The organism is Pseudomonas sp. S150, assembly GCF_004526365.1.
GTDB classification, from domain to species: domain Bacteria; phylum Pseudomonadota; class Gammaproteobacteria; order Pseudomonadales; family Pseudomonadaceae; genus Aquipseudomonas; species Aquipseudomonas putida_A.
Genome location: NZ_CP038207.1, coordinates 57672 through 112912, shown reverse-complemented (window position 1 = coordinate 112912; position 55241 = coordinate 57672). Strand labels below are relative to the sequence as shown.

Sequence of the window (55241 nt, the reverse complement as noted above, 5' to 3'; positions counted from 1 at the left end):
AACTCGGCAAACTGGCCGGTGTGCAGCAACTAGAATTCAACCTGATCAACCGCGTGCTCGGCGTGACCCACAATCTGCCGGACACCGCGCCGATCACCGATGCGATCACGTCTCTGGGCATGCACGCCGAACCACTGGAGGCGGGCATCGAAACCCCGGCCCCGGCGCCGGTGAAAAAACACTGGTGGCCACTGGCGCTGTCTGGCGTTGGTGCGCTGGCGGCTGAAGTGATCCACTTCACCAACGCCGCGCCGACCTGGGTGGTGGCGATCATTGCGCTGGTGTCGATCCTCAGCGGCGGCCTGACCACCTATAAAAAGGGCTGGATCGCCCTGAAGAACCGCAACCTCAACATCAACGCGCTGATGAGCATCGCGGTGACCGGTGCGGTGCTGATCGGGCAGTGGCCGGAAGCGGCGATGGTGATGTTCCTGTTCACCGTGGCCGAGCTGATCGAGGCGCGCTCGCTGGATCGTGCGCGCAATGCCATCAGCGGCCTGATGCAGATGACCCCGGAACAGGCCACGGTGCAGCAAGCCGACGGCAACTGGGTCGAACAAGAGGTCAAAAGCGTCGAACTCGGCGCCCGCGTGCGGGTAAAACCCGGCGAGCGCATTGCGCTGGACGGCGAGGTCGTCAGCGGCAGTTCGACCATCGATCAGGCGCCGATCACCGGTGAAAGCCTGCCGGTGGAGAAAACCATCGGCGACAAAGTCTTCGCCGGCACCATCAACCAGGCCGGTTCGCTGGAATACACGGTGACTGCGGCGGCGAACAACTCGACCCTGGCGCGGATCATCCACGCCGTCGAGCAGGCTCAGGGCGCACGGGCACCGACTCAGCGCTTCGTCGATCAATTCTCGAAAATCTACACCCCGGTGGTGTTCGTGCTGGCGCTGGCGGTGGCGATCATTCCGCCGCTGTTTATGGGCGCGTTGTGGTTCGACTGGATCTACCGTGCGCTGGTGCTGCTGGTGGTGGCGTGTCCCTGTGCACTGGTGATTTCCACCCCGGTGACCATCGTCAGCGGCCTCGCGGCAGCGGCGCGCAAAGGCATTCTGGTCAAGGGTGGCGTGTACCTGGAGGGCGGTTTCAAGCTCGATTATCTGGCGCTGGACAAGACCGGCACGATCACCCACGGCAAACCGGTGCAGACCGATTACCTGTCGCTCGACCCGACCGCCGACGCCAGCGCTCCGGCAATCGCCGCCGCACTGGCCGGGCGCTCCGATCACCCGGTGTCGCTGGCCATCGCCAATGCGGCTGTGGATAAAAACCTCGCCGTGCTGACTGTGGATAACTTCGAAGCGCTGGCCGGTCGTGGCGTGAAGGGACAGGTCAACGGCCAGACCTATCACTTGGGCAACCATCGTCTGGTCGAGGAGCTGGGCCTGTGCTCGCCGCAACTGGAAGAGAAGCTGTTTGCGCTGGAGAAACAGGGCAAATCCGTGGTGTTGCTGCTCGACAGTTCTGGTCCGCTGGCGCTGTTCGCCGTGGCCGACACGGTCAAGGAGTCCAGCCGCGAAGCGATCCGCCAGTTGCACGCGCTGGGCGTGAAAACCATGATGCTCACCGGTGACAACGTGCACACCGCGCAGGCGATTGCCGCGCAGGTCGGCATCGATCAGGCCAAGGGCGACTTGCTGCCAACCGACAAGCTGCAAGCCATCGAAGCGCTTTATGCACAGGGTCATCGGGTGGGCATGGTTGGCGACGGCATCAACGACGCCCCGGCACTGGCCCGCGCCGAGATCGGTTTCGCCATGGCGGCCGCCGGCACCGACACCGCGATTGAAACCGCCGATGTCGCCCTGATGGACGACGATCTGCGCAAGATCCCGGCGTTCATCAGCCTGTCGCGCGACACCGCAAGCATCTTGAAACAGAACATCGCCTTGGCACTGGTGATCAAGGCTATCTTTCTTGGGGTAACCTTCGCCGGGCTCGCCACCATGTGGATGGCGGTGTTCGCCGACATGGGTGTGAGCCTGCTGGTGGTGTTCAACGGTTTGCGCCTGCTGCGTAAATAAACGATGAGGGATGGTTGTGCTGAGTGCCGAGCTGAAAGCGTTTTATATGGTCGCCCGCCTGGGCAGCATTACGCTGGCGGCGAAGAAGCTCGGCCTCAGCCAACCCACCGTGACCACGCAGATCCGTAATCTGGAAAGTCAGTACTCGGTGGAGCTGTTCTACCGTGGCGGTCGGCGCCTGAGTGTCAGTGACGAAGGCGCGCGGCTGCTGCCGATGGTCAAGGCGCTGTTGCAGCAGGAGGCCGATATCGAGTTCTTCCTGCGCAACAGCGGTCAGGTGCAGGGCACGCTGCGCATCGCTGCCACCGCGCCGTATTACATCCTCGATCTGGTGAAAACCTTCCGCGAGCGCTTGCCGCAGGTGGAAGTGTCGGTGGAAATCGGCAACTCGCAGCAGGTGCTCGAAGCGCTGGAGGATTACCGGGTCGATGTCGCCGCGTCGTCGCAGTTGCTTGAGGACGCGCGGTTGATTCGCCGGGTATTGGGCAGCGATCCACTGGTGCTGGCGGTGCATCGCAATCATCCGCTGGCGGCGCAGGAGCATGTGGCGTTGAGTGCGCTGGCCGGGCATACCTTGCTGATGCGCGAGTCCGGTTCGACCACCCGGCGCCTGACCGAGGAGTTGCTGGAAAGCGCCGGGGTCAGTTTTGGCCCGCTGCTGGAAATTGGCAGCCGCGAGTCGATCCGCGAGGCGGTGCTGCGCAATATCGGCATCAGCATCATTGCCCGCCAGGAAGTCCCGCACGATCCGCAATTGCGGGTGCTGACCATCGAGAATGCGCCGCAGATTCCTGAGTATCTGTATTGCCTCAAGGAGCGCAAGGGTGCGCGGTTGCCGGCGGCGTTTCTTGGCCTGGCCCAAGAGATGTCCCCGGCCTGATTTCTTCAGTGCACATATGGGCCTCTTCGCGAGCAAGCCCGCTCCCACATTGGATGTGTGTTGTGAACACTGTCCCCGTGTGGGAGCGGGCTTGCTCGCGAAGGCGTCAGACCAGGCAACCCATGACTTGAAACCTGAACCAAAATCCCCGAATACCACTATCAGCCGTTTTTGCCTCACTGCCACATGACGGACGCATTACAACTCTAGGATTGGCCCCATCAGCTTGATGAGGTCTGTCCATGAATCCTGCAATCGCAACTGCCCTGACCAACCCCGGTGCGCCGATGAAAGTGCGCGGCGTGCAGAAGCGCTTCGGCGCGTTCACCGCACTGGATAACGTCTCCCTCGATGTCGCGGCCGGTGAGCTGGTGTGCCTGCTCGGCCCGTCGGGTTGCGGCAAGACCACGCTGCTGCGCTGCATCGCCGGGCTGGAGAAGCAGGACAGCGGCGAGTTGTACCTCGGCGACCGCGATGTTTCGCACCTCGCGCCGCAGGCCCGGGATTACGGGATTCTGTTCCAGTCCTACGCGCTGTTCCCCAATCTGACCGTCGAAGCGAACATTGCCTACGGCCTCGCCGGCAGCGGTCGCGACGAAGTACGCCGTCGCGTCGGGCAGATGCTGGAACTGGTCGGCCTCACCGGCAGTGAGAAAAAGTACCCGGGCCAGTTGTCCGGCGGCCAGCAACAGCGTGTCGCCCTGGCTCGTGCCCTGGCCCCGGCGCCGTCGCTGCTATTGCTTGATGAGCCGATGTCGGCGCTGGACGCCCGGGTACGTGAGCATCTGTGCACCGAACTGCGCCAACTGCAGCGCAACCTCGGTATCACCACCCTGATGGTCACGCACAATCAGGACGAAGCCATGCTGATGGCCGACCGCATCGCCGTGATGAACAACGGCCGGGTCGAGCAGTACGCCACCCCGCAGGAAATCTACAACCGCCCGGCCACGCCGTTCGTGGCCGAGTTCGTCGGGCAGGGCAACTGGCTGCCGTTCCAGCGCAGCAGCGCCAGTCACGCGCGGGTGGGCGGGATGGATGTGCGCCTGGCTGATGGCAGCGTGAGCGGCGCTTCGGGCCGGTTGTTCTGCCGCCCGGAAGCAATCAACGTCAATCCGCTGGTGCACGAAGAAAACCTGTTTCCGGCCAAGGTGCGCGAGATCACCTTCCTCGGCAACCGCTGCCGCATGAGTTTCGAACTCGACCAATTGCCGGGCCACGCGCTGCTCGCTGAACTGGCGCCGGAAGCCATGCCGCGCCTTGGCGCCCAGCAGATCATGGTCGCCTTGCCGCCGCGCAGCCTGCAGGTGTTCGCCTGATGAGCGCGAACATCGCACTGCCGCTACCGCACAAGCAGGCGCGGCGAGTGTCCGGGGCCGAGGTCGGTGACCGGATCTTCGTCCTCGGCGGCAAACTCTTGCTGCTGTTGCTGCTCGGTGTCGCCGTGCTGCTGCCATTGCTGGCGATCTTCTGGCGCGGCTTCAGCAGCGAGGCCGGGCAGGGCGGTGGCTGGCTCGCCGCCAAGGAGCTGGTGACCAGCGAGAATTTCCACTGGCTGCTCGGCAACAGCCTGAAAGTTTCCCTCAGCGTCGCGGCCATCGTCGTACCGCTGGCCTACCTGTTTGCCTACGCCCTGCAACGTACATTGATTCCAGCCAAGGGCATCTGGCGCGGGATTTCCCTGCTGCCATTGATGGCGCCGTCGATGCTGCCGGGTATCGCATTGGTCTATCTGTTCGGCAACCAGGGCATGTTGCGCTGGCTGCTCTCGGACAATATCTACGGTTTCTGGGGCATTGTGCTGGGTGAGGTGATCTACACCTTTCCCCATGCGCTGATGATTCTGCTGTCGGCGCTGTCGCTGGCCGATGCGCGGCTGTTCGATGCGGCGTCGAGCATGGGCGCCAGTCCGGCGAAAGCCTTTCGCAGCATCACCTGGCCGGCGACCCGGCAGGCAGTGTTCGCCGCGTTCTGCTTGGTGTTCACCCTGACCATCACCGATTTCGGTGTGCCGGTGGTGGTCGGCGGCGACTATCAAGTGCTGGCGCTGGAAGCCTACAAAGCCGTGGTCGGTCAGCAACAATTCGGACGCGGGGCGTTGATCGGCATGGTGCTGTTGCTGCCGGCGCTGTTCAGCTTCGGCGTCGATGCCTGGTTGCGTCGGCGTCACGGTGATTCCATGAGCGGCCGCGCCCAGGTGTTCAAACCGGCGCCGTCGAAATTGCGTGATGGCTGCTATCTGGCGATTGTTTTGTTGATCAGCGCGGCGCTGCTGCTGGTGTTCGGCATGGCAGTGTTTTCGTCGCTGGTGAAGTTCTGGCCGTACAACCTGTCGCTGTCGCTCAATCACTATCAGTTCAACGAGACCGCCGGCGGTGGCTGGCTGGCTTACGGCAACAGCTTGAAGATGGCGCTGGGCACGGCACTGATCGGCAGCGTGCTGATTTTCACCGGCGCTTACCTGATGGAGAAAACCCGCAGCCAACGCGGCCTCAACCTGACGTTGCGCATGCTCAGTTTCGTGCCGATGGCAGTGCCGGGGCTGGTGCTCGGTCTGGGTTACGTCTTCTTCTTCAACCTCAGCGGCAACCCGCTGCACGTGCTGTACGGCACGATGACCCTGCTGATCGTCTGCACCATTGCGCACTATTTGACCACCGCGCAAATGACCGCGACCACCGCGCTGCGCCAGCTCGACGCCGAGTTCGAGGCCGCCGCGCTGTCGCTCAAGGCCCCGCTGTACCGCCACTACCTGCGCGTCACCGTGCCGATCTGCCTGCCGGCGCTACTGGACATCGTGCGCTACCTGTTCGTCTCGGCGATGACCACGGTGTCGGCGGCGATCTTCCTCTACAGCCCCGACACCATCCTCGCGGCGGTCGCGGTGCTGAACATGGACGACGCCGGCAACGTCGGCGGCGCGGCGGCGATGTCGACCCTGATTCTGTTCACCTCGGCAGGCGTGTCCTTGCTGCTGGCGTGGGCTTCGCGCGGCTTGCTGCGCCGTTCCCAGGCCTGGCGGCAAACCGCGCCCGGTCACTGATTGACGACTTATCCCTACAGCCTCAACTCACCGACAGGAAAACGATCATGTTCAAGCCTATGGCCCTGGCCGCTGCTGTGCTCGCTACTTTCAGCCTGAATGCCTTCGCGGCAAAAACCGAGTTGACGGTGTACACCGCCCTCGAAGCCGAGCAACTGACCGCTTACAAAGCCGCGTTCGAACAGGCCAACCCGGACGTCGAGATCAAGTGGGTGCGTGATTCCACCGGGATCATCACCGCCAAACTGCTGGCCGAAAAAGCCCGTCCACAGGCTGACGCGGTCTGGGGCCTGGCCGCTTCGAGCCTGGCGATCCTCGATCAGCAGGGTATGCTGCAAAGCTACGCACCGAAGGATCTGGGCAAGATCGGCGCGAACTACCGCGATGCTGCCAACCCGCCAGCCTGGGTCGGCATGGACGTGTGGGCCGCGACTATTTGCTTCAACACCGTCGAAGCCGAGAAGCAGGGCCTGAGCAAACCGGTGAGCTGGCAGGATCTGACCAAGCCTGAGTACAAGGGCAAGATCGTCATGCCGAACCCGGCGTCCTCCGGCACCGGTTTCCTCGACGTCAGCGCCTGGTTGCAAACCTTCGGCGAGAAGCAGGGCTGGGCCTACATGGACGGTCTGCACCAGAACATCGGCCAGTACGTTCACTCCGGTTCCAAGCCTTGCAAACTGGCCGCTGCGGGCGAATTCCCGATCGGCATTTCCTTCGAATACCCGGCCGTACAGCTGAAACGCCAGGGCGCGCCGCTGGACATCATCCTGCCGAAAGAAGGCCTGGGCTGGGAGATCGAGGCGACTGCGGTGATAAAAGGCACCCCGCATGAAGAGGCGGCGAAAAAACTCGCGGACTTCTCCGCCAGCGCCGAGGCAATGGATCTGTACAAGGAAAACTTCGCCGTCCTCGCCCAGCCGGGCATCGCCAAGCCGCAGACCGAACTGCCGGCCGACTACGAGCAGCGCTTGATCAAAAACGACTTCGCCTGGGCCTCGAAGAACCGCGACGAGATCCTGACCGAATGGCGCAAGCGTTATGACGGCAAGTCCGAGAAAGTCGTTGCCAAGTAAGATCTTTATCGACTGACAGGGCCTCTTCGCGAGCAAGCCCGCTCCCACATTCGACCGAGTTCCACCGGAAGGAATGCGATCAAACTGTGGGAGCGGGCTTGCTCGCGAAGGCGGTCTCCCATTCAGGGAAAATCTCCATGACTCAACACAAAGACCTGCTCATCGTCGGCGCCGGCATCCTCGGCCTGTCCCACGCCTACGCCGCCGCCAAACGCGGCCTCAAGGTCAGCGTTTTCGAACGCACTGCCACGCCCCTCGGCGCTTCGGTGCGCAACTTTGGTCAGGCGCTGGTCACCGGTCAGCCACCGGGGCCGATGCTTGAACTGGCCAAGGCCAGCCGCGAGATCTGGGGTGGCTGGGCGCAACTCGCCGGTCTTCAGATCAAGCGCAACGGCTCGTACCTGTTCGCCCGCAGCGAAGCCGAAGAACACTTGCTCGAAGCTTTCTGCAACGGCCGCGCCGTGGAGCACGGGTACAACGTCGCCTTGCTGCGTGGCGCTGCCCTGCGTGATCTGTACCACGGTCAGTTCAGTCATCACCGCGCGGCGTTGCACGGCCTGGACGATCAACAGCTGTACTCGCGCGAAGTGATTTCGGCGTTGATCGACTATCTGCGCCGCGACCTCGGCGTCGAGTTTCACTTCAATACGCTGGTGCGCGACGTCGAACCGGCGCGCCTGCACAGCACCGCCGGCAGCTTCACGGCGAAGCAGATTATCGTCTGCTCCGGCCACGATTATCAGACCCTGCTAGCCGAGCCGATTGCCGCGCTCGACCCGCAGATCTGCCGCCTGCAAATGCTCCGCGCCAAACCGCAGATCGAGCTGAATCTGCAACACGCCTTGCTCACCGGTTTGAGCTGCGTGCACTACGGCGCCTTCGCCGATTTGCCAGAAGCGGCGGCGGTGCAGGCGCAGATCCTGCGCGAACAACCGCACCTGCACGACAACGGCATTCACCTGCTGATCAGTCCGACGCCGTATGGCGAGCTGATCATCGGCGACTCGCACCATTACGGCAGCGATCCGTCGCCGTTCAACGCCGAGCAAGTGGACAACTGGATGCTCGAACTGGCCGAGCACACGCTGGGCTGCAAGGTGCAAGTGGTCGAGCGCTGGCAGGGCGTCTACGGTGCCCGTGGGCCGGGGCCGTTTTCGTTGCTGCGCCCGGCACCGGGGCTGAGTGTGGCGTTGATGCACACCGGCGTCGGCATGAGCGTCGGCCCGGCACTGGCCGAGCGCAACGTGGCGCAATGGCTGGAGGAAATGTGATGGCGGGGCATGCGCAAGTCGTTGACCGGGTGTTTGCGCTGTATGAACGCTTTGGTGCTAGTGATTACATCGGCGAGCCGGTGTCGCAGATCGAACACATGTCTCAGGCAGCGCAGTTGGCGATGGCTGAAGGCCTTGATGATGAAGTGGTGCTCGCCGCGTTCTTCCACGACATCGGCCACCTGTGCGCCGAAGGTGCCGAGAACATGGGCGGTTATGGCGTGGTCAGCCATGAGCGGTTGGGGGCGGATTATTTGCGTGAGGCGGGATTCAGTGAGCGCCTGGCGCGGTTGGTGGAATATCACGTTGAGGCCAAGCGCTATCTGACCTTGCGTGAGCCTGGGTATTTCGAGCGCCTGAGTGAAGCGAGTCGCCGCACGCTGGAATATCAGGGCGGGGTGATGACGGAGGCTGAGGCGGACATGTTTGAGCGGGATCCGTTGTGTGCGGTGAGTTTGCGGATGCGGCAGTGGGATGAGTTGGCCAAGGAGAGGGAGGTGCCGGTGATGGATTTGGGTGTGCTGAAGCGCAAGGCTGAGGTTTTGTTGTCGGCTGAGTGATTGCAACCCTCACCCCAGCCCTCTCCCGGAGGGAGAGGGAGCCGACCGTGTTGTTCTTGGGCCCTACATCGATCTGAAATATCCAGTCGAACTCAGGTTTTGAAAAGCCAGAAGATCTGCTCCCTTCCCCCTCTACCCCTTGGGGGAGAGGGCTGGGGTGAGGGGGTAGCGATCTAAAGCTCAAGCACCCGATCAACCAACGCCTCAATCTGCTCCTGCCGCTCCGCCTGATTCAACTTCGCATGCGGATTGAGCGAAGACCACTGCGGATGCGCCCGCGCCTTGCTCAGCGCATCCGGCAACTTGCCTTCGCGCCAGGTCTTGTCCTGCGGGGTGGCGACCTGAACCGCCTCCATCGCCGCATGCCCGCGCTGATCGAGCGCCAGCAACAGTTGGCGCTGCCGCAACGCCAGCAGCCGCAACACCCCGTCATCCACGGTCAACTCCCGCTGGCCCCTGATCTTGCCCAGCAAGCGGCTGCCATAACTGCGCGCCGTTTGTAGCGCACCACCGGCAATCGCACCGGCCAAAGCCGCCGCACCGAGGGTAATCCCGCCCACCAGCAAATCCACCCCAGCCCCCGCCGCGGCACCGGCAGCAATCCCGCCGCCCACCCGCACGCCGAGTTGCTTCAGGGTTTCCGGGTTGAACAGATCATCGCCCCAACGCCCATCGAGCAACGGCAGATCACTCGCCGCCGCATCCTGCGGGCGAAACGCATAGAGCTTGAGCAACGCTTCGACGCATTTCTGTTCACGCTGGCGCACGGCTTTGCGCAGTTCGCTGATCGCTTGCTGCTCCTGCTCGGCCTCGCTGACCACGCTGCGTCGGCAGGCGGCGCAGTCGATCAGCAATTCGGCGATCAAACGCGCCGCACTTTGTTGGCGGGCGAGACGCTGGGTCTGTTGATCGGCGATCAAGCGCTCCAGTTGCGGACGGGCGTTTTCCAGCAACAGCGCAAGGCTTTCGTACAGGCGCCGCTCGCCATCTTCCGGCGGCGCAACGCTGTCGAAGCGCACCAACGCATGCAGGCCGAGCCGCGCCAACGCTTCGCGCCAGTCCGGCTCGCGATGGTTGGCGCTGCTGACGAAATTCAGCACCGGCAACAGCGGCTTGCCGCAACTGGCCAGCACTTCGAGTTCGTCACGATACTTAGCCAGCACCGGTTCGCGGGCGTCGATCACATACAGACCGGCGTCGGACGCGAGTAGCTGTCGCAGGACTTTCGCCTCCTGTTCGAAACGCTGACGTGCTTCGCTGCCGTCGAGAAACCGCGCCAGTCGCGCCGGGCCGTCGAGACGTTCGCCGGGGCGCTCCAGACGCTCGAGGAAATCCAGCAGGGCGATGGCGTCTTCCAGCCCCGGCGTGTCGTAGAGATCGAGCAACGGCTCGCCGTCCACCGACAACCGCGCACCCTCGACATGTCGAGTGGTGCTCGGCCGGTGCGAGACTTCGCCGAAGCCGACGTCGCGGGTCAGGGTGCGCAGCAGCGAAGTCTTGCCGACGTTGGTGTGGCCGACCACCGCGAGTTTCAGCGGCGCTTTCCGGGCATCAGTCATGACCGCTCTCCAGCCAGTTCATCGGCGCGCAATCGGCGAACGGCAACTCCAGTTGTTGCAGCGCAACGTGCCAGTCGCCGAGACGGGCACTGTCCAGCGCTTCACCGGGCGGTGCTTGCAGCAGCCAGACCCGGGTGGCGCTGGCGTTGCGCGCCAGTTCGGCGATCAGCGCGATGCTGCCGCGATCCGGCGAGCGCCGAGGATCGCAGGCGATCAGCAGGCGCGCCGGAGGGAAACGGCTGAGCTGTTCGAGCAGTTTGTGCCGTGATTCGCGGCTGTCGAGGATGCCGGCGTTGCTCACGGTTTTCGGCAGGGCCGGTGGCCACGGGCGCTGATCGTCGAGTTCGATGGCCACCAGCAAAGCGCCGTCGCTGGCGTGTTCGCTGACGCTGCTTTCGACCCGATGCAACTGCTCCGGCGCAGCGTCGTTGATGCCGAGGCGTTCGCTGGTCGGCATCAGCCGTTCACGCAACTGGGCGTAACCGGGCAGGTTCAGGTCCAGCGTCAGCGCGGCTTTGCCGCGACTCCAGCGCCAGAAACACAACAGCGCCAGCAGCAGGCGCGGCAGCACGCCGTAGACCACCAGCACGCCGACCAGCCAGGTTGCCCAGGCCTGGCGCGCGCTTTCGATATCCAGCGCTGCGCCGCCGCTGGCGCGGATCATCTCTACGGTCGGCACGTTGAAGCCGAGCAGCGCCGGCAGCGCGCCGAGGGCTTGGGTCAGGTTGATGAAGGTGTCGGCGCTGAGAATGGTGGTTTCCCAGACGAAACCATAGCGCCGGGTCGCCATCAGCGTCAGCAGCAGCAGCAGCGCGCTGAGCATCGCCAGCAACCACAGACCGTTGACCAATGTGCCGAGCGCCCAGCGATTGAGTTTTTTGCGTTGCAGCATCAGCAGCAGGGCCGGCGCGAGTTGCGCGGCTTTGGCATCGCGAGCGAGTTTTTCGCTGAGCCACAGCCACAAGCGCCCGAGGGTGGCGCCGTGTTCACCGGCAAAGATCAGCCCCAGCGCCCAGCTCAGCAGCAGAATCAGGTTCAATCCGAGCAGGCTGCCCAAGGCCCAGAACACATTCACCGGTGTCTGGCTCAGCGCGGCGAAGGCCAGACCGGCGCCGCTCAGCAGCGCAAAAATGACCAGCAGCACCAGCGCCAGACGCGCGCCTTGCAGCCAGTGCTGGAGTGCTGCGCTCAGCCCGTCGCGCTCGGCCAGCCACACGGCGCGGCGCTGAATACGGCCCGGCAGATCGCCGCCGGCCGCGCGGGCCAGTCGATTGGCTTCCAGATCCTCCAGGGGACCTGCGTGTTCTTCGCGCAGGCGGATGGTTTCGGTCAGCCAGAGGTTTTGCAGTGGAGTCAGTTCAGTCACGCGCCATTCCGTTGCTCGATTGAGCAGTGAGCATAACCGCTGTGGCGCTTATCGGGTCAAGCGAGGCTCTGGTATCCTCGCCGGCATGACTAAATCACTCCCCCTCAGCCTGATCGCAGCCCTCGGTGAAAACCGCGTGATCGGCGTCGACAACAGCATGCCCTGGCACCTGCCGGGGGACTTCAAATACTTCAAGGCCACGACCCTCGGCAAGCCGATCATCATGGGCCGCAAGACCTGGGACTCCCTCGGCCGTCCGCTGCCGGGCCGCTTGAACATCGTGGTCAGCCGTCAGCCGGATCTGCTGCTGGAAGGGGCGGAGGTGTATCCGTCGCTGGAAGCTGCAGTGGTGCGCGCCGAGGAATGGGCGAAAGCGCAGGGCGTCGATGAGTTGATGCTGATTGGCGGCGCGCAGTTGTATGCGCAAGGGCTGGCGCAGGCAGATCGTTTGTATCTGACCCGAGTGGCGCTGAGCCCGGAAGGAGATGCGTGGTTTCCGGAGTTTGACCTGAACCAGTGGAAGCTGGTGTCGAACGTGCCGAATCCGGCCGAGGGCGACAAGCCCGCTTACAACTTCGAAGTCTGGGAAAAAGCTTAAAAGCTTCGCGAGCAAGCCCGCTCCCACATTGGATTTGTGTCGATCACAGATCCAATGTGGGAGCGGGCTTGCTCGCGAAGAGGGCAGGTCAGGCAAAGAAGAATTTAAGCCTGAGCAAGCTCCGCATGCTCATCCGCATCCAGCAGTGCTTTATCGGTCTGCTGCATCACTTGGCTGGTAATCGCACCGGCCGTGATCGAACCACTCACGTTCAACGCCGTGCGCCCCATGTCGATCAGCGGCTCCACCGAAATCAGCAGCGCCACCAGTGACACCGGCAAGCCCATCGCCGGCAGCACGATCAGCGCAGCAAACGTCGCGCCGCCACCAACACCGGCCACACCGGCGGAACTCAGGGTCACAATCGCCACCAGCGTCGCGATCCACAGCGGGTCCAGCGGGTTGATGCCGACTGTTGGCGCAACCATCACCGCCAACATCGCCGGGTACAGACCGGCGCAACCGTTCTGGCCGATGGTCGCACCGAACGAGGCGGCGAAACTGGCGATCGACTGCGGAATGCCCAGACGACGGGTCTGCGCTTCGATGCTCAGCGGAATGCTCGCCGCGCTGGAACGGCTGGTGAACGCGAACGTCAGCACCGGCCAGATCTTGCGGAAGAACCGCAGCGGATTGATCCCGGCCGCCGACACCAGCAGGCCGTGCACCACGAACATCAGGCCCAGACCGAGGTACGAGACCACGACGAAACTGCCGAGCTTGATGATGTCCTGCAGGTTGGAACCGGCAACCACTTTGGTCATCAGCGCCAGCACGCCGTACGGGGTCAGCTTCATCACCAGACGCACCAGACGCATCACCCAGGCTTGCAGGGTGTCGATGGCGTTGATCACTTTCTGACCTTTCTCGGCATCATCCTTGAGCAGTTGCAGCGCCGCGACCCCGAGGAACGCGGCGAAGATCACCACGCTGATGATCGAGGTCGGCTTGGCGCGGGCCAGGTCGGCGAACGGGTTCTGCGGAATGAACGACAGCAGCAGCTGCGGCACATTCAGGTCGGCAACCTTGCCGGCGTAGTCGGTCTGGATGGTTTGCAGGCGGGCCATTTCCTGCGTGCCGGCGACCAGGCCTTCGGCGGTGAGGCCGAACAGGTTGGTCAGGCCGATACCGATCAGCGCCGCAATCGCGGTGGTAAACAGCAGGGTGCCGATGGTCAGGAAGCTGATCTTGCCCAGCGACGAGGCGTTGTGCAGACGCGCGACCGCACTGAGGATCGAGGCGAACACCAGTGGGATCACGATCATTTGCAGCAACTGCACGTAGCCGTTGCCGACCAGATCGAACCAGCCGATCGAGGCTTTCAGTACCGGGTTGCCGGCACCGTAAACAGTGTGCAGGGCAACACCGAAGGCTACGCCGAGCACCAGCGCGAGCAGGACTTTTTTTGCCAGGCTCCAAGTGGTGTGGCGGGTTTGCGCCAGACCGAAGAGCAGGGCGAGGAACACCAGCAGATTGAGGATCAGCGGCAGATTCATGAAGACTCCGATAAGACTTGTGCCAGTCGCCTTCTTGGGCAACTGCGAACCGGCAAGCCTAACAGTTTGATTTCCAATGAATTAATACCGAAATCGCAGGTTGTCCGTCGTTTTTGGAATAAGCACTTGTCGCTCTCGGCAATGCAACTGGCGTTGAGGAGACGTAAGCGGTCGCTGACAGACGAGGACTGTCACACTTATTTGTTAGCGTCGATGTCTTTCAGTCAGGGAGAAAACGCCGATGAAGTTCGCACCGAAAATGCTCGCTGTGGTTCTTGGATTGGGCTTGGCCGCTCACGCATTCGCCACCGACCTGAAGCACTGGCCGGCGGATCAGGCCAAGGCACTCGACGCGATGATCGCCGCCAATGCCAACAAGGGTAACTACGCGGTGTTCGACATGGACAACACCAGCTACCGATACGACCTTGAAGAGTCGTTGCTGCCGTTCATGGAAAACAAGGGGCTGATCACCCGCGACAAACTCGACCCCTCGCTGAAACTGATGCCGTTCAAGGACACCGCCGACCATAAGGAAAGCCTGTTCAGTTACTACTATCGCCTGTGCGAAGTCGACGACATGGTCTGCTACCCGTGGGTAGCGCAGGTGTTCTCCGGCTTCACTCTCAAGGAACTCAAGGGCTACGTCGATGAGCTGATGGCGTCGGGCAAACCGGTGCCGGCCACTTATTACGAAGGCGATGTAGTGAAGAACATCGATGTGCAGCCGCCGAAAGTCTTCACCGGCCAGGCCGAGCTGTACAACAAGCTGATGGAGAACGGCATCGAGGTTTACGTGATGACCGCCGCCTCCGAAGAACTGGTGCGCATGGTCGCGGCCGATCCGAAGTATGGCTACAACGTCAAACCGCAGAATGTGATCGGCGTGACCACGTTGCTGAAGAACCGCGAAACCGGCGAGCTGACTACTGCGCGCAAGCAGATCACCGCCGGCAAGTATGACGAGAAGGCCAACCTCGGCCTGGAACTGACCCCGTACCTGTGGACCCCGGCGACCTGGATGGCCGGCAAACACGCGGCGATTCTGACCTATATCGACGAGTGGAAAAAACCGGTGCTGGTGGGCGGCGATACCCCGAGCAGCGACGGCTACATGCTGTTCCACGATGTGGATGTGGCCAAGGGCGGCATTCACTTGTGGGTCAACCGCAAGGACAAATACATGACCCAGCTCAACGGCATGATGGCCAAACACGCAGCGGCGCAGGCCAAGGAAGGATTGCCGGTGACGGCGGACAAAAACTGGGTGATCGTCAAGCCTGAAGAAATCCAGTAAGCCCCCAATCCCTGTTGGAACTCAGATTCCAGAATCACTGACAGTCCCTTGTGGGAGCGGGCTTGCTCGCGAAGAGGGAGTGTCAGGCGGGAGATTTTTTGACCGGTAGACCGCTTTCGCGAGCAAGCGCGCTCCCACAGTTTTGATCTTCATTGTTTTTGGATCAGGCAAAAAAATGCCCCGCACTTTGGCGGGGCATTTTTGTTTTTGCGATTGACGCTTACAGCCCGTCGAGCATCGCCTTGTTACGCACCGCACCCTTGTCGGCGCTGGTCGCCAGCAGGGCGTAGGCCTTGAGCGCAGTGGTCACTTTGCGTGGACGCTGCTCGACCGGTTTCCAGCCTTTCTTGTCCTGTTCGACCCGGCGCGCAGCCAGTTCTTCATCGCTGACCAACAGGTTGATCGAGCGGTTCGGGATGTCGATCAGCACTTTGTCGCCGTCCTGCACCAGACCGATCGCGCCACCGGCCGCAGCCTCTGGCGAAGCGTGGCCGATCGACAGGCCGGAAGTACCGCCAGAGAAACGACCGTCGGTGAGCAACGCACAGGCTTTGCCCAGACCTTTGGACTTCAGGTACGAGGTCGGGTAGAGCATTTCCTGCATGCCCGGGCCGCCTTTCGGGCCTTCGTAGCGAATGATGACGATGTCGCCTTCCTTCACTTCGTCGGCGAGGATGCCGCGCACCGCGCTGTCTTGGCTTTCAAAGATCTTCGCGTTGCCTTCGAAGACGTGGATCGACTCGTCGACGCCTGCGGTTTTCACCACGCAGCCGTCGAGGGCGATGTTGCCGTACAGCACGGCCAGGCCGCCTTCTTTCGAGTAGGCGTGTTCGAAGCTGCGGATGCAGCCGTTTTCACGGTCGTCATCGAGGGTTTCCCAACGAGTCGACTGGCTGAACGCGGTCTGGGTCGGGATGCCCGCCGGGCCGGCCTTGAAGAAGTGGTGCACGGCTTCATCGTCGGTCTGGGTGATGTCCCACTTGGCGATGGCTTCTTCCATGCTGCGGCTGTGCACGGTCGGCAGGTCGGTGTGCAGCAGGCCGCCACGGGCCAGCGAACCGAGAATGCTGAAGATGCCGCCAGCGCGGTGCACGTCTTCCATGTGGTACTTCTGGATGTTCGGCGCCACTTTGCACAGTTGCGGCACGCTGCGCGAGAGACGGTCGATGTCGCGCAGGTCGAAATCGATCTCGGCTTCCTGAGCCGCAGCCAGCAAGTGCAGGATGGTGTTGGTCGAACCGCCCATGGCGATGTCGAGCATCATCGCGTTCTCGAACGCCTTGAAGTTGGCGATGTTGCGCGGCAGCACCGACTCGTCGTTCTCGCCGTAGTAACGCTTGCACAGTTCGACGATGGTGCGACCGGCCTGCAGGAACAACTGCTCGCGGTCGCTGTGGGTCGCGAGGGTCGAACCGTTGCCCGGCAATGCCAGGCCCAGCGCTTCGGTCAGGCAGTTCATCGAGTTGGCGGTGAACATGCCGGAGCATGAACCGCAGGTCGGGCAGGCGCTGCGCTCGTACTCGGCAACCTTCTCGTCAGAAGCGCTGGAGTCGGCGGCGATCACCATGGCGTCGACGAGGTCGAGGCCGTGGGAAGCGAGTTTGGTCTTGCCGGCTTCCATCGGGCCGCCGGAAACGAAGATCACCGGAATGTTCAGGCGCAAAGCGGCCATCAACATGCCCGGGGTGATCTTGTCGCAGTTGGAGATGCAGACGATGGCGTCGGCGCAGTGGGCGTTGACCATGTATTCGACAGAGTCGGCGATGATCTCGCGGCTCGGCAGCGAATAGAGCATGCCGTCGTGACCCATGGCGATGCCGTCATCCACGGCGATGGTGTTGAATTCTTTCGCTACGCCACCGGCGCGTTCGATTTCCCGGGCAACCAGTTGACCGAGGTCTTTGAGGTGCACGTGGCCCGGCACGAACTGGGTGAAGGAGTTGGCAATGGCGATGATCGGCTTCTTGAAGTCGTCATCTTTCATCCCGGTGGCGCGCCACAGTGCGCGGGCGCCGGCCATGTTGCGGCCGTGGGTGGATGTTTTCGAGCGGTAATCTGGCATGGAGCACTCCGGGCGGCTAATCAGGTATCAAAAGGGAGTGAGCTTCTATTGACGTCTGGAACACTCAGAAATGGCCGTGTGTCCTGGATGTTGCCGATGACTTTGCGGGATCGCCGCTTGCCTCAGCCTGAGCTCATAAACCCGCCGGGGGATGAATGGCGATGAATCAGCCGATTCTACACCGCTGGCGTCTGGAGGGAATGGCGCAAAGTGTTGTTCCAGTGCCGACGGTGCGTATGGCATGACGACCGGCAGGCTCAATCGCTGCCAGAGGGCGTGACGGCGCCGTTCTCGATAATGCTGGCGCGATGGCTGATCCTCTTGTTCAGCGCCAGCGCGATGCAACTCAGCAGGACAAAACAGTAGCCGAGAGTGGCCTGCAGGTTGCCTGGACTCAGGCTGATCAGCGCACTGATCAACCCGCCGCAGATGAAGATGATCGTGCTACCGGCCGAGGCCGAAGTACCGGCGTTCTCCGGGAACAGGCCCATGGCGCGTGAGGTGGCGGCCGGGCGTGCAATGGTGGTGCCGGCGGTGCAGATCAGCATAGGGATCAATACCGTGACGGGCGAGAGTGCGAAGTACTGCGACAGGAATAGCATCACCAGCCCTGCCAGCAGAATCAGGCTCAACCCGGCCACGATCTGTTGCGCAGAGCTGATGCGCCGGCTCAACAGCGTGGCGGCAATCCCGCCGGTCACATAGGCCGCACCGTAGATCAGCAGGATCAGCGAGAAGTCGTAGGCTGACAGCTGCAACTGATCCATGAAGATCAATGGCGAAATGACGATGAACGAGAAGTGGCAGGCGAACGCGAAAGCCGAAATCAGCCAGTAGCCGACGAACTCGAAATCCCCCAGCACCCGTCGATAGGCGCTGAGAAAGTTGAGCGGTGTGCCCTTGGCGACTGGCCGACCGCCGTCCAGAAACAGCCAGGCCTTGAGCAACACCACCGCCGCCAGTGCGATGAACAGCCAGAAGCTGCCACGCCAGCCCAGGGTCGCCTGCAGAAAGGTTCCGGCCAGCGGTGATATGGAGATGAAGATCCCGGTGGCGGTCACCATCAGGATCCGCAGGCGATCGCGCTCTGCGCCCTCGAACAGATCCTGCACCAGCGCCTGTGACAGGACGAAACAGCCACAACCGATGGCCTGCACGATGCGAAAAGTCATGAACAATGTGTAGTCGCTGGTCATTACGCAGCCGATGGCGCCGAGGATCGAGACAGCCATGCCGGCGAGCAGTAACCCCTTGCGCCCGATGACGTCGGACAACGGCCCGATCAACAGTTGGGCAAAGGCAATGCCCACCGCGAACAGGCTGATCGACAGGGCGATGTCGGTCGGAGTGCTGGCGAAGTGTTCAGCCAGCGCCGGGAACGACGGCAGCAGGACGTCCAGCGGAAACACCCCCAGCAGCACCATGGCCAAAAGCAGGCTGATCGCCCCGCGTCGTTGTCGGGTCGTTACCACCGTTCTTCCTTCAAGCATCGATCAGTCCTGCCTTGGCGAAAAGTTTGCGGTTGTTGGGTAGCGCGAAGAATCCGGCTTTTTCGAGTGCAGCAAGCGTAGCCGTCGCTCCGGATCGGGCACGCTGGCGGCTGGCCTGTTCGTTGGTCAGGCTGTCGAGGATTTCCTTGATCGCACCTTCGCCAATGCCGGCGCGGCGCAGGCTTTGGTGCAGCCATTGCTCGTCGACTTCGAAGAAGGTCGCCAGGGTCTCCAGCAAGGTTCTGGCCGTAAAGGCGCGCTGGCGGCTGTTCAGGGTCAACCAGAGGTAGTGAAAGACCTCGGAAAAAAAACGGCTGTGGCGCGCTTCATCAGCGAGATGGTCGCGCAGCATGTCGTTCACGCTGCTGACCAGCGTTTCCCGACACACATCCAGCAACTCCCGGGCAATGATGGTTTCGGAGACGAAGCCGAGCAGAAACCATGCCAGCGGGCGTTTGCTCTCCGGTGTTCGGGCAATCTGACCGGTCAGGCGGGTGATGCGCAACGGCACCTGCTGACGACCGGTGAAACCATGCAGTTCGGCGATCTGTTCGGCCAGATGATGGGAGAACAGTGCGTGATAACCCTCGTCGGTATAGAGCTGCAGCGCGGCGGTTTTCATCCTTGACGGAATGTGCGCGGGCAACTCACCGTGGACGATGGTTTCCACGGCGCGGTTGACGATGCGGTGTTCCAGCAGCGTGGTGTAGTCGAGAAAGTGCACCAGGTGGTTGGCAGCCAGCCGATGCATGACCTTGCTGCCTGCGGCTTCGATCGCCGGGTGGGACAGATACGGCAGGAATGCCGGCGGAAACCAGAAGCGGGTTTGCAGTTGCAACTGCAGGTCTGCCGGCAACTGGTAGTCGTGCCGGCTGGTGCGTACCGAAGCGTGGTTGTTCCAGTCGCCGAGGGTGAATCGAAGCGCCCAGGACTCTGGCGCTTCGGGCTGATCCACGGTTGATGCGCTCATTTGCGCGTCTCCTGCAACAGGTCGCGCATTTCCTGACACATCGCCTGACCGTCGCTAGCGCCGCAGCCGACAAAGAACAACGGTTGTTCAGCGCTGCCTTCGAGTTTGAGCAGGGCTTCGACCTGGCGGTCGGTGAATGCCCCGGTCAGCCACGTTCCCAGGCCCAGCGCTGTGGCCACCAGTTGAAAGGTTTGCGACAGATGACCCGCCTCGACAAACGCCATGCGATAGGCGCGTGAGTGTTCATACTTCCACCAGAGCTTGTCGAAACGAGCGGTGATAAACAGACCCAGTGGCAGGTTATTGATGAAGTGCTGACCCGCCAGCAAATGACCCAGCGCGGGGTCGGGCAAAGGATTGACCCGGCTGAGTGCGTGTTCTGCCGAGTGGTAGGCGTAGACACCCGGTTCGAGGCCCTCGATATTGCGTGCCAGAAGAAATCCTTCACACGCATTCAACCCGCCACCTGAAGGACTGCTGCGGCGGGCGCCGAGGCCCTCGGCGATGCTCTCGTCGCGGTCATTGTCGCGATGGCGAAGAAAGCCCAGCGAGAGGTACAGCAGTGTACCGACGTCATTGAGCGTGATTGCTGCGCCAGTGAAGGAGCGGCAGGTTTTTCTCAGGCGCAGGACATTGCCCAAGCTGGCAACGGTCAGGGCCGCGGAGGCGGGCAGGGCGATTCGAGGTTCGTCTTGAGGTGTCGATCGATCTAGTGCGGGGGCCGGTGTAGTCAGCACCGCGTTGCAATGGTTCAGGTATTGCCTGGACCACTCGTGAATATTCTGGGGTATCTGTTCGCAGGGAATGTTCTGGGTGCCAATATGATAAATCTTCGACAATTCATCCCAGCCCCATGGCGGGCTGTCTATTTTTGCAACGGTTAATATGCCCGCGTTCAGAAGTTGTGAGTCTATTATGTTGCGTCTGTCGAACTGTTCCGGGTTATTGATAAGTTGTGCAAGTCGACAAGAGTAAGTCAGGTCAAGTTCATGTTGGGTGTGGTCTTTATAGTTCCAGACTATTTGTCCGGGCGTGCGCGGCAATATGAATAAATAGGGATTGATATGCATGTTGTGTTCATCGCTCTGGAACGGGTCGGAAGAACGCTGGGGTGCCGGCACTCCCCAGCGTTCTGGCTCACTTAGCGGGCTTTAGGCGCAACCAGGAAGGCCAGGTTTGCGATTTGGTTGGTTTCCAGAGTAATTGCTTTCATAAGTATGAACTCCTTGTTCATTGAGAGTGAATGTCACCGTCGTGGTGACAACTTAATAATAGGTTGTAATGAATTATTGGCAAGCGATACTTGGGTAGGAAATTTCTATTAATTTTGTCGGAGTGGGCGTGGTGCAAGGGCAAACTTGTAAGTATTAGATGATGAAATGTAATGCGCAGGGAAATGTCCTGCATGCATGTAGGAAGTTAGTTGTAGGAAAGAGGAAGAAATTCGACGACATTGCATCGCCGTAAAGCCAACGGGAAGCCCGCAGGCTCCCCGTTTCATGGGCCGATCAGCTGTTAGGCAGCAGGCGGCAGGTGATGCTCTTGATGTAGCGAGTCTCGGCGATGGCCGGGTGTACCGGGTGGTCTGGGCCCTGACCACCGCGTTCGAGCATCTGGATGTTGCGGTCCAGGTGACGGGCGCTGGTCAGCAGGATGTTCTGCAGATCGTCTTCCGGCAGGTGCATCGAGCACGAAGCGCTGACCAGAATGCCGTCCTTGGTCAGCAGGCGCATGGCTTGCTCGTTCAGACGACGGTAGGCGCCTTCACCGTTCTTCATGTCTTTCTTGCGCTTGATGAACGCTGGCGGGTCGGCAACGATCACGTCGAAACGTTCTTCGCTGGCCTTGAGTTCCTTCAGAGCTTCGAAGACGTCGCCTTCGATGCAGGTCATCTTGTCGGCGAAGCCGTTCAGCGCGGCGTTACGCTCGACGCCGTCGAGGGCGAAGCCCGACGCGTCGACGCAGAACACTTCGCTGGCACCGAACGCCGCAGCCTGCACGCCCCAGCCACCGATGTAGCTATAGAGGTCGAGCACGCGTTTGCCCTTGGCGTAAGGGGCGAGGCGGGCGCGGTTCATGCGGTGGTCGTAGAACCAGCCGGTTTTCTGGCCGCCAATGACCGGCGCTTCGAACTTCACGCCGTTCTCTTCCAGGGCGACCCACTCCGGCACCAGGCCGAACACGGTTTCGACGTAACGGTTGAGGCCTTCGGCATCACGGGCGGCGGAGTCGTTCTTGAACAGAATGCCGCTTGGCTTGAGCACTTGGGTCAGTGCGGCGATCACGTCATCTTTATGCGCTTCCATGGTCGCCGAGGCGATCTGCACCACGAGGATGTCGCCGAAACGGTCGACCACCAGACCCGGCAGCAGGTCGGAGTCGCCGTAGACCAGGCGGTAGAACGGTTTGTCGAACAGGCGCTCGCGCAACGACAGGGCCACGTTCAGGCGATGCACCAGCAGCGACTTGTCCAGAGACAGCTTGATGTCACGCGACAGCAGGCGCGCGCAGATCAGGTTGTTCGGGCTCATCGCGACGATGCCCAGCGGCTTGCCGCCCGCGGCTTCGAGGATCGCCTGATCGCCGGCCTTGAAGCCGTGCAGTGGCGTGGCGGCCACATCGATTTCGTTGCTGTAGACCCACAAGTGGCCGTTGCGCAGGCGACGGTCGGCGTTGGCTTTGAGGCGCAGGCTAGGCAGGGACATGACGTCGCTCCGGAAAAAAGAGCGGGAGTATACCGTGTTGCTCGGCCTGATTGGCTGGTGAGTGGACATGTGGCAAGTCATTGCCGGTGGAAGACATTACCTGTGGCGAGGGGATTTATCCCCGATCGGCTGCGCAGCAACCGCAAACCCCCAACGCAGTTTTCTGACTGACCGCGTAAGTCGATCTGGGACAGCTGCGCTGTCCATCGGGGATAAATCTCCTCACCACATAAACTCACAAGCCCACAGATCAGGCCGACAGCGCGTCGATCAACTCCTTGTTGAACGCCGGAATATCATCCGGCTGACGGCTGCTGATCAGGTGGCCGTCTTTGACCACTTCTTTATCCACCCAGTTGGCCCCGGCATTGACCAGGTCATCCTTGAGTGTCTTGAAACTGGTCATGGTCTTGCCATTGACCAGCCCGGCGGAAATCAGCAGCCAGCCGCCATGGCAGATCACTGCAATCGGTTTGCCGGCGGAGGCGCCGGTCTTGACCAGATGCTGGGCATCCTGATCGATGCGAATGGTGTCGGAGTTCTGCACGCCACCCGGCAGGACGATCGCGTCGTACTGCTCGCTGCTGGCGCCTTGAAAGGTCTGATCGACCTTGAAGTCATCCGCCGGTTTGTCGTGGTTCCAGCCTTTGACCTTGCCGGCCTCGGCGGAAAGGATGTCGACCTGGGCGCCGGCCTGCTCCAGTGCTTGCTTGGGCCCGGTCAGTTCGACCTGTTCGAAACCGTCTGTTACTAAAATGGCGACGCGTTTGCCAGTGAGGGAAGTAGCCATCGATAAGCTCCTGAGTCTGCGGGAAATTACCGCCGAGCCGGTGCTTGATTGTCCGGTCGGCCTTACAAAGTCCGAAGCCTGAGCGTGAATGAAAGTTCCTGACAATTGCCCACTGGTGTGTCGTCCTGCGGTTTTTAGAGGTTAGAATCGCCGCCTGTCCCAGAGTGTGTACTTATGTCCCAAGAGCTGACCACCGAACAGATTCAACAATCCCTGCAAGGCATCAGCGTGCCCGCGCAGCCGCAGATCATGGTGGATCTGCAGATGGAGCAGTACATGCCCGACCCGGACCTAGAGGTGATCGCCAAGCTGATCGCCCAGGATCCCGGCCTGTCCGGTTCTCTGCTGAAAATCGTCAACTCGCCGTATTACGGCCTGAGCAACAAGATCACTTCGATCCAGCGTGCGGTGAATCTGTTGGGCAGCCGTTCGATCATCAACCTGATCAACGCGCAGTCGATCAAGGGCGAGATGAACGATGACACCATCGTCACCCTCAACCGTTTCTGGGACACCGCCCAGGACGTGGCGATGACCTGCCTGACCCTGGCCAAGCGCATCGGCACCCAAGCCGGTGATGAAGCCTATGCCTTGGGGCTGTTCCACGACTGCGGCGTGCCGTTGATGCTGCAGCGCTTCCCCAACTACATGTCGGTACTGGAAAAGGCTTACGCCAATGCCAGCGCCGAATGCCGGGTGGTGGACACCGAGAACGCCGAGTTCAATACCAACCACGCCGTGGTCGGCTACTACACCGCCAAGTCGTGGCGCCTGCCGGAACACGTCAGCACGGCGATCGCCAATCACCACAATGCGCTGGCGATCTTCAGCGACGAATCCTCGCGCAACAGCCAGATGAAGAATCTGCTGGCGATCTTGAAGATGGCCGAGCACATCTGTGCGTCTTATCGGGTGCTGGGCAACCAGACTGAAGACCACGAGTGGAACAGCATTGGCCCGCTGATTCTCGATTACGTCGGTCTGTCGGACTACGATTTCGAAACCCTCAAACAGACGATCCGCGACCTCGGCGCGCATTGATTCGAGGACACCATGCCTGAACTGCCGGAAGTCGAAACCACCCGCCGGGGCATTGCTCCGCACCTGGAAGGCCAGCGCGTCAGCCGGGTGATCGTGCGGGATCGTCGGCTGCGCTGGCCGATCCCCGAAGATCTCGATGTGCGCCTGTCCGGGCAGCGCATCGTGCTGGTCGAGCGGCGGGCCAAGTATCTGTTGATCAATGCCGAAGTCGGCACGTTGATCAGTCACTTGGGCATGTCGGGCAACTTGCGGCTGGTGGAAGTCGGGTTGCCGGCGCTTAAGCATGAGCACGTCGATATCGAGCTGGAATCCGGTCTGGCGCTGCGCTACACCGATCCGCGCCGCTTCGGTGCGATGCTGTGGAGTACCGATCCGCTCAATCACGAACTGCTGATTCGCCTCGGGCCGGAACCATTGACCGATCTGTTCGACGGCGAGCGCCTGTTCCAGCTGTCGCGTGGGCGTTCGATGGCGGTCAAGCCGTTCATCATGGACAACGCGGTGGTGGTGGGTGTCGGCAACATTTACGCGACCGAAGCGCTGTTCGCTGCCGGGATCGATCCGCGCCGCGAAGCCAAAAGCATCTCCCGGGCGCGGTATCTGAAGCTGGCGATCGAGATCAAACGAATTCTTGCTGCAGCCATCGAGCGCGGCGGCACCACGTTGCGGGATTTCATCGGCGGTGACGGGCAACCGGGGTACTTCCAGCAGGAGCTGTTCGTTTATGGCCGTGGCGGCGAGCACTGCAAGGTCTGCGGCACCGGCCTGCGGGAAGTGAAGCTGGGGCAACGGGCCAGTGTGTTCTGTCCGCGCTGCCAGACCTGAGGCAAAAATCTGAAAAAGTCCTACGGTCTATAGTGAGTGGTCTCACTGTTCAGCCCGAAGGATCGTGCCATGAAGTCCTTGCAAGTCCTGTTTGCCGCACTGCTGCTGTGTTCCAGCCTGGCCGTTCAAGCCGCGGAAAACGGCAGCGGTGATCCTCGCTACGCCATCCAGAACCCTCCCGCCTACGCCATGATCGGCGATTTGCTGATTGCCCGACCTTTATTGGTGGTGGCAACGGTGCTGGGTGCGGGGGTGTTTGTGGTGTCATTGCCGTTTACCGCGCTGGGTGGCGGGGTAGGTGATGCGGGGCAGGCGCTGGTGGTGGATCCGGCGAAAGCGGCGTTTGTGCGCTGTTTGGGGTGTACAGGGGAGGGGGTTGAGCAGCGCGAGTGAGCTGATCAGGGTTTTGCGCTGCTGCTGATGGCCCTTTCGCGAGCAAGCTCGCTCCCACATTGGAGCGCATTTCAAATGTGGGAGCGAGCTTGCTCGCGAAGAGGCCCGGAAGAGCGCTACAAAACGTTCAGATCAGGCCTTGCCGGTAATCTTGCGGTACTTTTCCATCAACTGTTCTTCAGTCTCAGGATGCGCCTCGTCCAGTGGAATGCAATCCACCGGGCAGACCTGCTGGCACTGCGGTTCGTCGTAATGGCCGACGCACTGGGTGCACAGGTTCGGGTCGATCACGTAGATCTCTTCGCCTTGGGAAATCGCGGCGTTCGGGCACTCGGGTTCGCAGACGTCGCAGTTGATGCAATCGTCGGTGATGATCAGGGACATGCTAACTCCAGCCGGGGCGGCAGGCCCGGGCGCTATAAATCAATGCGCGCAATTGTGCCGCATTGGCGCCCGCAGTGCACGCGGGCGCCGTTTGAACGGTCGTTACTTCTTGAAGCGCAGGGTCAGGGCATCGGCCACGGCCGGGTGCACGAACTTGCTGATATCGCCGCCCAGCGCGGCGATTTCCCGCACCAGCGTCGAGGAAATGAACGAATAACGCTCGGACGGGGTGAGAAACAGGCTCTCGACGTCCGGGGCCAGTTGGCGGTTCATGTTGGCCAGCTGGAATTCGTATTCGAAGTCCGACACCGCACGCAGGCCACGCAGGAACACATTGGCGTTCTGCTCCTTGGCGAAATGCGCCAGCAGCGTCGAGAAGCCGACCACTTCGACGTTGGGCAGGTGTTTGGTGACCTCGCGAGCCAGCTCAACCCGTTGTTCCAGCGGGAACAGCGGGTTTTTCTTCGGGCTGGCGGCGACCGCAATGATCACGTGATCGAACAGGCGCGAGGCGCGTTCGACCAGATCGCCATGCCCTTTGGTAATAGGGTCGAAGGTACCTGGGTACAACACTCGGTTCATCGCGTCGTCCTGGCGGGAGTCCGTTGGGGAGTCGGATGGTATCGCAGCCGTCCCGGTCGGCCAAGTCGCCTGTTGGGTAAGAAAGCACTATAGACGACGCGATAAACCGGTTTTTTCACGGATTTCTCAGCCGATCGGCGAGGGCTGTCGCCAGCTGCGCGGTCAGGCCATACACCGACAATTGCGGGTTGGCGCCAATGCTGGTGGGGAACAGCGAGCCATCGTGAATCGACAGATTGCTCAGTTGATGATGCCGGCCAAGGCTGTCGGTGACTGCGTTTTTCGGGTCTTCGCCCATCGCACAACCGCCCATCACGTGGGCACTGCCCAGGCGCGTGCGATACAGCTCAAGGCTCAGACCGTTGATCAGCGTGCGGGCTTCGGCCAGGGTTTTCACGTAGCGCGCATCGGCGTGCATCGGCATCACGGCTTTGGCGCCGCCGGCAAACTGGATCTCGGCCATGCTGTGAAAGGCGCGGCGCAGGCCCTCCCAGGCGTAAGGCGAGACTTGATAGTCGAGCACCGGCGAGCCATCACCGCGCAGTTCGACACTGCCGCCGGGGCTGTCCGGGTGAAACCCGTCGCGCAGCAACGCCAGCATCGCATGGGTGTGCGGCAGGTCCGCCATGTGTTCGGCGTTCTGGGTGCCGAAGCCGCCGAGCAACGTCGCCGCGAGCGCCGGCTGCAGCGGTGGCACTTCGAGTTTGTAGCCCATCGGCCCACTGGTGCCGTCCTTCCACTGGAAATGATCCGAGTAGATCGACTGCGGCGCGCCGTAGAACGGATTGATCACTTCGTCGAAACGCCCGGCGGACATGTTCACCAGATGCAGAAACGTGCGTTTGCCGAGGCGCTGATGCGGATCCGGTGCATCCGAGCGCAGCAGCAGTGCCGGGCTGTTGATGCCACCGCCGGCCAGCACGTAATGCCGGGCCTTGACCGTGATTTTGCGTCCGGTCGGCGCGACGCAACGCTCGTCCATCGCCACGCATTGCAGGCCAGTGATCTTGTCGCCACTGATCAGCAGTTTTTCCGCGCGGGCCAGGTACAGCAACTCGCCGCCCTTTTCCAAGGTCGCCGGAATGGTGGTGACCAGCATCGACTGCTTGGCGTTGGTCGGGCAGCCCATGCCGCAGTAGCCGATGTTCCAGCAGCCACGCACGTTGCGCGGGATCACGTGCCAGCTGTAGCCGAGCTGTTCGCAGCCCTTGCGGATCACGTCGTTGTTGGCGTTGGGCGGGACCATCCACGGCGCGACGCCAAGACGCTGTTCCATTTTTTCGAACCACGGCGCCATCTCGGCCGGACTGTGGCCTTTGACGTTGTGCTCCTTGGCCCAGTGCTCGAGGGTCGGCTCGGGCGTGCGGAAACTCGAGGTCCAGTTGATCAGCGTGGTGCCGCCGACCGCACGGCCCTGGAGGATGGTAATCGCGCCGTCCTTGCTCATGCGGCCGATGCCTTCCTGATAGAGGCTGCTGTAGGCCTGGTCTTCGAGCATCTTGAAGTCGGAACTGGTCTTGAGCGGGCCTTCTTCGATCAGCAGCACTTTGTAACCGGCGACGCTGAGGATTTCTGCCGTGGTGCCGCCACCGGCACCGCTGCCGATGATCGCCACATCGGCTTGCAGCGTCAGGTCGCCGGTCAGTTGGGCGCCGTTGTAGGTTTTCCAGCCACGGGCGAGGCCTTCGCGGAACGGGTCGGGTACGGGCATTGATCAGGTTCTCTTTATTATTCTGGGAGCGGTGGTGTGGTGGCTGGCGCCTTCGCGAGCAAGCTCGCTCCCACATTGAAATGCATTCCCTTGTGGGAGCGAGCCTGCTCGCGAAGGGCGCGACTCGGTTTCAAACGGTAGGCGGGCCGGGGTAGCCGCAATGGCCCCAGGACTCGGCGCGGGTGTACCAGGCCATCATCACCATCTGCTGCAATGAGCTGTGGCCCATGCGCAGCAGGCTCAATGAGCTGTTCTGCCAGCGCTCGAGGAAGTGGCGCATGGTCTCGGGGCTGGCGTTTTCCCAACTGCCCCAGATCCCGGTGAGCGGACCGCGGGTGACGGTCATGCCGAGCACATCGAACAATTGCCGGGTGAGTTTGAGCATTTCCGGCGACAGGTGATCGAGGCTGTAGTCCAGCGACTTCAGAGTGCCATCCATCGCTCCGGGCATTTTCTCGGCGGCCACGGCGCCTTCGAGCATCACCGGAATCAGTGCGCGCAGAAACAGCAGGTCGCCGTCACGCAAAGTGACGAAGCCATTGGCTGCGACACTCGATGAACAGCCACTGAGGCTGGCGCCGAGGCCGGCGGTGGCGAGAAACGCTGTGGCGCCAAGGCTGAACTTCAGCAGGCCACGGCGCGACAGGGCAGGTGTTTCGGTCAGGCTTGGGTGCATTATTGTTATTACCCGGCGGTGACGACGATTAGCGGATGAACAGCTTCTGGATCAGTTTCTGAATCGATTTGCCGTAGGGCGGATAGATCAACTTCGCGGCGTTGAAGCGCTGTTTGATCAGTACGCCCTTGGCCTTGCTGAAAGTCAGGAAGCCTTCGTGGCCGTGGTAATGGCCCATGCCCGATGGGCCGATGCCGCCGAACGGCATGTCGTCCTGCGCCACGTGCAGCAGGGTGTCGTTCAGGCACACGCCGCCGGAGTGGGTTTCGTGCAGCACGCGGTTCTGTTCGCGTTTGTCGTAGCCGAAGTAGTAAAGCGCCAGAGGACGCGGGCGCTGATTGATGTAGGCAAACGCCTGATCCAGATCCTGATATGGCACGATCGGCAGCAACGGGCCGAAGATTTCGTCCTGCATCACGGTCATCTCGTCAGTGACATTGAGCAGCAGGCTGTGCGGCATGCGCCGGCCCTGGCCTTGTTCGAACAGCGGGATCAGCAGCGCGCCCTTGCTCGTGGCGTCGCTGACATAACCGTTGAGCCGGGCCAGTTGGCGTTCGTTGATGATCGCGGTGTAGTCCGGGTTGTCGGCGAGGGTCGGATAGAAATTGTTGACCACCTGACGATAGGCTTCGACGAACGCGCCGACGCGGTCTTGCGGCACCAGCACGTAATCGGGGGCGACGCAGGTCTGGCCGGCGTTCAGGGTCTTGCCGAAGGCGATGCGTTCGGCGGCGTCCTTGAGCGGCACGTCGCGAGAGACGATGGCCGGGGACTTGCCGCCCAGTTCGAGGGTCACCGGGGTCAGGTTTTCCGCCGCAGCGCGCATCACGTGTTTGCCGATGCTGGTGGCGCCGGTGAACAGCAGGTGATCAAAATGCAGGCGGGAGAACGCCACGCCGATGTCGGCCTCGCCCAGCACCACGCAGACCAGATCTTCGGGGAAAATCCGTCCCAGCAGGGTCTTGAGCAACTGGCCGGTGGCCGGGGTCGATTCGCTGAGCTTGAGCATCACCCGGTTGCCCGCCGCCAGCGCGCCGACCAGTGGGCCGATGGCCAGATACAACGGGTAGTTCCACGGGACGATGATGCCGACCACGCCAAGCGGCTGGTACACGACTTTCGCCGACGCTGGCTGAAAGGCCATGCCGACTTTGCGTCGCGACGACTTCATCCAGCCCTTGAGGTGGCGGCTGGCGTAATGGATGCCGTGCAGGCTGGGCATCAGTTCGGCGAGCAGGGTTTCATCGGCGCTGCGATGACTGAAATCTGCGCTGATGGCATTGACCAGCGCCTGCCGCTCATTACTGAGCAAGTCGCGCAACGCCTTGAGCCATTGCTGGCGCTGATCTGCCGGTGGCATCGGGTTGGCGGCATAGGCGGCGCGCTGTGCCGCGAACAGCCGATCCAGCTCTTCCAGGGGCTGTTGCAGCGTTTGCAGATAAGCAATGTCGGCAGTCATCGTCGGCTCCGGATTTATTGTAGTGATGACTTTCTAGAGTCTATGCTCTAGAAAGTCAAATGACTTCCCGACACAGCTTTGTTTTATCCAGTTCCGGTTAGGTCGTAAGATGCCCCTCACCGCACTCTGAATTAAAGCTCAAGCCATGGCCCCACGAATAAAAACCAGCGAGCGCATCGTGCAGAACAGCCTCGAACTGTTCAATCAGCAGGGCGAGCGCAGCATTAGCACCAATCACATCGCCGCCCACATGGAGATTTCTCCGGGCAATCTGTACTACCACTTCCCGAACAAGCAGGCGATCATCGCCGTGCTGTTCAGTGAGTACGAGACGCTTGTGGACAGCTTTCTGCGCCCGCCGCAGGGGCGTGCCGCCACCGTCGAAGACAAGCGCTATTACCTCAAGGAGCTGCTGTCGGCGATGTGGGGCTACCGCTTTCTGCATCGGGATCTTGAGCACCTGCTCGACAGCGACCCGGACCTGGCCGCGCGCTACCGGCGTTTCTCTCAGCGCTGCGTGATTCAGGGCATGGCGATCTACGAAGGCTTCGTCGCCGCCGGCATTCTCAAGATGGATCGGGTGCAGATCGAATCCCTGACGATCAATGCCTGGATCATCCTCACCTCGTGGGTGCGCTTTCTGTGCACCACCCGGGAAAACTCCAACCACCTCAGCGAGCAGGCCATCAAGCGTGGCGTGTATCAGGTGCTGGTGCTGGAAGCCGGATTCGTCACCGATCAGGCCCGTGAAGAGGTGAATGCCTTGTTCGACGAGTTCTACGTGCCGCTGGCCCAGGCCCTCGAGGAAGGGCGGTAACCCATTTCGAAGTCGCTCACAGGAGTCCGTTATGCCGATTGCGCAACTGCTCAGCCCGAATGCACTGGATGCCCGCAAGGAGCAGCCGGGGCTGGTGATTCTCGATTGTCGTTTTGCCCTCGAAGACCCGGACTACGGGCAGCGCAGCTATGCCGAAGGGCACATCGCCGGCGCCCGCTTCGCCGACCTTGAGCGCGACCTCAGTGGCAAGGTGATCAAAGGCGTGACCGGGCGTCACCCGCTGCCTGAGCCGGCGGCGCTGATCGAGCGTCTGCAGGCTTGGGGCATCAATGCCGACAGCGATGTGGTTTTGTACGACGACGGCCCCGGTGCCTATGCGGCTCGCGCCTGGTGGTTGCTGGCGTGGCTGGGCAAGCGCGATGGCGTGTTCATTCTCGACGGCGGGCTGAAGGCCTGGCACGCGGCGGGTCTGCCGCTGAGTCTGGACGCGCCGTCGGTCAGCCGGGGCAACTTCAGTGGTCAGCCGGACATGAAACTGCTGCTGAGTGCCGAGCAATTGCACAAGCGCCTCGGCCAGCCGTCCCTGACCCTGATCGACGCCCGGGCCTTGCCGCGCTTCAAGGGTGAAGTGGAGCCGATCGATCCGATTGCCGGGCACATTCCCGGCGCGCAATGCGCAGCGTTTACCGAAAACCTCGGCAGCGACGGACGCTTCCTGCCAGCAGAGCAGCTCAAGCAGCGCTTTGCTGCGAAACTCGGCGAGCGTTCGCCTTCGGAGCTGGTCGCCTATTGCGGCTCCGGGGTGACGGCGTGTCACAACCTGTTTGCGTTGTGCCTGGCGGGGTATCCGCTGGGTTCGCTGTATGCCGGGTCGTGGAGTGAGTGGATCAACGAGCCTTCCCGAGGCATCGCCACGGGCGAATAAAGTCACCAGCCCCCCAATGTGGGAGCGGGCTTGCTCGCGAAAGCGGTGTGTCAGTCAACCATGATGTCTGCTGAAACACCGCTTTCGCGAGCAAGCCCGCTCCCACAGGGGTTAATCGTCGCTGACAGGTTGTCGGGCACTGCGATACGCCGCCGGCCCCACGCCATACACCTGCTTGAACTGCCGGCTCAGATGACTCTGGTCGGCGAAGCCCAGTTGCATGGCGACTTCCACCGGCAGGCAACCGTGCTGCAATAAACCCCGGGCCGTGGCGATGCGCTGCTGCATCAGCCAGGTGTGTGGCGGCATGCCGGTGGCGCGGCGGAACACCCGGGCGAAGTGGAAGGGCGACAGGTTGACCGCAGCCGCCAGTTCTTCCAACGATGGCGGCGCAGCGAGTTGCGCATGCAGCAGCTCCTTGGCCATCACCACCGCGCGGTGTTCTTTTCCCGGTTTGCCGTTGATCTGCACCGCCGCATGCCGCTGCAACAGCAGCATCATCATCTCGCGCCATACCGTTTGCTGTTGCAGTGCGGTGGCCGGGCTTTCCAGCAAGCGATGCAACTGACAGAAACCGTTGACCAGATCCGGGTCGCGGTACAGCGTTGCGCCGAAGGCCGGCATCGGCGCGGTGGGCAGTTCCAGTTCTTCGAGCAGTGAAACGATCTTTCCGGTGTCGGGATAAAACGCCCGGTACAGCCAGCCGTCCTCGGTGCCCTTGTGCCCGGTGTGCAATTCGTCCGGGTTGATCAGCACCAGCGTGCCGCTGCCGGCCAGGTGTTCGGCACCGCGATAGCGATAACGCTGGGCACCGGCCATGATCATGCCGATCACATAGCCGTCGTGGACGTGCGGGGCGAAGCGATGCTCGATGTAGCGCGCCGACAGCAACTCGACCCCGGCCAGCGGTGCGGTTTGCCAGAAGCGGATCGACTCGCCCTGGTCGCTCATGACGTCACACGGGCCAACCATTGCGGGATGCGCCGTTCCAGGTAGTAACCGGGCTGGCGCAACGTGCCATCGACAAACCCGACATGCCCACCCTTGGCCTGCAGCTCGAACCGGGTGCTGGCGGACAGCTCTTCGGCCGTCGGCAAGCTGTGGGGGAACACGAACGGATCGTCAGCGGCCTGAATGATCAGGGTCGGGGTGCGGATTTCGCCGAGAAAGTAGCGACTCGACGCCCGGCGATAGTAATCCTCGGCATCGTTAAAGCCGTGCAGCGGCGCGGTGACCCGGCCATCGAAGTCCCAGAAGGTGCGCATGTTCTCCAGCGAGCCGAGCGCCGCCAGAGCCGCCAGGCCATCCTCGCGTCCGTCATGCTGGAACTGGCGTTGCTTGTTCTTGATGTAGGCGACCATCTCGCGCATGAAGTGCGCCTGATAAACCTTGGAAAATCCCTTGCCAATGCGGTCTGCACACTGATCAAGACGAAACGGCACCGACACCGCCACTGCACCGAGCACGCCGCTGTCGCTGCCGGTCTCGCCCAGATGCTTGAGCAACACATTGCCGCCGAGGGAATAACCGACCGCATACAGCGGCGCCAGCGGGCGCTTGGCGCGCAGGTGTCTGATGGCTTCGGCGAGGTCTTCGCTGGCGCCGGAGTGGTAACTGCGCGGCAGCAGGTTGGGTTCGCCGGAGCAACCGCGCCAGTTCAGCGCGACGCTGGCCCAGCCTTGCGCGGCGAGTGCTGCCTGAATCCCGGCGATGTAAGGCGAATTCGAAGAACCGGTCAGCCCATGCAACACCAGCACCAACGGCGCCTCGGCGCTGTGCGGGCCATGCCAGTCGAGGTCGAGGAAGTCGCCGTCATCCAGCCACAGGCGTTCCCGCTCGCGATCAAGGTGGACGGTTTTGCGCCACAGCGGCCCCCACAAGGTTTGCAGGTGCGGATTGCCGAGGCCGAAGGCGGGGGTGAAGCGTTCAGTTTCCAGAGGGCACACACCTTTTGTGGCGAGGGAGCTTGCTCCCGCTGGGGCGCGAAGCGGCCCTTTTTGGGGACTGCTGCGCAGTCCAGCGGGAGCAAGCTCCCTCGCCACAGGGTTGTTCAATACGTTCAGTTAACGGCCATACGTTGCCACAACGCGTAGTACACCCGCCCGGATTTCTGCTCGCGGTGCAGGCGCCAGTTGCCCGGCAGGCCCAGCGTCGAAGGCGCGGTCTCGCTTTCAGTGTAGATCCACGAATCCGGCGCCAGCCATTGGCGCTCTTCCAGCAGGGCGCAAACGGCCGGCAGCAGGTTCTGGTTGAACGGCGGATCGAGGAACACCAAGTCAAACGGCGTGGCGACCTGGGTTTCCAGATAACGCAGCGCATCGGCGGTCTGCACCTGACCATTGGTGCAGCGCAGGGTACCGAGGTGTTCTTTCAGGCTCGAAACAGCAACGTGGCTGGCATCCAGCGCCTGACCCATGGCCGCGCCACGCGACAGTGCTTCAAGAAACAGCGCGCCGCTGCCGGCGAACGGATCCAGCACCTTGGCCCCGGCCACATACGGTGCGAGCCAGTTGAACAGGGTCTCACGCACGCGATCCGGCGTCGGGCGCAGGCCCGGCGCATCGGGGAAGCTCAGTTTGCGGCTGCGCCATTCGCCGCCGATGATGCGCAGCTGGTTCACACCGTTGTGGACGTTCTGCGCAGGTTTTTTAGGACGAGTAGCCATTAATGCTCCGGAACCCCGAGCGGTTGCTCGGCAGGTTTATCAGATGGGGCCGGTAACGGCTTTTGCGGCACGGTCGGGCCAGCGCTGACGATGACCAGTTTGTCCGTGCTCAGGTGTTTGTTCATCGCGTCTTTGACTTGCTCGACAGTCAGGCTCTGGGACTGACGCATGAAGTCATCCAGATAGCTCAACGGCAGATTATAGAAGCCCATGGCGCCCAGTTGGCCGACGATATCGGCGTTGCTTGCGGTGGACAGCGGGAAGCTGCCGGCCAGTTCGCGTTTGGCGTCGTCGAGTTCTTTCTGGGTCGGGCCGGTCTTCAGATAATCGGCGAGCACGTCCTGCACCAGTTTCAGCGTGCCTTCGCTCATTTCCGCGCGAGTCTGCAGGTTGATCATGAACGGGCCGCGAGCCTGCATCGGGCTGAAACCCGAGTACACGCCGTAGGTCAGGCCACGCTTCTCGCGCACTTCGCTCATCAGGCGGGTACCGAAACCGCCGCCACCGAGGATCTGGTTACCCATCGACAGCGCCGCGTAATCCGGGTCGTCACGGTCGATGCCCAGCTGCGCGAGCAGCAGGTTGGTCTGCTTCGACGGGAACTCGATGTGATTGACGCTGGCTTTCGGTTCCTGCGGCTGGGCGATTTTCGCCAGCGCCGGGCCTTTGGGCAGGGCGCCGGAGACCTGATTGGCAATCGCCTCGGCTTCGGCGCGAGACAAGTCACCGACCAGCGCGATCACCACGTTGCCGGCCGCGTAGGCCTTGGCGTGGAATTCACGCAGTTGCGCCAGAGTGATCTTCGGCACGCTCTGCGCATTGCCGTCACTGGAGTGCGCGTATGGGTGATCGCCGTACAAACGCTTCATCAGCTCGAGGCTGGCGAGTTTGCCGGGGTTCTGTTTCTGGTATTCGAAACCGGCGAGCATCTGGTTCTTGATGCGCGCGAAGGAATCGGCCGGGAAGGTCGGTTTGCCCACCACTTCTGAGAACAGCTTCAGCGCCGGCTCGCGCTGGTCGGCGGCGCTCAGACTGCGCAGCGAAGCCAGCGCCATGTCCTTGTAGGCACCATTGCCGAAATCCGCACCGAGGCCTTCGAAGCCTTGGGCGATGGCGCCAACGTCCTTGCCGGCCACGCCTTCGTTGAGCATGGCGTTGGTCAGGACTGCCAGGCCCGGTGCATTGGCGTCCTGACTGCTGCCGGCGGCGAAGATCAGGCGCATGTCGAACATCGGCAGCTCATGGGCTTCGACGAACAGCACCTTGGCGCCTTCGGCGGTGTTCCAGGTCTGCACGTCGAGCTTGCGGCTGGCCGGGGCCTTGCCGTCGAGTTCGGCCAGCGATTGCAGCTTCTGGCTGGTCTTGGCGTTGTCCAGTGCTTCACTGGCGCCGGTTTTGACACCGGGCATCAGATAGAACGCGGCAGAGCCGATCACAGCGATGGCGATCAGGCCGAGCAACAGGCGCGGGGTTTTACGCTCACTCATGAGTCGTCTCCAGTGGCAGGACATGGGCGACGCTGAGACGTTCGCGGGTGAAATACAGCTTGGCGGCGTTCTGGATGTCTTGCGGGGTCACGCTTTCCAGATCGGCGAGTTCGGTGTCCATCAATTTCCATGACAGACCGACCGTTTCCAGTTGGCCGATGGCGGTGGCCTGGCTGGTGATCGAGTCACGTTCGAACACCAGACCGGCGATCACTTGCGCACGCACGCGCTCCAGTTCTTCGGCGGACGGTGCGGTGGTTTTCAGCTGTTCCAGCAGTTTCCACAGACCGGCTTCAGCTTGCGCCATGGTCTTGTTCTTCTGCGTGTTCGGCGTCGCCGACAGGGTGAACAGGCTGTCGCCACGGGTGTAGGCGTCGTAGCTCGACGAACCGCCGGAGACCAACTCTTCGCCGCGCTCCAGTTGCGTCGGGATGCGCCCGCTGTAGCCGCCGTCGAGCAGCGCCGAGATCAGGCGCAGGGCGTTGACCGAGCGCTTGTCTTCAGCGGTGGCGATGCTGGGCACGTTGAAACCGAGCATCAGGCTGGGAAGTTGGGTCTGCACATGCAGGGTGATCTGGCGCTCACCCGGCTCGGCCAGTTCCAGCGGTTTCTTCGCCGGTGGCACGTCGCGCTTGGCAATCGGCCCGAAATAGCGCTGGGCGAGGGTCTTCACTTCATCAGGAGTGACGTCGCCGACCACTACCAGCGTGGCGTTGTTCGGCACATACCAGGACTGATACCAGTGGCGCAGCTCCTCGACTTTCATCCGGTCCAGGTCCGCCATCCAGCCGATGGTCGGCGTGTGGTAGCCACTGGCCGGGTAAGCCATAGCCTTGTAACGCTCGTAAGCCTTGGACATCGGCTTGTCGTCGGTGCGCAGGCGACGCTCTTCCTTGATGACTTCGATTTCCTTGGCGAACTCGTCAGCCGGCAGGCGCAGATTGGCCATGCGGTCGGCTTCCAGTTCAAACGCTACCCCCAGACGGTCGCGGGCCAGCACCTGGTAATACGCGGTGAAATCGTCGCTGGTGAAGGCGTTTTCTTCGGCGCCCAGGTCGCGCAGGATCAGCGAAGCTTCGCCGGGGCCGACTTTCTCGCTGCCCTTGAACATCATGTGCTCAAGCGCGTGGGACAGGCCGGTCTGGCCCGGGGTTTCGTAGCTGGAGCCGACCTTGTACCAGACCTGCGACACCACCACCGGCGCGCGATGGTCTTCGCGCACGACGACCTTCAGGCCATTGTCGAGGGTGAATTCGTGGGTCGGTTGCGGGTCGGCCGCCAGGGCCGAAAGGGGCAGGCAGACTGTGCTGAGCAGCAGGCCTGCAGCGCGGCGGGCTAGAGCATTCATTCGTTTTTTAACCTGTTGGGCTGCCCGCTTGGTCTTAGCGTCGGCGGGCGAGAGGGTGCTAGGATACTGATCCGTTTTACCGGCGACCACGCCTATCAGGTTTTCAGGCCTGATGCGGTTGTATAGGTTGGCGGCAGAAAGCTGCGGTTTATCGACTAGACTTCGCTTTTTCGCCGATTTTGCCGGTTTAGTCCTTCGTTAATACGAATCTTTGGGGTGCCGCTGGCGCCTCGACAAAATGTTGCGCGTGAACAAGCTGGATGAAACACAGTCTGTTCTGCATCGAATATTTATTTGCCGGGGCGCCCTTATGGCGCGTCGCTACCGTGAGATAGCCGTCCTCCATGTTTGGTTCCAACGACGACAAGAAGACCCCAGCTGCGGCTGGCGAGAAGAAAAGCCTGTTCGGATGGCTGCGTAAGAAACCGCAGGAACCCGTCGTCGAACAGCCGCCCGCGATTCCTGAACCGGCTCCGACGCCAGCGCCTTCTATAGAAGAAGAGCTGGCGCCGATCGTGCTGCCGATTGCCGAGCCGGTGCTGCAACCGGTCGAGCCCGAGCCAGAACCTGAAACCCCGGTAGCGGCCGAGCTGCCACTGACTCCGGCGGCCGAGCCGTGGCTGACCTTGCCGGTGGCGGAAGAGCCGGTGGCCTTGGTCGAAGAGGCTGCGCCGCATGTGACGCCGCCGATTCCTGCACCTGCCGCGTTCGTCCCTGAAGTCGTCGCTCCGGCGCCAGTGGTTGAGCCGGTTGTCGAGCCTGCGCCGGTTGTTCCCAAGCCAGAGGCCCCGGTGGTCGTCGCCCCTGTTGCGCCGGTCGTGCAGCAGCCCGAGCCTGCACCTGCACCTGCACCTGCACCTGTCGTCGCTGCTCCGGTGGTGCCGGTAGAAGTGGTTGCTGAAACGCCAGTCGAAGCCCCGCGCAGCGAAGAAACCAAAGTCGGCTTCTTCGCCCGCCTCAAGCAAGGCCTGTCGAAAACCAGCGCCAGCATCGGCGAGGGCATGGCCAGCCTGTTTCTCGGCCGTAAAACCATCGATGACGACCTGCTCGATGAGCTGGAAACCCGACTGCTGACCGCCGATGTCGGTGTCGAAGCCACTACGCAGATCATCCAGCGCCTGACCCAGAAGGTCGCCCGCAAAGAATTGGCCGACGCCGACGCGCTGTACAAGTCGTTGCAGGCCGAACTGGCGGCGATGCTCAAGCCGGTCGAGCAGCCGCTGAAAATTGCCTCCCAGAACAAGCCGTTCGTGATTCTGGTGGTCGGCGTCAATGGCGCTGGCAAGACCACCACCATCGGCAAACTGGCGAAGAAGCTGCAACTGGAAGGCAAGAAAGTCATGCTCGCCGCCGGTGACACCTTCCGCGCCGCTGCCGTTGAGCAGCTGCAGGTCTGGGGCGAGCGCAACAAGATCCCGGTGATCGCCCAGCACACCGGCGCCGACTCTGCTTCGGTGATCTTCGACGCCGTGCAGGCCGCCAAGGCCCGTGGCATCGACGTGTTGATCGCCGACACCGCCGGTCGTCTGCACACCAAAGACAACCTGATGGAAGAGCTGAAGAAAGTTCGCCGGGTGATCGGCAAGCTCGACGCCGACGCACCGCACGAAGTGCTGCTGGTACTTGATGCCGGCACCGGTCAGAACGCGATCAACCAGGCCAAGCAATTCAACCAGACCGTCGAACTGACTGGCCTGGCGCTGACCAAGCTGGACGGTACCGCCAAGGGCGGGGTGATTTTCGCCCTGGCCAAGCAGTTTGGCCTGCCGATCCGCTACATCGGTGTCGGTGAAGGCATCGACGATCTGCGTACCTTTGAAGCCGAACCCTTTGTCCAGGCACTGTTTGCAGAGCGGGAGCGTTCATGATTCGTTTCGAACAGGTCGGTAAACGCTACCCGAACGGTCACGTCGGCTTGCATGAGCTGAGCTTTCGAGTCCGTCGTGGCGAGTTTCTGTTTGTCACCGGTCACTCCGGTGCCGGTAAGTCCACGCTGTTGCGCCTGTTGCTGGCGATGGAGCGTCCGACCAGCGGCAAACTGCTGCTGGCCGGGCAGGACCTGAGCACCATCAGCAACGCGCAGATTCCGTTCCTGCGTCGGCAGATCGGCGTGGTGTTCCAGAATCACCAGTTGCTGTTCGATCGCACTGTGTTCAACAACGTCGCGCTGCCGCTGCAGATTCTCGGCTTGTCCAAGGCCGAGATCGCCAAGCGCGTCGATTCGGCGCTGGAGCGCGTGGCGCTGTCGGATAAAACCGATCTGTACCCGGGCGATCTGTCCACCGGTCAGCAACAGCGCGTCGGCATCGCCCGCGCCATCGTCCACCGTCCAGCCCTGCTGCTGGCGGACGAACCGACCGGTAACCTCGACCCGCGTCTGGCGGCCGAGATCATGGGCGTGTTCGAAGACATCAACCGGCTGGGCACCAGCGTGCTGATCGCCAGTCACGACCTGGCCCTGATTGCGCGTATGCGGCACCGCATGCTGACCCTGCAACGCGGCCGATTGATCGGCGACGGGGAGGCCGGCTTATGAGTGCGACACGCAGTCCGAAGGTTTCCGAGCGCGTGGCCCCGAAAGCCGCCGACCCGCAACCGCCAAAGAAGAAAAAACACGACGATGACGACGGCCCGGACTTTTCCACGCTGTTGCGTTCGTGGATCGAAAGTCACCGTGCCAGCCTGCTCGACAGCCTGCGGCGCCTCGGCAAGCAGCCGATCGGCAGCTTCTTCACCTGCATGGTGATGGCTGTGGCGCTGAGCCTGCCGATGGGCTTGTCACTGCTGATCAACAACGTCGAGCGTCTCGGCGGTTCGTGGCAGCGTGCGGCGCAGATTTCGCTGTACCTGCAGCTGGATGCCACGCCCGCGCAGGGTGAATCGTTACGCGAGCAGATCAAAGGCATGCCCGGCGTCGCTGATGCCGAATATGTCGGTCGTGATCAGGCGCTGGAAGAGTTTCAGCAGCAGTCCGGTCTGGGCGAAGCCCTGCGCGAGCTGCCGGAGAACCCGCTGCCGGGCGTGGTGCTGGTGACCCCGAACGAGGTCGACAAGCCGACTCTGGAAGCATTAAGACAAAAACTTTCCGAGCTGCCGAAGGTACAACAGGCGCAACTTGATCTAGTCTGGGTCGAGCGTCTGGCCGCCATCCTCAAGCTCGGTGACCGTTTTGTCTTCGGTCTGACGGTGCTTTTGGTTTCTGCATTACTTTTGGTGATAGGCAATACCATTCGTCTTCATATTGAAAACCGCCGCACAGAGATAGAAGTGATTAAACTCGTCGGCGGCACTGACAGTTATGTGCGTCGCCCCTTCCTTTATATGGGCGCGTTGTATGGCTTCGGTGCGGGGGTTCTGTCCTGGGGTGTGCTGGCGTTCGGCCTGAACTGGCTGAACGACGCGGTGGTTGGACTGGCCGGCTTGTACGGCAGTGATTTCGCGCTGGCCGGAGTGCCAGTTGCCGACGGTCTGTCGCTCTTGCTTGGCGCGGTGCTGTTGGGTTATATCGGTGCATGGATTGCAGTCGCACGTCATCTCAGGGAGCTGGCGCCGAAGTAGAATCTTTTTTGCGCGTGATTGACCTTGCGGTTTTTTGGGAACTTGTACTTGAATTCCCGGTCAATTTTTCGCAGTGCCGAGAGGCACGAGTATGTAAGTGGGAGGTTTTTTCGCATGACCAATTCTTTGCAACCTGCGTACGCGTTGGTTCCGGGTGCGAACCTGGAAGCCTATGTGCACACCGTCAACAGCATTCCATTGCTGACGCCGGAGCAGGAGCGTGAACTGGCCGAGAGTCTCTACTATGAGCAGGATTTGGGGGCGGCTCGGCAGATGGTGCTCGCCCACCTGCGATTTGTCGTACACATTGCCCGTAGCTATTCCGGCTACGGTCTGGCTCAGGCTGACCTGATCCAGGAAGGCAACGTCGGTCTGATGAAGGCGGTAAAACGCTTCAACCCGGAAATGGGTGTGCGTCTGGTGTCGTTCGCCGTGCACTGGATCAAGGCGGAAATTCACGAGTTCATCCTGCGCAACTGGCGCATTGTGAAGGTCGCGACCACCAAGGCGCAGCGCAAGCTGTTCTTCAACCTGCGCAGCCAGAAGAAACGTCTGGCGTGGCTGAACAACGAGGAAGTCCACCGTGTGGCGGAGAGCCTTGGCGTCGAACCACGTGAAGTGCGCGAGATGGAAAGTCGTCTGACCGGTCATGACATGGCCTTCGACCCGGCTGCTGAAGCCGATGACGACAGTGCTTTCCAGTCGCCGGCCAACTACCTGGAAGACCACCGGTACGACCCGGCGCGTCAACTGGAAGATGCCGACTGGAGCGACAACTCCAACCACAACCTGCACGAAGCGCTGGAAGTGCTGGACGAACGTAGCCGCGACATCCTCTACCAGCGCTGGCTGGCAGAAGAGAAAGCCACGCTGCACGACCTGGCGCAGAAGTACAACGTATCGGCCGAGCGGATCCGTCAGCTCGAGAAGAGCGCGATGAACAAGCTCAAATTGTCGATCGCCGCATAACCGGCGCTCAGGCAAACAAAAACGCCCCGATCAGCGATGATCGGGGCGTTTTTATTTCTGTTTCAACACAAATCCCTGTGGGAGCGGGCTTGCTCGCGAAGGCGTCGTGTCAGTCACCGACAATGCTGGCTGACCCACCGCCTTCGCGAGCAAGCCCGCTCCCACAGTGATTGATGGTGTCTGAATGATTGAATGTGGTTATTCGGCCCAAGGCGCCCGACGCGAATCATCAAGCCCTAGCAGATAGCTGGTCCCGCCCAACTGACTCATCTGCTGGCGAATCCACCCGGCCCGGCGCGATACATAAGCCGTCGGATGGCTGGCGCTCCACACGCGCGGGTTAGGCAGCACCGCCGCCAGATAACTCGCCTGCTGCCGCGACAGTGACTTGGCGCTCACACCAAAGTGATGACGTGCTGCGGCTTCGGCACCAAACACCCCGTCATCCCACTCGACGCTGTTCAGGTAAACCTCAAGAATCCGCTGCTTGGGCCACAACACCTCGATCAGTGCGGTAAACCATGCTTCCAGGCCTTTGCGCAGATAGCTGCGACCGGACCACAGAAACAGGTTCTTCGACACTTGTTGGCTCAAGGTGCTGGCACCGCGAATCGAACCGCCGAGTTCGTTGTGGGCCAGCGCAGCCTGAATCGCGCCGAAGTCAAAACCCCAGTGCTCGGGAAACTTCTGATCTTCGCCGGCCATGACCGCGACCTTGAGGTCGTCGGAAATCTCGTCCCACGGTTTCCAGGTGCGCTGCAGGTCAATCGGCTCGCCGTCGACCCAGGATTCGATCTTGCGCTCGACCATCAGCGCCGTGCCCGGCGGTGGCACGAAGCGAAACAGCAACACCAGCAATACACTGCCGCCCGCGAACCAGAGCAGGGCCTTCGTGAGACGACGCAAAAGTGAACGCAGCATAGAGATGGCTTGGCCGAACCGATAGAGCGGGCCATTATACAGACCCTGCCGAACGAGTCTGACTGGAGTTCCACATGCTGCGTGGCTTTCTGATGCTGGCCGCTTTCTTTGGTTTTACCGGTGTGGGCCTTGGCGCCTTCGCCGCTCATGGCCTGAAGAGCCGCCTGACCCCCGAGTATCTGGCGATTTTCCACACCGGCGTGACCTATCAACTGGTGCACACCCTGGCGCTGTTCGGCGTTGCGCTGCTGGCCACGCAGATTCAGGGACGATTGGTGGCCTGGGCTGGTATCTCGTTCGCCGTCGGCATCCTGTTGTTCTCGGGCAGTCTGTATGTGCTGACCACCACCGGCATCAGCAAGCTCGGCATCATCACTCCGTTCGGCGGTCTGGCGTTTCTGGTTGGCTGGCTGTGTCTTGGACTTGCCGCCTGGCGCCTGCAGTAAACCGCTTGACGCTTGGTGCTGACCTTTAGGTCATGATCGGGCTAGAATGCCACCCCCTAAAAATGATGGCGGCCAGGCGCATGCGCATTCAGTTGAACGGCGAATCCCTTGAACTGCCCGACGGTGAAACCGTTGCGGCCCTGATTGCCCGTATGGACCTGACCGGTCGCCGGGTGGCAGTCGAACTCAATCTGGATATCGTCCCGCGCAGCCAGCATGCCGACACCATCCTGAACGACGGCGACAACGTCGAAGTGGTGCACGCCATCGGCGGCGGCTGATCGCCGGCCCGCAAGGGCACAGAATTCTGCAAGACCCTCACCCCTAAAGAGGATTCCCCATGAGCATCGTTCGCAGCGACAAGCCTTTTGTTCTGGCCGGTCGTACTTACCAGTCGCGTTTGCTGGTCGGTACCGGCAAGTACCGTGACATGGAAGAAACCCGTCAGGCCATCGAAGCCTCGGGTGCCGAGATCGTCACCTTCGCCGTGCGCCGTACCAACCTCGGCCAGATCGAAGGCGAGCCGAACCTGCTCGAAGTGCTGTCGCCGGATCGCTACACCTTCCTGCCGAACACCGCCGGTTGCTACGACGCTATCGAGGCCGTGCGCACCTGCCGCCTGGCCCGTGAGCTGCTCGATGGTCACAACCTGGTGAAGCTGGAAGTGCTGGCCGACCAGAAAACCCTGTTCCCCAACGTGATCGAAACCCTCAAGGCCGCCGAAACGCTGGTCAAGGAAGGCTTCGACGTGATGGTTTACACCAGTGATGACCCGATCATCGCTCGCCAACTGGCGGAAATCGGCTGCATCGCGGTCATGCCGCTGGCCGGTCTGATCGGTTCCGGACTGGGGATCTGCAACCCGTACAACCTGCAGATCATCCTCGAAGAAGCCAAGATTCCGGTGCTGGTGGATGCTGGTGTCGGTACCGCCTCCGACGCCACCATCGCCATGGAACTGGGCTGTGACGCGGTGCTGATGAACTCGGCCATCGCCCATGCTCAGCAACCGGTGATGATGGCCCAAGCCATGCAACACGCGATCGTCGCAGGCCGCTTGGCCTACCTCGCCGGCCGCATGCCGAAAAAACTCTATGCCAGCGCCTCTTCGCCGCTGGATGGTCTGATCAAGTAAGAGCCATTGATGACTGAATCGAACGACACGCCTCTCCAGACGGAAGAGGGCGACGAGCGCCAACACCGCCGCATCAAGAGCTTCGTGATGCGCGCCGGGCGCATGACCGAAGGCCAGCAACGGGGTCTGGACCAGGGCGCGCCGCTGTACGTGCTGCCGCTGGCCGACGCGCCGGTGGATTACGATCAGGTGTTCGGCCGCTCGGCGCCGCGCTCGCTGGAGATCGGCTTCGGCATGGGTCACTCGCTGCTGGAAATGGCTGCGGCGGCACCGGATCAGGACTTCATCGGTGTGGAAGTGCACCGTCCGGGTGTCGGCGCGCTGCTCAACGGCGTGCTGACTCAGGGCCTGACCAACCTGCGGGTCTACGATTGCGACGCGATTGAAGTGCTCAACCGCTGCATCGCCGACAACAGCCTTGATCGCCTGATGCTGTTCTTCCCGGATCCATGGCACAAGAGCCGTCACCACAAGCGTCGTATCGTTCAGGCGTCCTTCGCCGAACTGGTGCGCAGTAAGCTGAAGGTTGGCGGCATCCTGCACATGGCCACCGACTGGGAGCCGTACGCCGAGTACATGCTGGAAGTGATGAACGTCGCCCCGGGCTACCGCAACCTCGCCGAAGACGGCAAATGCGTACCACGCCCGGCTGAACGGCCGATCACCAAGTTCGAACGCCGCGGCGAACGTCTTGGGCATGGCGTGTGGGATCTGAAGTTCGAGAAAATCTCCTGAGCATCACGCAAAACCCAATGTGGGAGCGGGCTTGCTCGCGAAAGCGGTGATTCATTCAACGTTGATGTTGACTGATACGACGCCTTCGCGAGCAAGCCCGCTCCCACAGTTGTTTTGTGTGCTCAGCAATTACACGGTGGAGAGAAAGCGCGCCGGCACCTGTTCTGTCAGCCAAACGCCGTTTTCGGCCTGATAGAACTTCAAACCCTGTTCTTCCATCTGCCGTGCGGCGACTTTCAGAATCACCACGGTGCCATAGCGCTGCCCGACGGCCGAAGCGGTGTCGATGTCTTGGGAAAGGTGCACGTGATGGCGTGATCCCGGGATCAGGCCTTGTTCTTTGATTGACTCAAGAAAGCGCGTCGCTGTGCCGTGATACAGCGTTTGCGGTGGCTGTTTCTGCTCGAACTGCAAATCCACGCTTTTCGTTGAGTGGCCCTGAACCGCACGAATCAGTTGGCCGTCCTCGGAAATCGAGAAGCGCTTCTTGTCGCTACTTGTCACGACCGCTTCAATCAGTTCGCGATCCAGTTTGCGACCGTCACGCGCAGCACCGTTGATCAGTTCTTCGATATTTGCCCAGCCTTCAGAGTCCAGCGTCAGACCGATCGCCTGAGGTTCGTGGCGCAATACGAAGCTGAGAAATTTGCTTGTCTCGTCCAAAATTTTTTTGCTCATGAACTTCCCTGTCATTGCGATCAACTGTGGGAGCGGGCTTGCTCGCGAAAGCGGTGAATCATTCAACGTTGATGTTGACTGATACGACGCCTTCGCGAGCAAGCCCGCTCCCACAGTTGTTTTTGGTGATGGCTGAAAGTCAGCGGCGGTCAGCGACTACGCCGATAAGCACCAGCACCACCAGCAGCACCGGTGCCAGGCTGTAGTTGTTGAACTGGCTCAGGCCCTTGACCACCCACGGCGTGGCGTAGATCAGCGCGGCGCCGCTGCCGATTACGCACAGCAGGGCCATCAGCGGTACGCGCAAGGCGCCGGCGATGCTACCCAGGCGTTGTTCGACCCAGCCTTTGAAGTCGGCGCCGAACAGCACCAGCAGGCAGCCCACCAGCGCCAGGGCGATTTCCGAGAGGTTGCTGCGGCTCCAGCGGGACACGGTGGCGAGCAGATCAAGTATCAAATCCATGCGGTTTTCCTTGGGGCGGCCGTTAGGGCTCAGCTCAGAAATTTCTGCAGCAAGTCGTTGAGAAACAGTTGTCCGCGCTCGGTGGCCGCCAGACGTGACGGTTCGACCTGCATCAGGCCACTTTGTTCGGCCTCGCGGCGGTGTTCGGCGAGACTTTCCAGCGGCAGGCCGGTGCGTTCGGGATACAGGCGTGATTCCACCCCGGCAGTCAGCCGCAGGGCGTTCATCAGGAACTCGAACGGCATCTCGTCATTGCTCAGGGCTTTCTCGCCGGCCTGGAAACTCTTGGCTGGGTTGAGATAGTCCTTCGGCAGGCGTGTCTTCCAGGTGCGGACGATGCGCCCGTCCGGATGACTGAGCTTGCCGTGGGCGCCAGCACCGATGCCGATGAAGTCGCCGAAACTCCAGTAATTGAGGTTGTGCCGCGCCGGCCGCCCGGGCTGGGCATAGGCCGAGACTTCGTATTGCGCGTAACCGTGCGCGGCGAGCAGCGCTTGCCCGGCTTCTTGAATGTCCCACAGCGTGTCGTCTTCCGGCAGCACCGGCGGCTGGTTCCAGAACACCGTGTTCGGCTCCAGTGTCAGCTGATACCAGGAGATGTGCGTCGGTTTCAGTTCGATGGCCTGACGCAGGTCGCTCAAGGCATCGTCCAGCGACTGATCGGGCAGGCCGTGCATCAAGTCGAGGTTGAAGTTGTCGAACCCGGCCTGGCGCGCCATTCCCGCCGCGCGCACCGCTTCGTCGCCGTTATGGATGCGCCCGAGGGCTTCGAGTTTCTGCTGCTGGAAGCTCTGGATGCCGATCGACAGGCGATTGATCCCGAGCTTGCGATACGCAACGAACTTCTCTTGCTCGAAGGTGCCGGGATTGGCTTCCAGGGTGATCTCGATGTCGTGCGCAAACGGGATGCGCTGCTCGACACCTTTGAGCAGGCGTCCGAGCGCTTCGGCGCTGAACAGGCTCGGCGTACCGCCACCGAAGAAGATCGAACTGATTTCACGGCCATACACCGCGTGCAGGTCCTGATCGAGATCGGCCAGCAACGCGTCGACGTATTCCTCTTCCGGCAGCACCGGGCTGGCGGTGTGCGAGTTGAAATCGCAATACGGACATTTGCGCACACACCACGGAATGTGGATGTACAGCGCCAGAGGCGGTAGCGTAGGCAGCGGCGCCCGAGGCGAAGAGGCGGCGCCGCCGATGATCAGCGACGACGCGGGGTGGCTGTGGGTCATTTCAGGCCCAGACGCTGGCGCAGCAGATCCATTGCACGGGCGCGGTGGCTGATCTGGTTCTTGTCGGCCGGGCTCAGTTCGGCGCTGGACACGTCTCGCTCCGGCACCCAGAACAGCGGGTCGTAGCCGAAACCGTGCTCGCCGCTGGCGGCGGTCAGGATGCGCCCGTGCCACAGGCCTTCGCAGAGAATCGGCAGCGGATCATCGGCATGCCGCACCAGTGCCAGCACGCAGACGAACTGCGCGCCGCGCTCGGCTTGCGGCACGTCTTTGAGGGCCTCGAGCAGTTTGGCGTTGTTCGCCGCATCGCCCTTGCCGTCGGCATAGCGCGCCGAGTAGATGCCCGGTGCACCGCCGAGGAAATCCACCGCCAGACCCGAGTCGTCGGCCAGCGCCGGCAGGCCGGAGATGCGCGCGGCATTGCGCGCCTTGAGGATCGCGTTCTCGACGAACGACAGACCGGTTTCCTCCGGTTCGACCTTGCTCCATTCGCCGATCGAGCGCAGTTGCACCGAGTCGCCGAGCATGGCCTGGAGTTCCTTGAGTTTGCCGGCGTTATGGCTGGCCAGTACGAGTTGCGTGAGGTTCATCATTCGCCGGGAAAGAGTTCTTGGTTGAAGTTGATGGTGTTGATCTTGTCACCGTTCTGCACCTTGATTTCAAAGGTGCGGGTTTCCTGCTGCTCCACCGGGTACTGGGCGATGTAGTAGATCGCGCCCTGTTCGGTGACCTGGCGGAAGTTCAGCGGCACGCTCTGGCTGGTCAGGTCTTTGACCGTGCCGGTGACGTTGGCGATCAGCGGTTTGCCGTCCTTGATCACCGAGACATTGATCACGCCCTGGTTCTTGCTGCGGATCAGCTCGGCTGCTTTGGCGATGTCGGGTGTCAGGAAGGTCGAGTTGAAAGTGTTGTAGTGCACGGTAACGTCGCCGAACACTTCCTTGCGTTCGCCCTTGATGGCATCGGCGGCCACCGCCGACAGACTCAGGCAGGCGGCCAATAGCACAGTAATCAAGCGACCCATGATCGTTCTCCTCGAAATGTCGTGGTTCAGACCGCGACCCGATGATCTGCAAGCACCGGGCTGCTGACGCGGTAGATACCAATCTCACCTAACAGATTAGGCCATAGCTTACTGGCCCACCCGTGGCGGTGCTGTTGATCCACGGCAAGCCGATCAATGACCTTCGCGTCACGTTCGCGACAAAGTTCTTCAAAGTCTTCGAAGGTGCAGAAGTGAATGTTCGGCGTGTTGTACCAGGTGTACGGCAGAAACTCCGACACCGGCATCCGGCCCTTGCTCGCCAGGTACCAGCGGCAGCGCCAGTGACCGAAGTTGGGGAAGGTGATGATGCACTGGCGACCGACCCGCAGCATCTCGTCGAGGATCTTGTCCGGGTAGTGCACGGCTTGCAGGGCCTGGGTCATGACGACGATGTCGAAACTGTTGCTGGCGAAGTTGCCCAGCCCCTTGTCCAGGTCCTGCTCGATGACGTTGATGCCCTTGGCCACGCACTCGGCGATGTTGTCGGCGTCGTTTTCCAGGCCATAACCGGTGACGTTCTTGTTGTCGCGCAGCCAGGTCAGCAGTTCGCCGTCGCCGCAACCGAGGTCGAGCACGCGGCTGCCGGCGGGGATCCATTCCTGGATGATTTCCAGATCAGCTCTCATGGCTTGTTCACACCGTAATTCGGTTCATGTAATTGCCGAACGCCTGCAGATAGCGCGGGATCGGAATCAGGAAGGCGTCGTGGCCCTGGGGTGCATCGATTTCCAGATAGCTGACGTCTTTGCGTGCCGCCATCAGCGCGTCCACCAGCTCCCGCGAGCGGGCCGGGGAGAAGCGCCAGTCGGTGGTGAACGACATCACACAGAACTTGGCGGTGGCGTTCTCGAAGGTTTTCGCCAGGTTATCGTCGAAGTTGGCCGCCGGATCGAAGTAGTCCAGGGCTTTGGTCATCAACAGATAAGTGTTGGCATCGAAACGCCCGGAGAATTCTTCACCCTGATAGCGCAGGTAGCTTTCGACCTGGAACTCGACGCTGTGGAAGTCGTAGTTGAGCTTTTCGCTCTTCAGGCCGCGGCCGAATTTCTCGCCCATCGAGTCGTCGGACAGGTAGGTGATGTGTCCGACCATCCGCGCCAGCATCAGCCCGCGCTTGGGGATCACCCCTTGTTCCTGGAACGAACCACCGTGGAACTCCGGGTCGGTAAGGATCGCCTGGCGCGCCACTTCGTTGAAGGCGATATTCTGCGCCGACAGCTTGGGGGCCGAGGCGATGGCCAGGCAGTGGCGCACGCGCTCCGGGTAGGTGATGGTCCATTGCAACGCCTGCATGCCGCCGAGGCTGCCGCCGATCACGGCGGCGAACTGGCGGATGCCGAGCCGATCGGCCAGACGCGCCTGACTGTGCACCCAGTCTTCGACGGTGAGCACCGGGAAATCTGCGCCGAATGGCTTGCCGGTCTCCGGGTTGATACTGCTCGGGCCGGTGGAGCCGTTGCAGCCGCCCAGATTGTTCAGGCTGACCACGAAGAACTTATTGGTGTCGATCGGTTTGCCGGGGCCGATGCAGCTGTCCCACCAACCGGGCTTGCGGTCGTCGGGGCTGTGATAGCCGGCAGCGTGATGATGACCAGACAAGGCGTGGCAGATCAGCACGGCGTTGCTCGCCTGTGCGTTCAGCGTGCCGTAGGTTTCGTAGATCAGGTCGTAGGCGGGCAGCGAACGGCCACAGGCCAGAGCCAGAGGTTCACTGAAGTGCGCCGTTTGCGGCGTCACCAGACCAACAGAATCGGGGGGAAAGGCAGCTGGCATCGACCCTGCTCTCGTTGAAATGAGGCGTAAGTCTAAAGACCGGGGGGGTTAGCGGCAAGCGGCCCTCACCCTAGCCCTCTCCCAGAGGTAGAGGGGACCGACCGATGTGTTCTTTTGAGCTACACCGACCTGATCTATCCGGGCTGAACTCAGTTTCTGAAAACACCCTGGATCGGCTCCCTCTCCAGGGGGAGAGGGCTGGGGTGAGGGGTACAGACGCCGCAAAACTCAAGACAAGCGCCCAAACAACCCTGGCAACTCCGGCAGCTTCTTCGGCGAACAGATCTTCACCCGTTTCTGCCGGTTCAACTCGCCGCTGAGCAAGTTGACCTGGCTCTTGGAAACCCCAAACGCCTTGGCCAGAAAGCCCATCAGATACGCATTGGCCTTGCCCTCGACCGGCGGCGCGGTGAGGCGGATCTTCAGGCGGTCACCGTGCAGCCCGGCGAAATCATCGCTGCGGGCTGCCGGTTGCAGGTGACATTCGAGGATCAGATCGTCCCCGTCCCAGCGGAACCAGCTCACATCAGCAAGCGCAGGATTTCCGGCATCATCGTCATCGCCGCGAGGTTGTTGATCACCAGCATGTCGATCAGCTTCAGCGCCAGGAAGGCGAAAATCGGCGACAGGTCCAGACCGCCGAGGTTCGGCAGAATCTTGCGGAACGGTGCCAGCGCCGGCTCGCAGATCTGGTTCACCAGTTCAGCGCCCGGGTTGTGGCTGCCCGGGGCGACCCACGACAGGATCACGCTGATGATCAGGGCGAAGAAGAAAATCTTCAGGAACAGCGCGGTGACGCCGATGATCGACCAGATGAACAGTTGCAGCGGGTTGCCGGTGGTGCCGTAGGTCAGCAGCAGGGTCAGGGCCATCAGGGCCAGTTGCACCAGAATCGCCAGCACCAGCGAAGACATGTCGAGGCCGAAGATGCTCGGGATGATCCGGCGCAGTGGCTTGAGCAGTGGCTGGGTAGCCTTGACCACGAACTGGCACAGCGGGTTGTAGAAGTTTGCGCGCACCAGTTGCAGGACGAAGCGCAACAGCACGATCAGCAGGTACAGACTGCCGAGGGTTTGCAGCACGTAAACCGCTGCGGTGTTCAATCCAATCATGTAAGGCTCCTTATTTGCCCAGTTGTTCGGCCATTTCGGCCGAGCGGTGCGCGGCGGTGCCGAGTGCTTTTTCTACCAGGGCTTCGAAGCCGTTAGCCTGGAATGATTTGATCGCGGCCTCTGTGGTGCCATTTGGCGAGGTCACGCGGCGGCGCAGCTCGGCAGCGTCGACATCGCTGGATACCGCCATGTGCGCGGCGCCCAGAGCCGTTTGCAGGGTCAGTTGCTCGGCGATTTCCTTTGGCAGGCCGAGTTTGACGCCAGCGGCGGTCATCGCTTCGATCAGCAGGAAGAAGTACGCCGGGCCGGAACCGGAGACGGCGGTCACCGCATCGAGTTGCTGCTCTTCGTCCAGCCACAGCGCGATACCCACGGCGGACAGCAGCTCTTCAGCCTGCTGACGCTGTTCGGCGGTCACTTCGCTGGTGGCGTACAGGCCGCTGACGCCCTGGCGCAGCAGTGCCGGGGTGTTCGGCATGCAGCGCACGATCGGCTGCTCGCCGAGCCATGCGGTCATGCTCGCGCAAGTGATGCCGGCGGCGATCGACACCACCAGTTGCTGCGGTTTCAGACTTGGGCGGATGGCTTCGCACACGGCTTTCATCGCCTGTGGCTTGACCGCCAGTACGATCACGTCGACGCCGTCGATGGCCTGGGCGTTATCGGCGAAGGTTTCGATGCCGTGTTCGGCGCTGACGCGTTGGCGGGTCTCTTCGCCCGGATCGCTGGCGCGGATGTGGCTGGCTTGCAGACCCTTGGCCCGCAGGCCGCCGATCAGGCTGGCGGCCATGTTGCCGGCACCGATAAAGGCAATGCGTGTGTTGCTCATGTCAGGTCCTTTTTCAGATGGCTGTCGGTCATTGCTGACCGTAATCTCTGGCGCCAAACAGGGCGGTACCGATCCGCACCCAGGTGGCGCCTTGGGCGATGGCCGACTCGAGGTCGTGGCTCATACCCATGGAAAGTGTGTCGAGCGGCAGATTCAGGCTGGCCTGCAAACGTTGCACGGCAGCAAAAGCGGCATCTTGTTCGGCGCGATCTTCGGTCGGCTCGGGAATCGCCATCAGCCCGCGCAGTTTCAGCCGGGGCAGGGCGCTGATGGCTTCGGCCAGCGCCGGCAGGTCGGCCGGGGTGCAGCCGGACTTGCTGGCTTCACCACTGACGTTGACCTGAATGCATATGTTCAGCGGCGGCAGCTCGGTCGGGCGCTGCTCGGACAGGCGTTGGGCGATTTTCAGGCGATCCACGGAGTGCACCCAGTCGAAATGCTCGGCGATGGCGCGAGTCTTGTTCGATTGAATGGGGCCGATGAAGTGCCAGATCAAGGGCAGGTCGGCCAGTTCGAGCTGTTTGCCCAAGGCTTCCTGCAGATAATTCTCACCGAAGTCACGCAGGCCGGCGGCATGGGCTTCACGCAGGTCTTGTGCGGGTTTGGTCTTGCTGACCGCCAGCAACTGCACGCTGTTTTCACTGCGCCCGGCCGCTGCGGTGGCAGCCTGGATGCGCGAACTAACCAGTTGGATGTTGTCTGCTATCGTGGACATCAAGAGGCGCCGGCGGTCTGAAGGTTCGCGGCATTCTACTGGAATTGAGGGACGCTATGGATATCACTGAACTGCTGGCGTTCAGCGCCAAACAGGGCGCTTCCGACCTGCACCTGTCGGCCGGTCTGCCGCCGATGATCCGCGTCGATGGCGATGTGCGGCGGATCAATCTGCCGGCGCTGGATCACAAGCAAGTGCACGAATTGATCTACGACATCATGAACGACACCCAGCGGGTCGACTTCGAGAAACACCTCGAAACGGATTTCTCGTTCGAAGTCCCCGGCGTGGCGCGCTTTCGGGTCAACGCGTTCAACCAGAACCGGGGCGCCGGCGCGGTGTTCCGCACCATTCCCTCGAAAGTGCTGAGCATGGAAGACCTCGGCATGGGCGATGTCTTTCGCAAGATCACCGATGCGCCGCGCGGGCTGGTGCTGGTGACCGGGCCGACCGGGTCCGGCAAATCCACCACGTTGGCGGCGATGATCGATTACCTCAACACCCATCGTCACCACCACATCCTCACCATCGAAGACCCGATCGAGTTCGTCCACGAATCGCGCAAATGCCTGATCAATCAGCGCGAAGTCCATCGCGATACCCGCAGCTTCGCCACGGCGCTGCGCTCGGCACTGCGCGAAGACCCGGACGTGATTCTGGTTGGCGAGATGCGCGACCTGGAAACCATTCGCCTCGCACTGACTGCCGCTGAGACCGGGCATCTGGTGTTCGGCACGCTGCACACGACGTCCGCCGCCAAGACCATCGACCGTGTTGTCGATGTGTTCCCCGGGGACGAGAAGTCCATGGTCCGCTCGATGCTTTCGGAGTCGTTGCTGGCCGTGGTGTCGCAGACGCTGATCAAGAAGATCGGCGGCGGGCGGGTCGCGGCCCACGAGATCATGCTGGGAACGTCGGCGATCCGGAACCTGATCCGCGAGGACAAGGTGGCGCAAATGTATTCGGCGATTCAGACCGGAGGGTCGTTGGGGATGCAGACACTCGACATGTGCCTGAAGGAGCTGGTGACCAAGGGCTTGATCAGCCGCGAGCATGCGCGGGAAAAGGCGCGTACGCCGGATAATTTTTAAGAGAGGCTTGTGTTGCTTTCACTGGCCTCTTCGCGAGCAAGCCCGCTCCCACATTCGAATGCATTCCAATGTGGGAGCGGGCTTGCTCGCGAAGGGGTCAGTACTGCTTGAGCAGATTCCGGATCAGTCGACTCAGCGCTGAACCACGCGCATCTGTTTGCCAGCCGGTTCTTTCGGCAGCACACGCTTGGCAACCACGTAATGCTGTTCCCAGTACGGCTTGTTCAGCGTATCGATGCTCACCGCTTTGCCACGGCGTGGTGCGTGGATGAAGCGGTCGTTGCCCAGGTAGATGGCAACGTGGTTGACCCGACGGCTCTTGATGTTGAAGAAAATCAGGTCGCCCGGCTTCAGATCCTTGCGTTCGACTTTTTCGCCATGCCCGCTGGCCATCGCGTTGGAGGTGCGTGGCAGGTCGAACGTGGCGTCGTTGAACGCATATTTCACCAGCCCGCTGCAGTCGAAGCCTTTACTTGGGCTGCTGCCGCCCCAACGGTAGGGAGTACCGAGGACGTTCACCGCACGGCTCAGGACGTTGCTGCTTTCCTTGTTGGCCATCGGTGGCACCAGCTTGCCGTGATTCTTGCTGGCGAGCGTGGTGTGTTTCGTTTGTTTGCTGCTCTTGCTCGAAGGAGCCGAAGCATGGGATTTAGGGGTGAAACCGTTAACGTTGGGAAGACGTTGCTCACGATTGGTGGCGTGGGCGGCCAGTGGCATTAATAGGCAAATAGTTAGCCATGTCTTGAAAAATGGTCGCATTAGGCGTGGCTCTTATGTGTTAGCGCGCAACTTTATAACAGCTTTTTTGTCCCTTCCGAGGCCGTTGGTCGATTCCATCGGAGGGCAACGGAACCAAACAAGCGGCAAACGGACGCAATTGTCGGACAGAAGTCCGGTGCTATAAGGCTTTGACGGACGACACGGTAACATTTGCCGTACGTCGGCTACATGTAAAAAAGTCACAAAGAATTAAAGAAAATTTATCTATCGAGTGAATCGAGGTCTTCATGAACCGCTATCAGCAGGTTGCTGCACCGCAGGATACGCACAGCAAAATCATCGGGTATCTGCT

The 55241-nt window shown here is 61.6% G+C and carries 56 protein-coding genes (2 of these 56 cut by a window edge); 24 read left to right on the top strand and 32 right to left on the bottom strand.

From position 1 onward, the window contains the following. The 7 genes from E3Z29_RS00570 to E3Z29_RS00540 all read left to right on the top strand — a co-directional run. A protein-coding gene (locus E3Z29_RS00570; RefSeq protein WP_134784897.1) for a heavy metal translocating P-type ATPase crosses the window boundary here: on the top strand, positions 1 to 2030 show its 3' portion. It extends 286 nt beyond the left edge of the window; only the last 2030 of its 2316 coding nucleotides appear in the window; its start codon lies off the left edge, out of view; the stop codon is at positions 2028 to 2030. Between the two features lie 16 nt (positions 2031 to 2046). Further along, the gene (locus tag E3Z29_RS00565; RefSeq protein ID WP_041072184.1) at positions 2047 to 2910 is read left to right on the top strand and encodes a LysR family transcriptional regulator; all 864 of its coding nucleotides are present in this window, start codon (positions 2047 to 2049) and stop codon (positions 2908 to 2910) included. A gap of 242 nt (positions 2911 to 3152) precedes the next feature. Further along, positions 3153 to 4229, top strand: coding sequence for a putative 2-aminoethylphosphonate ABC transporter ATP-binding protein (locus tag E3Z29_RS00560; protein WP_047596627.1), 1077 nt, complete (start codon positions 3153 to 3155; stop codon positions 4227 to 4229). Next, positions 4229 to 5953, top strand: a complete 1725-nt coding sequence (locus E3Z29_RS00555; protein WP_134784896.1) for a putative 2-aminoethylphosphonate ABC transporter permease subunit — start codon at positions 4229 to 4231, stop codon at positions 5951 to 5953. The genes E3Z29_RS00560 and E3Z29_RS00555 overlap by 1 nt, the downstream gene beginning before the upstream one ends. A gap of 47 nt (positions 5954 to 6000) precedes the next feature. Next, a complete protein-coding gene (locus tag E3Z29_RS00550) occupies positions 6001 to 7026 on the top strand; it encodes a putative 2-aminoethylphosphonate ABC transporter substrate-binding protein (protein ID WP_134784895.1) in 1026 nt (341 codons plus the stop codon). 137 nt (positions 7027 to 7163) lie between these two features. Continuing rightward, complete coding sequence (locus E3Z29_RS00545; RefSeq protein WP_134784894.1) at positions 7164 to 8297, top strand: TIGR03364 family FAD-dependent oxidoreductase; 1134 nt, start codon at positions 7164 to 7166, stop codon at positions 8295 to 8297. Beyond that, positions 8297 to 8857: a phosphonate degradation HD-domain oxygenase gene (locus E3Z29_RS00540; protein ID WP_134787530.1), complete on the top strand. Its 561-nt coding sequence runs from the start codon at positions 8297 to 8299 to the stop codon at positions 8855 to 8857. The genes E3Z29_RS00545 and E3Z29_RS00540 overlap by 1 nt, the downstream gene beginning before the upstream one ends. A 173-nt stretch (positions 8858 to 9030) precedes the next feature. Here E3Z29_RS00540 and E3Z29_RS00535 read toward each other — a convergent pair whose 3' ends face one another. Continuing rightward, positions 9031 to 10416, bottom strand: coding sequence for a GTPase/DUF3482 domain-containing protein (locus tag E3Z29_RS00535; protein ID WP_098966112.1), 1386 nt, complete (start codon positions 10414 to 10416; stop codon positions 9031 to 9033). Continuing rightward, positions 10409 to 11782, bottom strand: coding sequence for a DUF2868 domain-containing protein (locus E3Z29_RS00530; protein WP_134784893.1), 1374 nt, complete (start codon positions 11780 to 11782; stop codon positions 10409 to 10411). Before E3Z29_RS00530 ends, E3Z29_RS00535 begins: the two co-directional genes overlap by 8 nt. An 85-nt stretch (positions 11783 to 11867) precedes the next feature. Here E3Z29_RS00530 and E3Z29_RS00525 point away from each other — a divergent pair, with 85 nt between their 5' ends. Continuing rightward, positions 11868 to 12380 carry a dihydrofolate reductase gene (locus E3Z29_RS00525; RefSeq protein ID WP_098966109.1) on the top strand — a complete coding sequence of 171 codons (513 nt, stop codon included), beginning with the start codon at positions 11868 to 11870 and terminating at the stop codon, positions 12378 to 12380. A 104-nt stretch (positions 12381 to 12484) separates the two neighbouring features. Here E3Z29_RS00525 and E3Z29_RS00520 read toward each other — a convergent pair whose 3' ends face one another. Continuing rightward, positions 12485 to 13876, bottom strand: coding sequence for an L-cystine transporter (locus E3Z29_RS00520; protein WP_097088937.1), 1392 nt, complete (start codon positions 13874 to 13876; stop codon positions 12485 to 12487). A gap of 241 nt (positions 13877 to 14117) precedes the next feature. Between E3Z29_RS00520 and E3Z29_RS00515 the strand changes: the two genes are divergently transcribed. After that, positions 14118 to 15173 (top strand): phosphorylcholine phosphatase, encoded by a 1056-nt coding sequence (locus E3Z29_RS00515; protein WP_097088939.1) that lies wholly within the window; start codon positions 14118 to 14120, stop codon positions 15171 to 15173. A gap of 220 nt (positions 15174 to 15393) precedes the next feature. Here E3Z29_RS00515 and ilvD read toward each other — a convergent pair whose 3' ends face one another. From ilvD to E3Z29_RS00485, 6 genes are all read right to left on the bottom strand, one after another. Further along, entirely contained in the window at positions 15394 to 17235 is a 1842-nt protein-coding gene (gene ilvD, locus E3Z29_RS00510; protein ID WP_086792292.1) for a dihydroxy-acid dehydratase, read from the bottom strand. A gap of 257 nt (positions 17236 to 17492) precedes the next feature. Beyond that, positions 17493 to 18725, bottom strand: a complete 1233-nt coding sequence (locus E3Z29_RS00505) for an MFS transporter (protein WP_134784892.1) — start codon at positions 18723 to 18725, stop codon at positions 17493 to 17495. Next, positions 18718 to 19695, bottom strand: a complete 978-nt coding sequence (locus E3Z29_RS00500) for a diiron oxygenase (protein ID WP_134784891.1) — start codon at positions 19693 to 19695, stop codon at positions 18718 to 18720. The genes E3Z29_RS00505 and E3Z29_RS00500 overlap by 8 nt, the downstream gene beginning before the upstream one ends. Next, entirely contained in the window at positions 19692 to 20765 is a 1074-nt protein-coding gene (locus E3Z29_RS00495; RefSeq protein ID WP_134784890.1) for a SagB family peptide dehydrogenase, read from the bottom strand. Before E3Z29_RS00495 ends, E3Z29_RS00500 begins: the two co-directional genes overlap by 4 nt. 438 nt (positions 20766 to 21203) lie before the next feature. Beyond that, on the bottom strand, positions 21204 to 22400 hold the full coding sequence (locus E3Z29_RS00490) for a class I SAM-dependent rRNA methyltransferase (RefSeq protein WP_134784889.1): 1197 nt from the start codon (positions 22398 to 22400) through the stop codon (positions 21204 to 21206). Positions 22401 to 22650: 250 nt separating this feature from the next. After that, positions 22651 to 23190 (bottom strand): type 1 glutamine amidotransferase domain-containing protein, encoded by a 540-nt coding sequence (locus tag E3Z29_RS00485; protein ID WP_027610555.1) that lies wholly within the window; start codon positions 23188 to 23190, stop codon positions 22651 to 22653. A gap of 228 nt (positions 23191 to 23418) precedes the next feature. Between E3Z29_RS00485 and E3Z29_RS00480 the strand changes: the two genes are divergently transcribed. The 3 genes from E3Z29_RS00480 (at position 23419) to E3Z29_RS00470 (ending at position 25449) form a co-directional block, all read left to right on the top strand. Next, positions 23419 to 24231 carry an HDOD domain-containing protein gene (locus tag E3Z29_RS00480; RefSeq protein ID WP_171061892.1) on the top strand — a complete coding sequence of 271 codons (813 nt, stop codon included), beginning with the start codon at positions 23419 to 23421 and terminating at the stop codon, positions 24229 to 24231. Positions 24232 to 24243: 12 nt separating this feature from the next. Further along, complete coding sequence (mutM, locus tag E3Z29_RS00475) at positions 24244 to 25056, top strand: bifunctional DNA-formamidopyrimidine glycosylase/DNA-(apurinic or apyrimidinic site) lyase (protein ID WP_003229159.1); 813 nt, start codon at positions 24244 to 24246, stop codon at positions 25054 to 25056. Between the two features lie 69 nt (positions 25057 to 25125). Beyond that, on the top strand, positions 25126 to 25449 hold the full coding sequence (locus E3Z29_RS00470; RefSeq protein ID WP_134784888.1) for a multidrug transporter: 324 nt from the start codon (positions 25126 to 25128) through the stop codon (positions 25447 to 25449). Between the two features lie 132 nt (positions 25450 to 25581). On the opposite strand, the gene E3Z29_RS00465 is transcribed toward E3Z29_RS00470, so the two are convergent. The 5 genes from E3Z29_RS00465 to E3Z29_RS00445 all read right to left on the bottom strand — a co-directional run bounded on the left by E3Z29_RS00465 (position 25582) and on the right by E3Z29_RS00445 (position 30261). Beyond that, positions 25582 to 25833 (bottom strand): YfhL family 4Fe-4S dicluster ferredoxin, encoded by a 252-nt coding sequence (locus E3Z29_RS00465; RefSeq protein WP_003195146.1) that lies wholly within the window; start codon positions 25831 to 25833, stop codon positions 25582 to 25584. A 102-nt stretch (positions 25834 to 25935) separates the two neighbouring features. Then, complete coding sequence (gene coaD, locus E3Z29_RS00460; RefSeq protein ID WP_003229157.1) at positions 25936 to 26415, bottom strand: pantetheine-phosphate adenylyltransferase; 480 nt, start codon at positions 26413 to 26415, stop codon at positions 25936 to 25938. Between the two features lie 115 nt (positions 26416 to 26530). Continuing rightward, a complete protein-coding gene (locus tag E3Z29_RS00455) occupies positions 26531 to 28126 on the bottom strand; it encodes a GMC family oxidoreductase (protein WP_134784887.1) in 1596 nt (531 codons plus the stop codon). A 130-nt stretch (positions 28127 to 28256) separates the two neighbouring features. After that, positions 28257 to 28802, bottom strand: coding sequence for a twin-arginine translocation pathway signal protein (locus tag E3Z29_RS00450; RefSeq protein ID WP_134784886.1), 546 nt, complete (start codon positions 28800 to 28802; stop codon positions 28257 to 28259). Positions 28803 to 28830: 28 nt separating this feature from the next. Then, on the bottom strand, positions 28831 to 30261 hold the full coding sequence (locus tag E3Z29_RS00445; protein WP_134784885.1) for a coniferyl aldehyde dehydrogenase: 1431 nt from the start codon (positions 30259 to 30261) through the stop codon (positions 28831 to 28833). Between the two features lie 145 nt (positions 30262 to 30406). Between E3Z29_RS00445 and E3Z29_RS00440 the strand changes: the two genes are divergently transcribed. Continuing rightward, a complete protein-coding gene (locus tag E3Z29_RS00440) occupies positions 30407 to 31078 on the top strand; it encodes a TetR/AcrR family transcriptional regulator (protein ID WP_027610562.1) in 672 nt (223 codons plus the stop codon). Between the two features lie 31 nt (positions 31079 to 31109). Then, positions 31110 to 31964, top strand: a complete 855-nt coding sequence (locus E3Z29_RS00435; protein WP_134784884.1) for a sulfurtransferase — start codon at positions 31110 to 31112, stop codon at positions 31962 to 31964. Positions 31965 to 32075: 111 nt separating this feature from the next. On the opposite strand, the gene E3Z29_RS00425 is transcribed toward E3Z29_RS00435, so the two are convergent. From E3Z29_RS00425 to E3Z29_RS00400, 5 genes are all read right to left on the bottom strand, one after another. Continuing rightward, on the bottom strand, positions 32076 to 32915 hold the full coding sequence (locus tag E3Z29_RS00425) for an AraC family transcriptional regulator (RefSeq protein ID WP_134787529.1): 840 nt from the start codon (positions 32913 to 32915) through the stop codon (positions 32076 to 32078). Further along, on the bottom strand, positions 32912 to 33910 hold the full coding sequence (locus tag E3Z29_RS00420) for a hydrolase (RefSeq protein ID WP_134784883.1): 999 nt from the start codon (positions 33908 to 33910) through the stop codon (positions 32912 to 32914). The genes E3Z29_RS00425 and E3Z29_RS00420 overlap by 4 nt, the downstream gene beginning before the upstream one ends. A 113-nt stretch (positions 33911 to 34023) precedes the next feature. Beyond that, positions 34024 to 34629: a 16S rRNA (guanine(966)-N(2))-methyltransferase RsmD gene (rsmD, locus tag E3Z29_RS00410; protein WP_134784882.1), complete on the bottom strand. Its 606-nt coding sequence runs from the start codon at positions 34627 to 34629 to the stop codon at positions 34024 to 34026. Then, complete coding sequence (locus tag E3Z29_RS00405; protein WP_134784881.1) at positions 34629 to 36116, bottom strand: pitrilysin family protein; 1488 nt, start codon at positions 36114 to 36116, stop codon at positions 34629 to 34631. Before E3Z29_RS00405 ends, rsmD begins: the two co-directional genes overlap by 1 nt. Beyond that, positions 36109 to 37464 (bottom strand): pitrilysin family protein, encoded by a 1356-nt coding sequence (locus tag E3Z29_RS00400; RefSeq protein WP_098966083.1) that lies wholly within the window; start codon positions 37462 to 37464, stop codon positions 36109 to 36111. Before E3Z29_RS00400 ends, E3Z29_RS00405 begins: the two co-directional genes overlap by 8 nt. 344 nt (positions 37465 to 37808) lie before the next feature. On the opposite strand from E3Z29_RS00400, the gene ftsY reads away from it, so the two are divergent. From ftsY to rpoH, 4 genes are all read left to right on the top strand, one after another. Continuing rightward, positions 37809 to 39332, top strand: a complete 1524-nt coding sequence (ftsY, locus tag E3Z29_RS00395; RefSeq protein WP_134784880.1) for a signal recognition particle-docking protein FtsY — start codon at positions 37809 to 37811, stop codon at positions 39330 to 39332. After that, positions 39329 to 40000, top strand: coding sequence for a cell division ATP-binding protein FtsE (gene ftsE, locus E3Z29_RS00390; RefSeq protein ID WP_134784879.1), 672 nt, complete (start codon positions 39329 to 39331; stop codon positions 39998 to 40000). Before ftsY ends, ftsE begins: the two co-directional genes overlap by 4 nt. Beyond that, on the top strand, positions 39997 to 41022 hold the full coding sequence (gene ftsX / locus E3Z29_RS00385; RefSeq protein WP_007964135.1) for a permease-like cell division protein FtsX: 1026 nt from the start codon (positions 39997 to 39999) through the stop codon (positions 41020 to 41022). Before ftsE ends, ftsX begins: the two co-directional genes overlap by 4 nt. A gap of 114 nt (positions 41023 to 41136) precedes the next feature. Next, positions 41137 to 41991 (top strand): RNA polymerase sigma factor RpoH, encoded by an 855-nt coding sequence (gene rpoH / locus E3Z29_RS00380; RefSeq protein WP_003229146.1) that lies wholly within the window; start codon positions 41137 to 41139, stop codon positions 41989 to 41991. 198 nt (positions 41992 to 42189) lie between these two features. Here the strand turns inward: rpoH and mtgA are convergent, their stop codons facing one another. Further along, positions 42190 to 42912, bottom strand: coding sequence for a monofunctional biosynthetic peptidoglycan transglycosylase (gene mtgA, locus E3Z29_RS00375; RefSeq protein ID WP_134784878.1), 723 nt, complete (start codon positions 42910 to 42912; stop codon positions 42190 to 42192). A gap of 74 nt (positions 42913 to 42986) precedes the next feature. On the opposite strand from mtgA, the gene E3Z29_RS00370 reads away from it, so the two are divergent. From E3Z29_RS00370 to trmB, 4 genes are all read left to right on the top strand, one after another. After that, positions 42987 to 43358, top strand: coding sequence for a DUF423 domain-containing protein (locus E3Z29_RS00370; RefSeq protein WP_134784877.1), 372 nt, complete (start codon positions 42987 to 42989; stop codon positions 43356 to 43358). An 80-nt stretch (positions 43359 to 43438) separates the two neighbouring features. After that, entirely contained in the window at positions 43439 to 43639 is a 201-nt protein-coding gene (gene thiS, locus E3Z29_RS00365) for a sulfur carrier protein ThiS (protein ID WP_167734067.1), read from the top strand. A gap of 59 nt (positions 43640 to 43698) precedes the next feature. Next, a complete protein-coding gene (locus E3Z29_RS00360) occupies positions 43699 to 44493 on the top strand; it encodes a thiazole synthase (protein WP_007964131.1) in 795 nt (264 codons plus the stop codon). A 9-nt stretch (positions 44494 to 44502) separates the two neighbouring features. Continuing rightward, a complete protein-coding gene (trmB, locus tag E3Z29_RS00355; protein WP_003229138.1) occupies positions 44503 to 45228 on the top strand; it encodes a tRNA (guanosine(46)-N7)-methyltransferase TrmB in 726 nt (241 codons plus the stop codon). A 129-nt stretch (positions 45229 to 45357) separates the two neighbouring features. Here the strand turns inward: trmB and E3Z29_RS00350 are convergent, their stop codons facing one another. From E3Z29_RS00350 to E3Z29_RS00300, 11 genes are all read right to left on the bottom strand, one after another. Then, a complete protein-coding gene (locus E3Z29_RS00350) occupies positions 45358 to 45906 on the bottom strand; it encodes an RNA 2'-phosphotransferase (protein ID WP_134784876.1) in 549 nt (182 codons plus the stop codon). A 139-nt stretch (positions 45907 to 46045) separates the two neighbouring features. After that, entirely contained in the window at positions 46046 to 46369 is a 324-nt protein-coding gene (locus tag E3Z29_RS00345) for a DUF3392 domain-containing protein (RefSeq protein ID WP_003229134.1), read from the bottom strand. A 29-nt stretch (positions 46370 to 46398) separates the two neighbouring features. After that, on the bottom strand, positions 46399 to 47604 hold the full coding sequence (gene hemW / locus E3Z29_RS00340; protein WP_134784875.1) for a radical SAM family heme chaperone HemW: 1206 nt from the start codon (positions 47602 to 47604) through the stop codon (positions 46399 to 46401). Next, complete coding sequence (gene rdgB, locus E3Z29_RS00335; protein ID WP_134784874.1) at positions 47601 to 48197, bottom strand: RdgB/HAM1 family non-canonical purine NTP pyrophosphatase; 597 nt, start codon at positions 48195 to 48197, stop codon at positions 47601 to 47603. The genes hemW and rdgB overlap by 4 nt, the downstream gene beginning before the upstream one ends. Then, positions 48194 to 48628, bottom strand: a complete 435-nt coding sequence (locus E3Z29_RS00330; RefSeq protein WP_027610575.1) for a DUF4426 domain-containing protein — start codon at positions 48626 to 48628, stop codon at positions 48194 to 48196. Before E3Z29_RS00330 ends, rdgB begins: the two co-directional genes overlap by 4 nt. Positions 48629 to 48654: 26 nt before the next feature. Further along, positions 48655 to 49275, bottom strand: a complete 621-nt coding sequence (gene metW, locus E3Z29_RS00325) for a methionine biosynthesis protein MetW (RefSeq protein ID WP_003229126.1) — start codon at positions 49273 to 49275, stop codon at positions 48655 to 48657. Positions 49276 to 49282: 7 nt separating this feature from the next. Then, entirely contained in the window at positions 49283 to 50422 is a 1140-nt protein-coding gene (locus E3Z29_RS00320) for a homoserine O-acetyltransferase (protein ID WP_134784873.1), read from the bottom strand. Positions 50423 to 50650: 228 nt separating this feature from the next. After that, on the bottom strand, positions 50651 to 50947 hold the full coding sequence (locus E3Z29_RS00315) for a DUF167 domain-containing protein (RefSeq protein WP_134784872.1): 297 nt from the start codon (positions 50945 to 50947) through the stop codon (positions 50651 to 50653). Beyond that, on the bottom strand, positions 50944 to 51534 hold the full coding sequence (locus tag E3Z29_RS00310; protein WP_027610578.1) for a YggT family protein: 591 nt from the start codon (positions 51532 to 51534) through the stop codon (positions 50944 to 50946). The genes E3Z29_RS00315 and E3Z29_RS00310 overlap by 4 nt, the downstream gene beginning before the upstream one ends. A 10-nt stretch (positions 51535 to 51544) precedes the next feature. Continuing rightward, positions 51545 to 52363: a pyrroline-5-carboxylate reductase gene (proC, locus tag E3Z29_RS00305; protein WP_098966067.1), complete on the bottom strand. Its 819-nt coding sequence runs from the start codon at positions 52361 to 52363 to the stop codon at positions 51545 to 51547. Positions 52364 to 52391: 28 nt separating this feature from the next. Next, a complete protein-coding gene (locus tag E3Z29_RS00300; protein WP_134784871.1) occupies positions 52392 to 53078 on the bottom strand; it encodes a YggS family pyridoxal phosphate-dependent enzyme in 687 nt (228 codons plus the stop codon). Positions 53079 to 53134: 56 nt separating this feature from the next. Between E3Z29_RS00300 and E3Z29_RS00295 the strand changes: the two genes are divergently transcribed. Next, on the top strand, positions 53135 to 54169 hold the full coding sequence (locus tag E3Z29_RS00295; protein WP_003229114.1) for a type IV pilus twitching motility protein PilT: 1035 nt from the start codon (positions 53135 to 53137) through the stop codon (positions 54167 to 54169). A gap of 132 nt (positions 54170 to 54301) precedes the next feature. On the opposite strand, the gene E3Z29_RS00285 is transcribed toward E3Z29_RS00295, so the two are convergent. Continuing rightward, entirely contained in the window at positions 54302 to 54928 is a 627-nt protein-coding gene (locus tag E3Z29_RS00285) for a C40 family peptidase (protein WP_003229112.1), read from the bottom strand. Between the two features lie 248 nt (positions 54929 to 55176). On the opposite strand from E3Z29_RS00285, the gene E3Z29_RS00280 reads away from it, so the two are divergent. After that, positions 55177 to 55241 carry the beginning of a TM2 domain-containing protein gene (locus tag E3Z29_RS00280; protein ID WP_007964113.1) on the top strand. 367 nt of this gene lie beyond the right edge of the window, so only the first 65 of its 432 coding nucleotides appear in the window; the start codon lies at positions 55177 to 55179; its stop codon lies off the right edge, out of view.

Bases quoted from the DNA above. Each gene is read 5' to 3' on its own strand.
- E3Z29_RS00470 (WP_134784888.1), top strand. From the start codon at position 25,126: ATGAAGTCCTTGCAAGTCCTGTTTGCCGCACTGCTGCTGTGTTCCAGC.
- E3Z29_RS00550 (WP_134784895.1), top strand. From the start codon at position 6,001: ATGTTCAAGCCTATGGCCCTGGCCGCTGCTGTGCTCGCTACTTTCAGC.
- E3Z29_RS00310 (WP_027610578.1), bottom strand. From the start codon at position 51,534: ATGATTGGATTGAACACCGCAGCGGTTTACGTGCTGCAAACCCTCGGC.
- E3Z29_RS00350 (WP_134784876.1), bottom strand. From the start codon at position 45,906: ATGAGCAAAAAAATTTTGGACGAGACAAGCAAATTTCTCAGCTTCGTA.
- E3Z29_RS00535 (WP_098966112.1), bottom strand. From the start codon at position 10,416: ATGACTGATGCCCGGAAAGCGCCGCTGAAACTCGCGGTGGTCGGCCAC.
- E3Z29_RS00500 (WP_134784891.1), bottom strand. From the start codon at position 19,695: ATGAGCGCATCAACCGTGGATCAGCCCGAAGCGCCAGAGTCCTGGGCG.
- E3Z29_RS00285 (WP_003229112.1), bottom strand. From the start codon at position 54,928: ATGCGACCATTTTTCAAGACATGGCTAACTATTTGCCTATTAATGCCA.
- thiS (WP_167734067.1), top strand. From the start codon at position 43,439: ATGCGCATTCAGTTGAACGGCGAATCCCTTGAACTGCCCGACGGTGAA.
- trmB (WP_003229138.1), top strand. From the start codon at position 44,503: ATGACTGAATCGAACGACACGCCTCTCCAGACGGAAGAGGGCGACGAG.
- E3Z29_RS00545 (WP_134784894.1), top strand. From the start codon at position 7,164: ATGACTCAACACAAAGACCTGCTCATCGTCGGCGCCGGCATCCTCGGC.
- ilvD (WP_086792292.1), bottom strand. From the start codon at position 17,235: ATGCCAGATTACCGCTCGAAAACATCCACCCACGGCCGCAACATGGCC.
- E3Z29_RS00450 (WP_134784886.1), bottom strand. From the start codon at position 28,802: ATGCACCCAAGCCTGACCGAAACACCTGCCCTGTCGCGCCGTGGCCTG.
- E3Z29_RS00495 (WP_134784890.1), bottom strand. From the start codon at position 20,765: ATGCATATCAATCCCTATTTATTCATATTGCCGCGCACGCCCGGACAA.
- rsmD (WP_134784882.1), bottom strand. From the start codon at position 34,629: ATGGCTACTCGTCCTAAAAAACCTGCGCAGAACGTCCACAACGGTGTG.
- E3Z29_RS00345 (WP_003229134.1), bottom strand. From the start codon at position 46,369: ATGGATTTGATACTTGATCTGCTCGCCACCGTGTCCCGCTGGAGCCGC.
- E3Z29_RS00560 (WP_047596627.1), top strand. From the start codon at position 3,153: ATGAATCCTGCAATCGCAACTGCCCTGACCAACCCCGGTGCGCCGATG.
- E3Z29_RS00300 (WP_134784871.1), bottom strand. From the start codon at position 53,078: ATGTCCACGATAGCAGACAACATCCAACTGGTTAGTTCGCGCATCCAG.
- E3Z29_RS00445 (WP_134784885.1), bottom strand. From the start codon at position 30,261: ATGACTGCCGACATTGCTTATCTGCAAACGCTGCAACAGCCCCTGGAA.
- E3Z29_RS00515 (WP_097088939.1), top strand. From the start codon at position 14,118: ATGAAGTTCGCACCGAAAATGCTCGCTGTGGTTCTTGGATTGGGCTTG.
- E3Z29_RS00295 (WP_003229114.1), top strand. From the start codon at position 53,135: ATGGATATCACTGAACTGCTGGCGTTCAGCGCCAAACAGGGCGCTTCC.
- E3Z29_RS00400 (WP_098966083.1), bottom strand. From the start codon at position 37,464: ATGAATGCTCTAGCCCGCCGCGCTGCAGGCCTGCTGCTCAGCACAGTC.
- E3Z29_RS00505 (WP_134784892.1), bottom strand. From the start codon at position 18,725: ATGCTTGAAGGAAGAACGGTGGTAACGACCCGACAACGACGCGGGGCG.
- E3Z29_RS00540 (WP_134787530.1), top strand. From the start codon at position 8,297: ATGGCGGGGCATGCGCAAGTCGTTGACCGGGTGTTTGCGCTGTATGAA.
- E3Z29_RS00455 (WP_134784887.1), bottom strand. From the start codon at position 28,126: ATGCCCGTACCCGACCCGTTCCGCGAAGGCCTCGCCCGTGGCTGGAAA.
- E3Z29_RS00435 (WP_134784884.1), top strand. From the start codon at position 31,110: ATGCCGATTGCGCAACTGCTCAGCCCGAATGCACTGGATGCCCGCAAG.
- E3Z29_RS00465 (WP_003195146.1), bottom strand. From the start codon at position 25,833: ATGTCCCTGATCATCACCGACGATTGCATCAACTGCGACGTCTGCGAA.
- E3Z29_RS00405 (WP_134784881.1), bottom strand. From the start codon at position 36,116: ATGAGTGAGCGTAAAACCCCGCGCCTGTTGCTCGGCCTGATCGCCATC.
- mtgA (WP_134784878.1), bottom strand. From the start codon at position 42,912: ATGCTGCGTTCACTTTTGCGTCGTCTCACGAAGGCCCTGCTCTGGTTC.
- E3Z29_RS00520 (WP_097088937.1), bottom strand. From the start codon at position 13,876: ATGAATCTGCCGCTGATCCTCAATCTGCTGGTGTTCCTCGCCCTGCTC.
- metW (WP_003229126.1), bottom strand. From the start codon at position 49,275: ATGAGAGCTGATCTGGAAATCATCCAGGAATGGATCCCCGCCGGCAGC.
- E3Z29_RS00490 (WP_134784889.1), bottom strand. From the start codon at position 22,400: ATGTCCCTGCCTAGCCTGCGCCTCAAAGCCAACGCCGACCGTCGCCTG.
- E3Z29_RS00360 (WP_007964131.1), top strand. From the start codon at position 43,699: ATGAGCATCGTTCGCAGCGACAAGCCTTTTGTTCTGGCCGGTCGTACT.
- coaD (WP_003229157.1), bottom strand. From the start codon at position 26,415: ATGAACCGAGTGTTGTACCCAGGTACCTTCGACCCTATTACCAAAGGG.
- mutM (WP_003229159.1), top strand. From the start codon at position 24,244: ATGCCTGAACTGCCGGAAGTCGAAACCACCCGCCGGGGCATTGCTCCG.
- E3Z29_RS00330 (WP_027610575.1), bottom strand. From the start codon at position 48,628: ATGGGTCGCTTGATTACTGTGCTATTGGCCGCCTGCCTGAGTCTGTCG.
- rdgB (WP_134784874.1), bottom strand. From the start codon at position 48,197: ATGATGAACCTCACGCAACTCGTACTGGCCAGCCATAACGCCGGCAAA.
- hemW (WP_134784875.1), bottom strand. From the start codon at position 47,604: ATGACCCACAGCCACCCCGCGTCGTCGCTGATCATCGGCGGCGCCGCC.
- E3Z29_RS00425 (WP_134787529.1), bottom strand. From the start codon at position 32,915: ATGAGCGACCAGGGCGAGTCGATCCGCTTCTGGCAAACCGCACCGCTG.
- ftsY (WP_134784880.1), top strand. From the start codon at position 37,809: ATGTTTGGTTCCAACGACGACAAGAAGACCCCAGCTGCGGCTGGCGAG.
- E3Z29_RS00525 (WP_098966109.1), top strand. From the start codon at position 11,868: ATGACTAAATCACTCCCCCTCAGCCTGATCGCAGCCCTCGGTGAAAAC.
- rpoH (WP_003229146.1), top strand. From the start codon at position 41,137: ATGACCAATTCTTTGCAACCTGCGTACGCGTTGGTTCCGGGTGCGAAC.
- E3Z29_RS00440 (WP_027610562.1), top strand. From the start codon at position 30,407: ATGGCCCCACGAATAAAAACCAGCGAGCGCATCGTGCAGAACAGCCTC.
- E3Z29_RS00370 (WP_134784877.1), top strand. From the start codon at position 42,987: ATGCTGCGTGGCTTTCTGATGCTGGCCGCTTTCTTTGGTTTTACCGGT.
- ftsE (WP_134784879.1), top strand. From the start codon at position 39,329: ATGATTCGTTTCGAACAGGTCGGTAAACGCTACCCGAACGGTCACGTC.
- E3Z29_RS00485 (WP_027610555.1), bottom strand. From the start codon at position 23,190: ATGGCTACTTCCCTCACTGGCAAACGCGTCGCCATTTTAGTAACAGAC.
- E3Z29_RS00320 (WP_134784873.1), bottom strand. From the start codon at position 50,422: ATGCCAGCTGCCTTTCCCCCCGATTCTGTTGGTCTGGTGACGCCGCAA.
- proC (WP_098966067.1), bottom strand. From the start codon at position 52,363: ATGAGCAACACACGCATTGCCTTTATCGGTGCCGGCAACATGGCCGCC.
- E3Z29_RS00555 (WP_134784896.1), top strand. From the start codon at position 4,229: ATGAGCGCGAACATCGCACTGCCGCTACCGCACAAGCAGGCGCGGCGA.
- ftsX (WP_007964135.1), top strand. From the start codon at position 39,997: ATGAGTGCGACACGCAGTCCGAAGGTTTCCGAGCGCGTGGCCCCGAAA.